The 45,765-nt window shown below is 64.5% G+C and carries 42 protein-coding genes (1 of these 42 running past the window's edge); 19 read left to right on the forward strand and 23 right to left on the reverse strand.

What is annotated here, in order from left to right:
- The 3 genes from rpoN to ptsN form a co-directional block, all read left to right on the forward strand.
- On the forward strand, positions 1 to 1,073 hold the 3' portion of the coding sequence (gene rpoN, locus AC4FWB_RS10110) for an RNA polymerase factor sigma-54 (protein WP_491025850.1). Its footprint begins 457 nt before the window's first position; the window shows 1,073 of its 1,530 coding nt (coding positions 458-1,530); the start codon falls outside the window, past its left edge; its stop codon occupies positions 1,071 to 1,073.
- A gap of 315 nt (positions 1,074 to 1,388) precedes the next feature.
- Positions 1,389 to 1,976, forward strand: a complete 588-nt coding sequence (gene hpf, locus AC4FWB_RS10115) for a ribosome hibernation-promoting factor, HPF/YfiA family (RefSeq protein WP_491025851.1) — start codon at positions 1,389 to 1,391, stop codon at positions 1,974 to 1,976.
- Positions 1,977 to 2,037: 61 nt separating this feature from the next.
- The gene (gene ptsN / locus AC4FWB_RS10120; RefSeq protein WP_027165361.1) at positions 2,038 to 2,502 is read left to right on the forward strand and encodes a PTS IIA-like nitrogen regulatory protein PtsN; all 465 of its coding nucleotides are present in this window, start codon (positions 2,038 to 2,040) and stop codon (positions 2,500 to 2,502) included.
- 87 nt (positions 2,503 to 2,589) lie between these two features.
- Here the strand turns inward: ptsN and AC4FWB_RS10125 are convergent, their stop codons facing one another.
- Positions 2,590 to 2,847 carry a BQ00720 family protein gene (locus tag AC4FWB_RS10125; RefSeq protein WP_126097888.1) on the reverse strand — a complete coding sequence of 86 codons (258 nt, stop codon included), beginning with the start codon at positions 2,845 to 2,847 and terminating at the stop codon, positions 2,590 to 2,592.
- Between the two features lie 64 nt (positions 2,848 to 2,911).
- Entirely contained in the window at positions 2,912 to 3,337 is a 426-nt protein-coding gene (locus tag AC4FWB_RS10130; protein ID WP_059186542.1) for an Hsp20 family protein, read from the reverse strand.
- Positions 3,338 to 3,478: 141 nt separating this feature from the next.
- Between AC4FWB_RS10130 and AC4FWB_RS10135 the strand changes: the two genes are divergently transcribed.
- Positions 3,479 to 4,420, forward strand: a complete 942-nt coding sequence (locus AC4FWB_RS10135) for a nucleoside hydrolase (protein WP_491025852.1) — start codon at positions 3,479 to 3,481, stop codon at positions 4,418 to 4,420.
- Between the two features lie 170 nt (positions 4,421 to 4,590).
- On the opposite strand, the gene AC4FWB_RS10140 is transcribed toward AC4FWB_RS10135, so the two are convergent.
- From AC4FWB_RS10140 to AC4FWB_RS10165, 6 genes are all read right to left on the reverse strand, one after another.
- Positions 4,591 to 6,645 carry a M3 family metallopeptidase gene (locus AC4FWB_RS10140; RefSeq protein ID WP_491025853.1) on the reverse strand — a complete coding sequence of 685 codons (2,055 nt, stop codon included), beginning with the start codon at positions 6,643 to 6,645 and terminating at the stop codon, positions 4,591 to 4,593.
- Positions 6,646 to 6,822: 177 nt separating this feature from the next.
- Positions 6,823 to 7,239 carry a nuclear transport factor 2 family protein gene (locus AC4FWB_RS10145; RefSeq protein WP_491025854.1) on the reverse strand — a complete coding sequence of 139 codons (417 nt, stop codon included), beginning with the start codon at positions 7,237 to 7,239 and terminating at the stop codon, positions 6,823 to 6,825.
- Positions 7,240 to 7,249: 10 nt separating this feature from the next.
- Positions 7,250 to 7,891 carry a carbonic anhydrase gene (locus AC4FWB_RS10150; RefSeq protein WP_491025855.1) on the reverse strand — a complete coding sequence of 214 codons (642 nt, stop codon included), beginning with the start codon at positions 7,889 to 7,891 and terminating at the stop codon, positions 7,250 to 7,252.
- A gap of 142 nt (positions 7,892 to 8,033) precedes the next feature.
- The gene (locus AC4FWB_RS10155; RefSeq protein WP_491025856.1) at positions 8,034 to 8,798 is read right to left on the reverse strand and encodes a DUF429 domain-containing protein; all 765 of its coding nucleotides are present in this window, start codon (positions 8,796 to 8,798) and stop codon (positions 8,034 to 8,036) included.
- Positions 8,795 to 9,679 carry a pyridoxal kinase PdxY gene (pdxY, locus tag AC4FWB_RS10160; RefSeq protein WP_491025857.1) on the reverse strand — a complete coding sequence of 295 codons (885 nt, stop codon included), beginning with the start codon at positions 9,677 to 9,679 and terminating at the stop codon, positions 8,795 to 8,797. Before pdxY ends, AC4FWB_RS10155 begins: the two co-directional genes overlap by 4 nt.
- Before the next feature lie 12 nt (positions 9,680 to 9,691).
- A complete protein-coding gene (locus AC4FWB_RS10165; protein ID WP_320222453.1) occupies positions 9,692 to 9,943 on the reverse strand; it encodes a hypothetical protein in 252 nt (83 codons plus the stop codon).
- A 154-nt stretch (positions 9,944 to 10,097) separates the two neighbouring features.
- Between AC4FWB_RS10165 and AC4FWB_RS10170 the strand changes: the two genes are divergently transcribed.
- The 5 genes from AC4FWB_RS10170 (at position 10,098) to ppa (ending at position 13,827) form a co-directional block, all read left to right on the forward strand.
- Positions 10,098 to 10,742: a LemA family protein gene (locus AC4FWB_RS10170; protein ID WP_491025858.1), complete on the forward strand. Its 645-nt coding sequence runs from the start codon at positions 10,098 to 10,100 to the stop codon at positions 10,740 to 10,742.
- A gap of 154 nt (positions 10,743 to 10,896) precedes the next feature.
- Positions 10,897 to 11,760, forward strand: a complete 864-nt coding sequence (locus AC4FWB_RS10175) for a TPM domain-containing protein (RefSeq protein WP_491025900.1) — start codon at positions 10,897 to 10,899, stop codon at positions 11,758 to 11,760.
- 6 nt (positions 11,761 to 11,766) lie between these two features.
- The gene (locus tag AC4FWB_RS10180) at positions 11,767 to 12,405 is read left to right on the forward strand and encodes a TPM domain-containing protein (RefSeq protein WP_491025859.1); all 639 of its coding nucleotides are present in this window, start codon (positions 11,767 to 11,769) and stop codon (positions 12,403 to 12,405) included.
- A 244-nt stretch (positions 12,406 to 12,649) separates the two neighbouring features.
- Positions 12,650 to 13,156, forward strand: coding sequence for a GNAT family N-acetyltransferase (locus AC4FWB_RS10185; protein ID WP_491025860.1), 507 nt, complete (start codon positions 12,650 to 12,652; stop codon positions 13,154 to 13,156).
- 137 nt (positions 13,157 to 13,293) lie between these two features.
- Positions 13,294 to 13,827: an inorganic diphosphatase gene (gene ppa, locus AC4FWB_RS10190; protein WP_491025861.1), complete on the forward strand. Its 534-nt coding sequence runs from the start codon at positions 13,294 to 13,296 to the stop codon at positions 13,825 to 13,827.
- Here ppa and AC4FWB_RS10195 read toward each other — a convergent pair whose 3' ends face one another.
- A complete protein-coding gene (locus AC4FWB_RS10195; protein ID WP_491025862.1) occupies positions 13,828 to 14,418 on the reverse strand; it encodes a hypothetical protein in 591 nt (196 codons plus the stop codon).
- A 238-nt stretch (positions 14,419 to 14,656) separates the two neighbouring features.
- Positions 14,657 to 15,265: a TetR/AcrR family transcriptional regulator gene (locus AC4FWB_RS10200; RefSeq protein WP_491025863.1), complete on the reverse strand. Its 609-nt coding sequence runs from the start codon at positions 15,263 to 15,265 to the stop codon at positions 14,657 to 14,659.
- A gap of 78 nt (positions 15,266 to 15,343) precedes the next feature.
- Here AC4FWB_RS10200 and AC4FWB_RS10205 point away from each other — a divergent pair, with 78 nt between their 5' ends.
- Positions 15,344 to 16,627 (forward strand): MFS transporter, encoded by a 1,284-nt coding sequence (locus AC4FWB_RS10205; RefSeq protein WP_491025864.1) that lies wholly within the window; start codon positions 15,344 to 15,346, stop codon positions 16,625 to 16,627.
- A 406-nt stretch (positions 16,628 to 17,033) separates the two neighbouring features.
- Entirely contained in the window at positions 17,034 to 18,608 is a 1,575-nt protein-coding gene (locus AC4FWB_RS10210) for an alkaline phosphatase D family protein (RefSeq protein ID WP_491025865.1), read from the forward strand.
- A 234-nt stretch (positions 18,609 to 18,842) separates the two neighbouring features.
- Here AC4FWB_RS10210 and AC4FWB_RS10215 read toward each other — a convergent pair whose 3' ends face one another.
- On the reverse strand, positions 18,843 to 19,130 hold the full coding sequence (locus AC4FWB_RS10215; RefSeq protein WP_245460172.1) for a hypothetical protein: 288 nt from the start codon (positions 19,128 to 19,130) through the stop codon (positions 18,843 to 18,845).
- 194 nt (positions 19,131 to 19,324) lie between these two features.
- Between AC4FWB_RS10215 and typA the strand changes: the two genes are divergently transcribed.
- Complete coding sequence (gene typA, locus AC4FWB_RS10220) at positions 19,325 to 21,154, forward strand: translational GTPase TypA (protein ID WP_491025866.1); 1,830 nt, start codon at positions 19,325 to 19,327, stop codon at positions 21,152 to 21,154.
- 51 nt (positions 21,155 to 21,205) lie between these two features.
- Here typA and AC4FWB_RS10225 read toward each other — a convergent pair whose 3' ends face one another.
- The 4 genes from AC4FWB_RS10225 to AC4FWB_RS10240 all read right to left on the reverse strand — a co-directional run bounded on the left by AC4FWB_RS10225 (position 21,206) and on the right by AC4FWB_RS10240 (position 23,793).
- Positions 21,206 to 21,835: a DUF1062 domain-containing protein gene (locus tag AC4FWB_RS10225; RefSeq protein ID WP_491025867.1), complete on the reverse strand. Its 630-nt coding sequence runs from the start codon at positions 21,833 to 21,835 to the stop codon at positions 21,206 to 21,208.
- Between the two features lie 419 nt (positions 21,836 to 22,254).
- Positions 22,255 to 22,578, reverse strand: coding sequence for a YciI family protein (locus AC4FWB_RS10230; RefSeq protein ID WP_491025868.1), 324 nt, complete (start codon positions 22,576 to 22,578; stop codon positions 22,255 to 22,257).
- A gap of 207 nt (positions 22,579 to 22,785) precedes the next feature.
- Positions 22,786 to 23,226 (reverse strand): hypothetical protein, encoded by a 441-nt coding sequence (locus tag AC4FWB_RS10235; protein WP_491025869.1) that lies wholly within the window; start codon positions 23,224 to 23,226, stop codon positions 22,786 to 22,788.
- Positions 23,227 to 23,229: 3 nt separating this feature from the next.
- On the reverse strand, positions 23,230 to 23,793 hold the full coding sequence (locus AC4FWB_RS10240; RefSeq protein ID WP_491025870.1) for a peroxidase-related enzyme: 564 nt from the start codon (positions 23,791 to 23,793) through the stop codon (positions 23,230 to 23,232).
- A gap of 130 nt (positions 23,794 to 23,923) precedes the next feature.
- On the opposite strand from AC4FWB_RS10240, the gene AC4FWB_RS10245 reads away from it, so the two are divergent.
- Positions 23,924 to 28,696: an NAD-glutamate dehydrogenase gene (locus AC4FWB_RS10245; RefSeq protein ID WP_491025871.1), complete on the forward strand. Its 4,773-nt coding sequence runs from the start codon at positions 23,924 to 23,926 to the stop codon at positions 28,694 to 28,696.
- 154 nt (positions 28,697 to 28,850) lie between these two features.
- Entirely contained in the window at positions 28,851 to 30,227 is a 1,377-nt protein-coding gene (locus AC4FWB_RS10250; RefSeq protein ID WP_491025872.1) for an MFS transporter, read from the forward strand.
- Positions 30,228 to 30,424: 197 nt separating this feature from the next.
- Here the strand turns inward: AC4FWB_RS10250 and purH are convergent, their stop codons facing one another.
- The 4 genes from purH to htpX all read right to left on the reverse strand — a co-directional run bounded on the left by purH (position 30,425) and on the right by htpX (position 36,418).
- Complete coding sequence (gene purH / locus AC4FWB_RS10255) at positions 30,425 to 32,041, reverse strand: bifunctional phosphoribosylaminoimidazolecarboxamide formyltransferase/IMP cyclohydrolase (protein WP_491025873.1); 1,617 nt, start codon at positions 32,039 to 32,041, stop codon at positions 30,425 to 30,427.
- A 91-nt stretch (positions 32,042 to 32,132) separates the two neighbouring features.
- Entirely contained in the window at positions 32,133 to 33,863 is a 1,731-nt protein-coding gene (locus tag AC4FWB_RS10260) for a heparinase II/III family protein (RefSeq protein WP_491025874.1), read from the reverse strand.
- Between the two features lie 147 nt (positions 33,864 to 34,010).
- Positions 34,011 to 35,396 carry an RsmB/NOP family class I SAM-dependent RNA methyltransferase gene (locus AC4FWB_RS10265; protein ID WP_491025875.1) on the reverse strand — a complete coding sequence of 462 codons (1,386 nt, stop codon included), beginning with the start codon at positions 35,394 to 35,396 and terminating at the stop codon, positions 34,011 to 34,013.
- Positions 35,387 to 36,418 carry a zinc metalloprotease HtpX gene (htpX, locus tag AC4FWB_RS10270; protein WP_491025876.1) on the reverse strand — a complete coding sequence of 344 codons (1,032 nt, stop codon included), beginning with the start codon at positions 36,416 to 36,418 and terminating at the stop codon, positions 35,387 to 35,389. The genes AC4FWB_RS10265 and htpX overlap by 10 nt, the downstream gene beginning before the upstream one ends.
- 153 nt (positions 36,419 to 36,571) lie before the next feature.
- Here htpX and AC4FWB_RS10275 point away from each other — a divergent pair, with 153 nt between their 5' ends.
- Entirely contained in the window at positions 36,572 to 36,793 is a 222-nt protein-coding gene (locus AC4FWB_RS10275) for a DUF1674 domain-containing protein (protein WP_491025877.1), read from the forward strand.
- 288 nt (positions 36,794 to 37,081) lie between these two features.
- On the opposite strand, the gene AC4FWB_RS10280 is transcribed toward AC4FWB_RS10275, so the two are convergent.
- Complete coding sequence (locus tag AC4FWB_RS10280; protein WP_491025878.1) at positions 37,082 to 37,756, reverse strand: HAD-IA family hydrolase; 675 nt, start codon at positions 37,754 to 37,756, stop codon at positions 37,082 to 37,084.
- Positions 37,757 to 38,188: 432 nt separating this feature from the next.
- On the opposite strand from AC4FWB_RS10280, the gene AC4FWB_RS10285 reads away from it, so the two are divergent.
- On the forward strand, positions 38,189 to 39,607 hold the full coding sequence (locus AC4FWB_RS10285; RefSeq protein ID WP_491025879.1) for a TadE/TadG family type IV pilus assembly protein: 1,419 nt from the start codon (positions 38,189 to 38,191) through the stop codon (positions 39,605 to 39,607).
- 400 nt (positions 39,608 to 40,007) lie between these two features.
- On the opposite strand, the gene AC4FWB_RS10290 is transcribed toward AC4FWB_RS10285, so the two are convergent.
- A complete protein-coding gene (locus tag AC4FWB_RS10290) occupies positions 40,008 to 40,478 on the reverse strand; it encodes a MarR family winged helix-turn-helix transcriptional regulator (protein ID WP_491025880.1) in 471 nt (156 codons plus the stop codon).
- Positions 40,479 to 40,580: 102 nt separating this feature from the next.
- Here AC4FWB_RS10290 and AC4FWB_RS10295 point away from each other — a divergent pair, with 102 nt between their 5' ends.
- Positions 40,581 to 40,949: an antibiotic biosynthesis monooxygenase family protein gene (locus tag AC4FWB_RS10295; RefSeq protein WP_491025881.1), complete on the forward strand. Its 369-nt coding sequence runs from the start codon at positions 40,581 to 40,583 to the stop codon at positions 40,947 to 40,949.
- Between the two features lie 162 nt (positions 40,950 to 41,111).
- Positions 41,112 to 42,380 carry a class I SAM-dependent methyltransferase gene (locus AC4FWB_RS10300; protein WP_491025882.1) on the forward strand — a complete coding sequence of 423 codons (1,269 nt, stop codon included), beginning with the start codon at positions 41,112 to 41,114 and terminating at the stop codon, positions 42,378 to 42,380.
- Between the two features lie 9 nt (positions 42,381 to 42,389).
- Here AC4FWB_RS10300 and AC4FWB_RS10305 read toward each other — a convergent pair whose 3' ends face one another.
- Positions 42,390 to 43,139 carry an MOSC domain-containing protein gene (locus AC4FWB_RS10305; RefSeq protein WP_491025883.1) on the reverse strand — a complete coding sequence of 250 codons (750 nt, stop codon included), beginning with the start codon at positions 43,137 to 43,139 and terminating at the stop codon, positions 42,390 to 42,392.
- Positions 43,139 to 45,094 (reverse strand): acetate--CoA ligase, encoded by a 1,956-nt coding sequence (gene acs, locus AC4FWB_RS10310; RefSeq protein WP_491025884.1) that lies wholly within the window; start codon positions 45,092 to 45,094, stop codon positions 43,139 to 43,141. The genes AC4FWB_RS10305 and acs overlap by 1 nt, the downstream gene beginning before the upstream one ends.
- 304 nt (positions 45,095 to 45,398) lie before the next feature.
- Here acs and AC4FWB_RS10315 point away from each other — a divergent pair, with 304 nt between their 5' ends.
- The gene (locus AC4FWB_RS10315; protein WP_491025885.1) at positions 45,399 to 45,671 is read left to right on the forward strand and encodes an usg protein; all 273 of its coding nucleotides are present in this window, start codon (positions 45,399 to 45,401) and stop codon (positions 45,669 to 45,671) included.
- The last annotated feature ends 94 nt before the right edge of the window (positions 45,672 to 45,765 follow it).

The following is a 45,765-nucleotide window of genomic DNA, read 5'->3' on the forward strand; positions in this document are numbered from 1 at the left end:
GCGAGCAGATCGCGCTGGCCTTCCCGAACCCCGCCGAACGCCTGATTGCAGGCGAACTCGCCGATGGGCTCGACGAGGCCGGCTATCTGCGCGCCGACCTGGACGAGGTTGCCGCGCGGCTTGGTGCGGACAAGACGGCCGTGGCACGCGTGCTCACGGTCTGCCAGGCCTTCGAGCCGGCCGGCCTGTTTGCCCGCGATCTCGCCGAATGCCTGTCCTTGCAGCTTGCCGTGCGCGACCGGCTCGATCCGGCGATGAAGGGCCTGGTCGCCAACCTCGAGCTGCTGGCGCGGCGCGATTTCCAGACGCTGAAGCGCATCTGCGGCGTCGACGAGGAAGACCTTCTCGACATGCTGGCCGAGATTCGGGCCCTCGATCCGCGGCCCGGTATGGCATTTTCGGGCGGCGCGAGCGACGCGATCGTCGCCGATGTCGAGGTGCGGCCGGCCGCTGACGGCAGCTGGGCCGTTGAGCTCAACCCTGACACGCTGCCGCGCGTTTTGGTCGACAACGTCTATTTCGCCCGGGTTTCCAGCCACGCCAGGGACCAGGCGGAAAAGGACTTTCTCGCCGAATGCCTGCAGAACGCCAACTGGCTGACGCGCAGCCTCGACCAGCGGGCGAAAACCATCCTCAAGGTGGCCTCGGAAATCGTGCGCCAGCAGGACGCGTTCCTCGTCCATGGCGTGCGGCACCTGAAACCGCTCAACCTGCGCACGGTGGCCGACGCGATCGGCATGCATGAATCGACGGTCAGCCGCGTCACCGCCAACAAATACATGCTGACGCCGCGCGGCGTGTTCGAGCTGCGCTATTTCTTCACCGCTTCGATTGCCTCGGCGGAAGGCGGCGAGGCGCATTCCTCGGAAGCCGTGCGCGACCGCATCAAGCAGCTGATTGACGAGGAAAAGCCCGCCGACGTGCTTTCTGACGACGCCATCGTCGACATGCTGAGGGAACATGGCGTCGACATCGCCCGCCGCACCGTCGCCAAGTACCGGGAAGGCATGAACATCCCTTCATCGGTGCAGCGCCGCCGCGAGAAGCGGGCTTTGGCCAACGCCGGCCGCTAAGGTCGGTTGATGTTCAGCCGGCCTGCCCTCGTTGGTGTGGGCTTAAGGAGCGCGCGGATTTCCACAGTTTTCGAGCTTCATTGACAAGCTGCAATGAAGTGTCTAGAAGCCCGCCCGCATGAGCCGGGCCGTGATGCCCGCTCGCGAATGGGTCCGTCAAAGCGAAGGCCTCGGACGGCCAAGAAGGCGACTTGTGATCAACCGGAAAGTTCGGGTCTAAAATCGGCGCGCATGCCGCTGCAAAGCTTGTGCGCGCGCACCACGGGTATAAACTCGGGACAGTTTGAAGCCTGAGCAAGGAAGGTCAGTTTTCAGATGAATCTGCGCATTTCGGGAAAACATATGGACATCGGCGATGCGTTCCGTACGCGTATCAACGATCGTGTCAACGAAGCGATCGAAAAGTATTTCGATCGAGGTTTTTCAGGACATGTAACGGTCATCAAGGCGGGGTCACGCTTCTCGGCCGATTGCATGATCCGTCTCGATTCCGGCGCCTCGCTGCAGGCGACCGGCGACGCCCAGGATCCCACACTTGCCTTCGAGGCGGCCGCCGATCGCCTCGAAACGCGGCTGCGGCGCTACAAGCGCCGGCTGAAGTCGCGCAGTGCCGGCAACGGCAGCGGCGAAGAGCCTACCGACATCGCCTATACGGTGATGGCGCCGCTCGCCGACGATGAAGAAGACATTCCGGAGGACTTCGCTCCGGCCATCGTTGCCGAATCGACCATGACGCTTCGCACCATGTCGGTGGCATCGGCTGTCATCGAGCTCGATACCAAGGACAGCCCGGTCTTCGTTTTCCGCAACGCCGGAAACGACCATCTCAACATCGTCTACCGCCGGCCGGATGGGAACATCGGCTGGATCGATCCGTCGACGACCAAAGTCGCGCAGGGATAAGAAAGCCAGCCGTGCGAGGGGGACGACTGGCGCGGCAAGGCGAGCAAGGGATTTTTCAAGCATGGATCTCAGCGATCTCATCAGCGTCTCGGCTATCATGCCGGCGTTGAAGGCGAATTCCAAAAAGCAGCTTCTGCAATTGCTGTCGGAGAGGGCGGCGGCGATTTCAGGGATTCCGGAGCGGGAGGTGTTCGACACCATCCTGCAGCGCGAGCGGCTGGGCTCCACCGGCGTCGGCAACGGCATCGCCATTCCGCATGGCAAGCTCGCTGGCGTGAAGCGGATCGCGGGCGTGTTCGCCCGGCTGGAGACGCCGGTCGATTTCGAGGCGCTCGACGACCAGCCAGTCGACCTGGTGTTTCTGCTGCTTGCGCCCGAAGGCGCCGGCGCCGACCATCTCAAGGCCCTGTCGCGCATCGCGCGCGTGCTGCGCGATGCCGACACGGTGGCCAAGATCAGGGGGACGCGCGACGCGGTGGCGATCCATGCGCTCTTGTCGGATACGCAGGCCTCGCACGCGGCCTGAAGCTTCTCGCGCGAAACCTAGTTTTTTGGGATAAAACCTTTAGGGGCCGCAGGAAGCGGCCCTTTCCAATTCAGACGACGACCAGGGTCAGTGGATGGCGACCGTGGTCAGATCGTTCTCCAGCGCACCCGCCAGCGCCCGGTCACGGGCATCGGAAAGCAGGATCGGCTGGCCGTTGGCGGCAAACAGCGCCCACAGCTCCAGGCCGGGCGCGATCTCGTCGAGGCCGGGGAAGCGGCCGCGCAGATCGTCGCTCGATACTTTCCTCAGATAAGCGACCGAACCTTCGCCGAGATGGGCGAATTCGCCGCTGGTCATGGTCAGGGTTTCGTCAGTTCTGGTCATTTTCAAGCCTCCTTGGCGCGAGACGCCACTTCCGGCCGTCCCGCATTAGAGCCATCGGCAAAGATCAGTCTTTCACCGATATGTTTATTTTCCGTACCAGCCGTTCGGCCTCCGGACGGTCGAGATCGATCGACAAAAGGCCGTTCTTCAGCTCCGCGCCGACGACTCGCATGCCGTCGGCCAGCACGAAGCAGCGCTGGAACTGGCGCGCGGCGATGCCGCGGTGGAGGAACTCGCGCTCGGTGTCGTCGGTCTGACGGCCGCGCACGATCAGTTGGTTCTCCTCCGTGGTGACATCGAGGTCGCTTTCGGCGAAACCCGCCACGGCAAGCGTGATGCGCAGCCTCTCGGCGTTGCCGTCTGAGGCGCTCAGGCGCTCGATGTTGTAGGGAGGATAGCTGTCGCCCGACTTCGCCAGACGTTCGAGCGTCTTTTCCATGGCGTCGAAACCCAGCAGAAGCGGGCTGGAGAAGGGCGTCATTCGGCTCATGTTACACTGTCCTCTCAAGAGCGACATAAACTGGAAAAACCCGGATGGCATTTTTCCCGATGGTCTTGATATGGTCCGCCGCGCGATCAAGTTCAAGCCGTCAAAACCCCGCCCAAAAAGACTCCCCCAAAAGGAATTGAAATGCCCCAGTCACGAAAGATCATCATCGACACGGACCCCGGCCAGGACGATGCCGTCGCCATATTGCTGGCGCTCGGCAGCGCCGAACTGGAGGTCGTCGGCATCACCGCCGTTGCCGGCAACGTCCCGCTGAAACTCACCGAGAAGAATGCCCGCAAGATCTGCGAGCTTGCGGGCCGGCCCGACATCAAGGTCTATGCCGGCGCCATCCGCCCGCTGGCGCGCGAGCTCGTCACCGCCGAGGAAGTGCATGGCAAGACCGGCCTCAACGGGCCGCAACTGCCGGAACCGACGATGCCGTTGCAGGAAAAGTACGCGGTCGACTTCATCGTCGAGACTTTGATGAACGAGGAAAGCGGCACGATCACGCTCTGTCCGCTCGGGCCGCTGACCAACATCGCGCTGGCGCTGATCCGCGAGCCGCGGATTGCGCCGCGCATCAAAGAAATCGTGCTGATGGGCGGCGGCTTCTTCGAGGGCGGCAACGTCACGCCGGCAGCCGAGTTCAACATCTATGTCGACCCGCAGGCGGCCGACGTGGTGTTCAAATCCGGCATTCCGATCGTGATGATGCCGCTCGACGTCACCCACAAGGCGCTGACCACCGCCAGGCGCACCAAGGCCTTTCGCGAGCTCGGCACCAGGGTCGGCACCGCGACCGCCGAGATGCTGGAATTCTTCGAGCGCTTCGACGAGGAGAAATACGGCACCGACGGCGGGCCGCTGCACGATCCGTGCGTGATCGCCTATCTGATCAAGCCCGAGCTGTTCAAGGGCCGCCGCTGCAACGTCAGCGTCGAGACGACCTCCGAGCTCACCATGGGCATGACGGTGATCGACTGGTGGGGCGTCACCAAGCGCGAGAAGAACGCCATGGTGATGCGCGACATCGACCATGACGCCTTCTTCGCGCTGCTGGTCGAGAGGCTGGGGCGGCTGTAAGCGCTTCTTTTTGCCTTCTCCCCTTGTGGGAGAAGGTGGCCTCGCGAAGCGAGGTCGGATGAGGGGTGTTCCAGGGAACGCCAGCGTCTCACTCCGCTGGAACACCCCTCATCCGTCTCGGCGCTATCGCGCCGATCCACCTTCTCCCACAAGGGGAGAAGGAGAGGGCGCTACACCAGCCCGCGCTTCACCATCATTGCCTCAGGCGACGGCATCTTGCCGCGGAATTCCGTGTACAGCTCTTCCGGGTCTTTCGAGCCGCCGGCGGCGTAGATGTTTTTGCGCAGCCGCTCGGCCAGCGCCGGATTGAAGGGGTCGCCGGTTTCCTCAAAGGCGGAGAAGGCATCGGCGTCCAGCACTTCCGACCACATGTAGGAATAATAGCCGGCTGAATAACCGTCGCCGGCAAAGACGTGGCCGAAATGCGGGGTGCGGTGGCGCATCGCGATGGTGTCGGGCATATGCAGCTTTTCGAGCGTTTCAGCCTCGAACCGGAGCGGCTCGCCCGGTGCATCCGGCCTTGCATGGTAAGCCATGTCGATCAGCGCTGAGGCGGTGAACTCGACGGTGGCGAAGCCGGCGCCGAAGGTGCGGGCGGCGAGCATCTTGTCGAGCAGGTCCTTCGACATCGGCTTGCCGGTCTTGACGTGCAGCGCATGCTTTTCCAGCACCGCCGGCACTGTCAGCCAGTGCTCGTAGAGCTGCGAGGGCAGCTCGACGAAATCGCGGCTGACCGAGGTGCCGGAAACCGACGGCCAGGTGACGTCGGTCAGTATGCCGTGCAGCGCGTGGCCGAATTCGTGGAACAGCGTCTTTGCCTCATCGACCGACAGAAGCGCTGCCTCGCCGGCCGGCGGCTTGGCGAAGTTCATGATGTTGTAGATGACCGGCTTGGCGCCCGGCCCGAGCTTGTAGCCGGACTTCAGCGCGCTCATCCAGGCGCCGGAACGTTTTGACGGCCGCGCGAAATAGTCGGCCAGGAACAGGCCGCGCTCGCTGCCGTCGGCATTCTTGACCACGAACGCGCGGGCATCTGGATGCCAAACCGTGATGCCCTTCTTTTCCTCGAAGGTGATGCCGAACAGTTTTGTGGCGACGTCGAAGCAGGCCTCGATGACGCGCTCGAGCTGCAGGTAAGGCTTCAGCTCGGCCTCGTCGAAGGCAAACTTCTCGGCGCGCAGCTTCTCCTGGTAGAAGCGCCAGTCCCAGGCGGCGAATGTCTCGTTGCTGCCGGCCTCGGTCGCCAGCCGCTCCAGTTCCTTCCGGTCGCTAGCTGCCTTTTCCAGCGCCTTTTCCCAGACCGGATCGAGCAGGTCGTGCACCGCCTTCGGCGTCTTCGCCATGGTGTCGTCGAGCTTCAGCGCCGCGAAGGACTCATACCCAAGCAGCTTGGCCTTCTCGGCGCGCAGCTTCAGCATGTCGCGCACGACATCCGTGTTGTCGCTGGCGCCGCCGTTCTGGCCGCGCATGGTGAAGGCGCGGAAGGCGATCTCGCGCAGGTCGCGGCGCTCGGAGAAGGTCGAGAACGGCTCGTAGATCGAACGCGACAGCGTCACCGCGTAGCGGCCCTTCTGGCCGCGCATCTCGGCCGCCTCGGCCATGGCGCTCTTCAAAAAATCCGGCAGGCCGGCGAGGTCGGCCTCGTCGAGGAACAGCGCCCAGTCGCGCTCGTCGGCCAGAACGTTCTGGCCGAATTTGGTGCCGAGCGAGGAGAGCTCTTCATTGATGGCGGCGAGCCGCTTCTTGCCCTCGGCATCGAGCTTGGCGCCGGACCGCACAAACCCTTTCCAGGTCTTTTCCAGCACCCGCAGCGTTTCCGGGTCGAGGTTCAGGGCCTCGCGGCGCTGGTAGAGGTCGTCGATGCGGGCAAACAGTTTCTCGTTCATCGAGATCGCCGAGAAATGCCTGGACATTTTCGGCGAAATCTCGCGCTCCATCGCCTGGATATCCTCGTTGGTGTGGGCGCCGGCGCGGCACCAGAAGATCGCCGAGACATGATCGAGCGGCTCGCCGGCGAGTTCCAGCGCGGCCAGCGTGTTTTCGACGGTGGGCACTTCGCCGTTGCCGGCGATGGCGTCGATCTCGGCCTGGTGCGCCTGCAGCGCGGCATCGAAGACGGGGCCGAAATCATTGTCGCCGATGCGGGAGAAATCCGGCAGGCCGAGCGGGCCTTGCCAAAGGGTCAGCGGATGAGCGGCGAGATCGACGGTCTTCGAGGATGACATGAGCGGTTCCGGAGGGCTGATCTGGAGGCGGGCTGCGTCCGATGTAGGGCGGTGCCCGGCGCTACGCAACAGGGGGATAAAGCGGGATGACCTTTCTTCGAATCGTCATCCCGCTTTATCGATTTGTTTGAGCATGATCTTTTCCGAAAACCGCAACACACTTTTCGGGATCATGCTCTAGTAAGCGCTGCAGTCCTGCGCGATCGCGGTCTGGGTGCTGGCGATGATGCGGCCGCCGACGACGGTGAAGGTTTCGCGCATCAGCGTGTCGTTTTCGGGGAAGTCGTAGCAGGCGATCACCGTGGTCTCGCCGTTCTCGCTCTTCTCGATGCGGTGGCGGATCGTGGCGCCGGCGACCGCGCCCTGCCATTCGTCGATCGAATCGATGAATTCCTGCTTGTCCTGCACGATGCCGATGTCGTCGAGCTTCATGCGCACGTCGTCGGCCAGCAGGTCCGATAGCTGGGTGCGGTCGGCGACCAGGAGGGCCGAATACCAGCGGTCGATGATGGCGCTGTCATCGGCGCTGGCGCGGACGATCGCGGACAGCAGCAGCGCCGCCGCAAGGAAGAACCTCCACCGGATCCGGTTCATCAGTCCTCCATCAAAGCTCCGGCCGCTCGAAATCGCCCGTCTCCTTGTTCATCACCCAGAGCTCGCCGGTCGAGATGTCGAACCAGGCGCCATGCAGGGAGAGCCTGCCCTTGCCCTCGAGGATGGAGACACAAGGGAAGGTCCTCAGATTGGCGATCGAATAGCGGATCGAGATGCGTTCCAGCGCGGTCTGGCGCTCCGTCGCCGTCATCATCGTGCTGGCGGCGACCGTCTCGGCAGCAGGAGCGATCAGGCTCATCCATTTGCCGATGAAGTCGCCGGGGGAGAGCGGGGCCGAATTGGCGTCGAGCGCGGCGCGGATGCCGCCGCAGCGGCCGTGGCCCATCACCACGATGTTCTTGACCTTCAGGCTCTGCACGGCGAATTCGAGCGCTGCTGACGTCGAGTGGTATTCGCCGTCGGGCTCATAGGGCGGCACCAGATTGCCGACATTGCGCAGCACGAAGAGCTCGCCGGGGCCGGCATCGAAGATCGCTTCCGGGGCCGATCGGGAATCGCAGCAGGCGACGATCATCGTCTCGGGCGCCTGGCCCTCGCGCGCCAGCGAGCGATAGCGGCCGCTTTCGGCGGGATAGCGGCCGGTCATGAAGTTGCGGTAGCCGGCGAGGAGGTGCTCGGGGAGATGAGGCATGGGCGGCGTCTTGACCCTTTCCGGGTTGGATGCGGCTGCACGTTTTGTTGCGAAAAAGCCTCTAACGACAAAAGCCGGTCGCGGGCAATGCCGAATTGCGGATGGCTCCGTCGCATTCGCGATGCGACGGGCACCCGTTCGACTACGCCCAGATGGCAACCTGAATGCCGAAACGGTCGGTCAGCGGCGGATCGGGGGACGGCCTCGCTTCGCCGCTGGCGATCCTCCCGGCAATCAGCATCATGGCGGCCGCGTCGAGAAAGTCGTCGCTGGCTGCACCCTTCGGCGGCGCCTGGTCGAGAAAGCTCTTCTCGTAGCCACGCCGGCAAAGCAGCGCCTTGCGCTCTTCCATGCCGGCCGGATTGACGGCGCCCTTGATCTTCTTCGGCAGCGTCATCGAAATGCCGCCGTTCAACCGGCAGAAGGCGACTTCCGGATGCGATTCGAAGACGCGGCAGCGCAATTCGGGCCGCGCGATCAGAAGTGCGTCGATCTCGCGGATCTTGGCAAAGATGCCGAAAGCCTGGATGGAAACACCGCGCGGCGGATCGGAGGTCGTCATCGCCACCTCGCTTGCCCGCCGGTGCGCGGCATACCAGGCCCCGACCGTGGTGAAGTCGCTGGTGTCGGCGTAGAGCGCGCCGCGCGAGGGGATGGCAAAGACGCTCGATTGCCTGGCGCCGAGCAGCGGCCGCACAAGCGCTTCCGGCCCGCGGCCGCCGCGGCTGGAAAAATCCGGCAGGCCGATCGGCATGTCGACGGCGATCGTGGCATCGGGCAGGGCGTCGAGCAGCGCCTGGAAGCTCGGGAAGACCGAGACCGATGGTACGGCGCCGGCTTCGCGATGCACGGCGATCCAGCCGGCCCTGCAGCCGTCGACGCCTACCAGCGCGCCGCCTGGCGTCACGCCCGCTTGTCCCGCCCGGGATGGAGGAGATGGCGAAGCTGCACCATGGCCATCGGATGCGACAGGCTCTGCGCGTCGGTCTCGAGCTGCAGCTCGTCGCCGCCGCGTTTGGCGGTGCGCGCCAGGATCTCGTAGACGGCGGCTGTGGTCGACTGCAGCGCCTTTGCCGGCGGCTGGCCGGACAGGATGCGGGCGAGATAGACGGCCGCGGTCAGGTCGCCAAGCCCGTTCGGCGGCCTCTCGATCACCCGGTGCTCGGCAAGCAGCGCCTGGCTGCCGTCGAGCAGGAAATTGCCGGTGCCGCCCGCCAGCATCGACGGCGCCGAGGTCACCAGCATGGTGGAAGGACCGGCATGAAGGGCCGCTGCCGTCACCGCCTTGATGTCGGGCAGCGGCGCGCCGGCCATCCATTCCAGCTCGTAGCGGTTGGGTGTGGCGATGTCGGCGATCGGCATCAGCCTGTCACGCAGCGCCGCGGCCGTCGGCTCCGGCACGTAGAGGCCGCCGGAATCGCCCATCACCGGGTCGCAGACATAAAGGGCGTCCGGCGTCCTTGCCTTGACGGCGGCGACCAACGAGGCGACGGCCTCGGCCTGGCCGGCCTCGCCGAGATAGCCCGAGAGCACGGCCCGGACCTCGCCAAGCCACGGCGCGCGCTCGAGATCGGCCAACAGCGCCCTGAACTGGTCGAGCGGCGGCACGATGCGGGTGGCGCGGCTGTGGCCCGGGTGCCAGGGCAGGATGACGGTTGGCACCGCCCACACTGGAAAGCCCAAAGTCTCCAGCGCAAACACCGCGGCGCGGTTGCCGACCGAGCCGCGGGCGACATGGCTGGAGATGACGATGACCGCGCGCGGCGCGTCGGTTTTTTCAGCATTCATGGAGTTTGATTCCTAGCCACCCCGCGTGGCGACATACACCAGCCAGGCCAACAGCCCAATGGCGACGATGAGGCCGAGCGTTCGGCCAATGCGGGTGCCCCAATATTCGATCGGATCGGAGCGGTCGGCGTCAGCGGCGGTCACGCGGTCGCGTGTGTCCTTCGCGACGCGGGCGATAAAGGACGTGCCGCCCGGCGCCGTCTCGCGCGCCACGCGCTCGAGGATGCGGCGCGATTCGCTCTCGTCGTCCCGGCGCTCGGCCATGGCAAATGTCCTTTCCGAGCTTGAGCTTAGCCTGTTCGCCCGCGCATTCACAGTGGCTCGCGGCCGGATCGGGGCGCCGTCACGACCCGGTCATTTTCTTGCGGGCAGATTGTGCTATTGCTTCATATGCAACTTTGACCCGAGGGGACCAATCATGTTTGCCGAGCGCCTTTCCTTACCCTCCGCCTTCCGCAATTTGCCGGCCTTGCTGATGATGGCTTTCGTGCTGCCGCTGCTTGCCGGCTGCGGCTACAACACCATTCCGACGGCCGAGGAGAACGCCAGGGCGGCGTGGAGCGAGGTGCTCAATCAGTACCAGCGGCGCTCCGACCTGATCCCGAACCTGGTCGAGACGGTCAAGGGCTATGCCTCGCATGAGAAGGACACGCTGGACGCGGTCGTCGAAGCACGCGCCAAGGCGACGCAGATCACGGTCACGCCCGAAACGTTGAAGGATCCGGAAGCTTTGAAGAAATTCCAGGACAGCCAGGCGGGGCTGACCAGCGCGCTGTCGCGGCTGATCGCGGTGTCGGAGAACTATCCCGACCTCAAGGCCAACCAGAATTTTCTGGCGCTGCAGGCGCAGCTCGAAGGCACCGAGAACCGGATCGCCGTGGCGCGCCGCGACTACATCCAGGCTGTCAGGGATTACAATCTGACGCTCAGGACCTTCCCGTCGGTGTTGTGGGCGACGTTCTGGTTCCGCGGCAACGAGCCGTTCGCCAACTTCACCGTCGAGGAAGACAAGATGCAGGTGCCGAAGGTGGATTTCGGCACGAGCACGAAGCAGGGCGGGTGAGCGCCTTCGGGTGAATTTGATCGAGCTTTCAACGTTGCGTTCCTTCGCGCCCCCCTCTGTCCTGCCGGACATCTCCCCCACAAGGGGGGAGATTGGCAGCTTGACCGCCGGATCTCCCCTTCCGACGTTGGAGATTGGCGAAGGTGGATGCGACATCCAATCTCCCCCCAAGTGGGGGAGATGTCCGGCAGGACAGAGGGGGGCGCGAAGGAACGCCCACCTAACCTTCCTTGGCCTTCTTCTCTGCCTCCTTCTCCCCCTTGCCGCATTCGCCGCCGATCTCCCCGCCCTCACCGGCCGCGTGGTCGACAATGCCGGCATCATCGACGCCGGCACGCGCGTGGCACTGACGCAGAAGCTCGCCGATTTCGAGACGAAAGGTTCCGACCAGATCGTCGTTGCCACCATTCCCAGCCTCGGCGGCGAGGAGATCGAGCCTTACGCCAACCGCCTGTTCCGCTTCTGGAAGCTCGGCCAGGCCAAGGAGAACAACGGCGTGCTGCTCTTGGTCGCGCCGAACGACCGCAAGATGCGCATCGAGGTCGGCTATGGGCTGGAAGGCACGCTGACCGACCTGCACACCAAGCTGATCATCGAGAACGACATGGTGCCGGCCTTCCGCGCCGGAGATTTCTCCGGCGGCATCACGAAGGCCGTCGACGACATGATCATGGTGCTGGAGGGCAATCCGGAGGAGCTGGAAGCGCGCGGCAAGCGCAACGAGCAGGCGCCTTTCAACTCCGACAATCTGTTCTTCGCCGTCTTTATCTCCATCTGGGTGCTGATCTTCTTCGGCAGCATCGCGCTCACCGTGCTGCCGCCGATCTTCGGCCAGAAGATCGGCCCCGGCCGCTACCGCTGGCTCGGCATGACCTTCGAGCCTGGACGGCGGTCGTCCTCCGGCGGCGGCGGCTGGTCGTCGGGCGGCGGGGGCTGGTCCTCCGGCGGCGGCGGTGGCGGCGGATTTTCCGGCGGCGGCGGCTCGTCGGGCGGCGGCGGCTCCTCGGGAAGCTGGTGAGGGACCATGGCAACGCGACCGATCAGCCTTGAGGACCATGACCGCATCGCCGAGGCGATCCGCACTGCGGAAGCAAAGACCGACGGCGAGATCTATTGCGTCGTCGCCCATGCCAGCGACGGCTATTTCTTTCCGGCCGCATTCGCGGCGGCTCTCGCAACACTCGTCGTCAGCCTGGCGGTCGCCTACGGGCTCGAAGCCTGGTGGCTGACCATCCGGCTGCCGCATTTCGTGCTCGCCCAATTGCTGGCGCTGGGCTGCATGCTGGTACTTCTGTGGGCGCTGCCCGGCTGGCGAATCCACCTCGTGCCGCGAAGGCTGCGCTACCAGGCGGCGCACGCCAATGCGATGAAGCAGTTCCTGGCCCGCAACGTCCATCGCACGAGCGCGCGCACCGGCGTGCTGATCTTCGTCTCCATCGCCGAGCGCTACGCCGAAATTGTCGCCGACAGCGGCATCGACGCCAAGGTCGGCCAGCATGTCTGGGACGGCGTGGTGCGCGACCTTACCCGACACGCCGGCGACGACCGGCTCGCCGACGGTTTCGTCCGTGCGATCGAATCAGTCGGCGCGGTGCTCGCCGAGCACTTCCCGGTCACCGAAGGCGATCCCAACGAGCTGGACGATCATCTCGTCGAAATCTGAGAGCCGGCCTGCAAGCGCTACTCTGCCGGACGCCTGACGCGATTTTCTGCGCTTCCGATGCTCACAGACCCGAAAGTCCGTTGCGTTTCGGGCCTCGAAAATCACGTCATCCGCCTCGGAAGAGCGCATTTCCAGGGCCGGCTCCACCTAGTCTCACCAGCGTGTCGTCTCCTTGTGCGAAAGCGTGGGCGCGACAGTGCGGACTCTTTGCAATCGGGCGAAGCGGGTCTATGGTTAACAAATCATGAACACGCTGACGATCGATATCCGCAAAGCCGACCCTCGCGACGCAATCGCCATCGCCGAAGTGCATCAGGAAGCATGGCGCGGCGCCTATTCCGGCATCATCCCGCATCGCACTCTGACGGCCATGATCAATCGTCGCGGCCCCGACTGGTGGGCGAACGCGATTCGCCGCGCGGCCACCGTGCTGGTGGTCGAGATCGGCGGCACGATCGCCGGCTATGCCACGATCGGCAAGAACCGCGCCCGCGAGCTCAGGCAGCAGGGCGAGATCTACGAGCTTTACCTGCGCCCGGAATATCAGGGCATCGGGCTCGGCAGCCGGCTGTTCAAAGCCGCGAAGACACGCCTCGCCGACCACGGCCTCAGGGGCCTGGTGGTGTGGGCGCTGGAAGACAATTACAACGCTTTAGCCTTCTATGCCGGCAATGGCGGCCGCGACGTCGCCGAGGGCGTCGAGGTCTTCGAGCAGAAGGCGTTAAAAAAGGTCGCGTTCGTCTGGGAATGACGCGCGCCGCTTTACCCGCATTGGGTTACAACTCATCACAAACTGTGCGCTCCCATTAGCGTTCAGCACCATTCGCCGCATTGCACCATGACGCGTGTCCCGCTATCGGTCTCACAAGATTGAGAGGGATTTGAGCCATGCGTATCGAAGCCGTGCCCACCGGAAAGAACCCGCCAGAGGACGTCAACGTCATCATCGAGGTGCCGATCGGCGGCGAGCCGATCAAATACGAGATGGACAAGGAGGCCGGTACGCTGTTCGTCGACCGCTTCCTGCACACCTCGATGCGCTACCCCGGCAATTACGGCTTCGTGCCGCACACGCTGTCTGGCGACGGCGACCCGATCGACGTCCTGGTCTGCAACACGCGCGCGCTGGTGCCCGGCTGCGTCATCAATGTGCGGCCGATCGGCGTCTTGATCATGGAAGACAATGCCGGCCAGGACGAGAAGGTGATCGCGGTGCCGTCGCCGAAGCTCACGCTGCGCTACGAGAACGTCACCGAATACACGCATCTGCCGGAGATCACGCGCCAGCAGGTGCAGCACTTCTTCGAGCACTACAAGGACCTCGAGCCCGGCAAATGGGTCAAGATCGAGGGCTGGCACGATTCCAAATATGCCAAGAAGATGATCGTCGAGGCGATCGAGCGGGCGAAGGCCGGCAAGTAATCAGTTATCGACGCGGCCGAAGTCCGGCACTTTGCCGATCACTTCGCGCTTGTCCTTGCCGCAAGCGAAAGCCTTGGCCTTTTCGTCGGCGAGCTTGCGCGCCTGGTCGTTGGCCTGGGGGTTGCCGGTGGCGAGCACCAGGCCGACGGTGCAGCCCTCATGCTTCTCCGGCTGCGCCACCTTGGCGACGACCAGAACCTCGGTCGGCTTGTTCTCGTCTTCGGGGTTGCTGATCTCACGACGGTGAATGACCGCGAAGGGCACGGCCTTGTCGCCGTTGGTCTCGATCCGCCACTCGACCTTCGGACCCGCGGTGTTGAGCCCGGAGAAACTCTCCCAGACGGCGGTCATGTCGTCGGAGGGAAAGCCGTAATAGACGGACTCGCGGGCGTCGTCGTAGCCGATCAGCACCGGATAGCCGCGATAGCCGGCGCAGGCGAGGCTCGCCCAATCGCCGTCGCCTTCCTCTGACTGCGCATAGGTCACGCAGTCCTTCTTCCAGTCGAGATCGGTGTAGGCGCTGGATATATCGCCGGCATGGGCTGCCTGGCAGAGACCGGCGAGGGCGAGCGGGATCAAAAGAGCACGCATGGCGGATGTCCAGTGGAGGTCGCTTGAACGTATCGCCAAATTACCAACCAGCCTAGATGCGTTACCGCCAAATGCGGGCTCTCCCTTCTCCCCTTGCGGGAGAAGGTGGCCTCGCGAAGCGAGGTCGGATGAGGGGTGCTCCAGCTTGGCAATGACGGCGATCCGGCCAACACCCCTCAACCGTCTCGGCGCTAACGCGCCGATCCACCTTCTCCCACAAGGGGAGAAGGAAGAAGGTCTATTTCTTCAAGCTGGCTTCGATCAGCAGATCGGCGTTGCGGGCGACCGATGCCGCCGGACCGCCAAGGCCGAACAACTGGCCGCTGATATAGGCGCCCTCGATGAGGAGCAGCAGGCCGTCGCCGAGCGTGTCGGCATCGCTCGCGCCCATCGCCGCCGCCATGGCGCGCAGGCGCCGGCGCAGTTCCTGCTTGTTGTTCTCGCTGACGATGCGGGCCGGATGACCGTGCTCGGGATATTCGACCGCCGCGTTGGTCATGCCGCAGCCGCGATAGTCCGGCTTCTGCGTGCGTTTGCCGACGCGGGTGAGGAAAGCGATGATCTGGGCGCGCGGGTTGCCCGGATGCGCATCGACGGCTTCGTCGAAACGCTCCCAGAACTCGAGGTCATACTTGCGCAGATAGGATGCGGCGAGCTCGTCTTTGGATGGGAAGGTACGGTAGAGGCTGGGCTTGGTGACGCCGGCGCGCTTGACGATCTCGTCGACGCCGATCGCGCGGATGCCTTCGCGATAGAACAGGTCGCGCGCCACGTCGAGGATCTTGTCGGCAGCCTTCGGCGCCGGCGCCTCGCTGGCCGACGCTTCAATTTTATTGTCCGATGGCATTCACCAAACTCGCTTGACAATGTTACTGACCGGTACGTATGTATGGCGCCATCCCATTGCAACGTACCGGTCAGTAACATGATAGCTCAGTCCCGTCCGTTTGGCCAGCGCTACGCCTTCGTCGTCGTTGCCGTCATCTTCCTCTGCCTGCTGATCGCCGCCGGGCTCCGTTCCGCGCCATCCGTCATGATGCTGCCGCTGGAGGAGAGCTTCGGCTGGCGCCGCGACGTCATCTCGATGGCCGCCGGCGTCGGCATCCTGCTCTACGGCCTTACCGGTCCGTTCGCGGCTGCTCTGATGGAGCGGATCGGACTGCGTCGCACGCTGCTCGCCGCGCTGTTGATCATGTCGGGCTCGACGGCGCTCAGCCTGTTGATGACCGAGCCCTGGCATCTTTTCATCACCTGGGGCGTGTTTTCCGGCATCGGCTCGGGCGCGGTGGCGAGCGTGCTTGGCGCGACCATCGTCAATCGCTGGTTCAAGACCAATCGCGGCCTGGTGATGGGCCTGATGTCGGCCTCCAGCGCCACCGGCATGCTGGTGTTCCTGCCGTTGATCGCCTCGCTCGCGCAGGCCGGCGGCTGGAAGCCGGTGGCAATCGCCGTGGCGCTGGCAACCGCCGCGCTGATCCCGCTCGTCCTCCTGCTGGTGCCGGAACGCCCATCCTCGATCGGCCAGGTCCGCTACGGCGCCGACGCCGATGACGTGCCGCCGGTGTCGCCGGCCTCGCAGGGCAATTTCCTGGCGCATACGCTGAACACGTTGCGCCGTGCCGCCAGCACCAGGGTGTTCTGGTATCTGTTCGCCACCTTCTTCGTCTGCGGCTTCACCACCAACGGCCTCGTCGGCACGCATCTCATCGCCTTCTGCGGTGACATGGGCATCGGCGAGGTGCAGGCGGCCGGGCTGCTGTCGATGATGGGCATCTTCGACCTGATCGGCACGACGCTGTCCGGCTGGCTCACCGATCGTTTCGATCCGCGCAAGCTGCTCGGCGTCTATTATGCCGTGCGTGGCCTGTCGCTGATCTATCTGCCTTATTCGGGCTTCTCGGCGGTCAGCTTGATCATCTTCGCCGTGCTCTACGGTCTGGACTGGATCGCTACGGTGCCGCCGACGCTGAGGCTCGCCAACGAAGCCTTCGGCGACCGCAGCGGGCCGATCGTGTTCGGCTGGATTGTCGCCGGCCACCAGGTGGGCGCGGCCGCGGCCGCTGCCTTCGGCGGCACCATGCGGGAACTGCAGGGGAATTACGAGCTGGCCTTCCTGATCGCCGGCATGACGGGCATCGCGGCGGCCTGTATCTCGCTGCTGATCAACACGAGCAAGCCGGCGTTCGATCCGGAGCCGCAGGCGGCTTGAGGCGTGTTGAGATTCGGGTGAGGCCGGCCTGCAAACGGCAGTCTCCTGCGCTTCCGGTGCTCACGTACTTGAAGTACGCTCCGCTCCGGTTCTCGGAGACCGCCATTTTCGGCTCGTCCTGACCCGAATCTCAACACGCCTTCTGGCGTCGGTTTCTCCTTCTCCCCTTGTGGGAGAAGGTGGCCGAGCGAAGCTCGGTCGGATGAGGGGTGTTCCAGCTTGGCAATGACGGCGATCCGTCACCCACCCCTCAACCGTCTCGGCGCTGCGCGCCGATCCACCTTCTCCCACAAGGGGAGAAGGGAAGGCCCTGTTCACTGTTATCAAAACTTCATGGTTCCGATATGCGCCTGAAACATTGAGGCGAGAGCTTGGCGGTCCCGTTCAACGCCATCCGGAGACAGCCATGAACAAGCTCTCATTGACCCGCCGCGCTTTCGTCACCTCGGCCAGCGCCTTTGGCCTTGTCGGCGCCTCCGGTCTCGCAATGCCCTATTACTCCCGCGCCAATCAGCGCCCGGCTTTCACCCATGGCGTGCAGTCCGGCGATGTCGACGCCACCTCGGGCATGGTCTGGACCCGCACCGACCGTCCGGCGCGCGTGATGTACGAAGTGTCGACGACGGAAAGCTTCACCGACGCGACGAGGCTGGCTGCGCTCGATACCTCGCCCGCCAGCGATTACACGGTGAAGCGGCTGCTCACCGACCTCGCCTCCGACCAGGATATTTTTTATCGCATGGTCGCGGCTGATCTTTCCGACATCAACGCCGTCTCCGAACCGATCGTCGGCCGCTTCCGCACCGCGCCGGCCTCGAAGCGCGACGTGCGCTTCGCCTGGTCGGGCGACACCGCCGGTCAGGGCTGGGGCATCGACGAGACCGGCATGAAGACCTATTCCACCATCGCCAAGCACACGCCGGACTTCTTCCTGCATTCCGGCGACACGATCTATGCCGACGGCGCCATGAAGGACGAGGTCGACCTTCCCGGCGGCGGCAAATGGAAGAACGTCGTCATGGTCGACGGCAAGCGCAAGGTCGCCGAGACGCTGGATGAGTACCGCGACCAGTGGAAGTACAACATGATGGACAAGCACGTGCTGGGCCTCTCCGCCATCTGCCCGACCTTCTACCAGTGGGATGACCACGAGGTGCTGAACAACTGGTCGGATTCGAAGAACCTGACCGCGGATGACCGTTACAAGGAAAAGTCGATCCATGTGCTGGCGGCCCGCGCGGCGCGCGCCTTCCACGAAATGACGACGATCCGCTACGAGCCGTCGGAACCGGGCCGCGTCTACCGCAAGATCGCCCACGGGCCGCTGCTCGATGTCTTCTTCCTCGACATGCGCTCCTATCGCGGCCCGAACGGCCCGGACATGGAGGAGACGCTGACGCCGAAGTCGCGCATGCTCGGCGAACAGCAGACCAAGTGGTTGAAGCGGGAGCTGGCGAACTCCAAGGCGACCTGGAAGATCATCGCCGCCGACATGCCGCTCGGCCTGGTCGTCTGGGACGATGCCGCCAAGAAGGCCGGCGCCGAGGCGGTCAGCAATGGCGACAATGGCGCGCCCAAGGGCCGCGAGCTCGAATTCGCCGATCTGCTGCGCTACATCAAGAATGCCGGCATCACCAACACCGTGTGGCTCACCGCCGACGTCCACTACACGGCGGCGCACTACTACAACCCGGACAAGGCGCAGTTCCAGGATTTCAATCCGTTCTGGGAGTTCGTCTCGGGCCCGATCCATGCCGGCACGTTCGGCCCCAACGGTTTCGATATGACCTTCGGCCCCGAGCTGAAGTTCATCAAGGCGCCGACCGCCGAGCAGGGCCAGAACCTGCCGCCATCGGCCGGGCTGCAGTTCTTCGGGCTGGTCGATATTTCCGGCGCCACCGAGCAGCTCACCGTGCGGCTGATGGATCGCGACGACAACGAGCTCTACAAGGTGACGCTCGATCCGGTGCGGTCGGCGTAAGGGGCGCTCGAGGAAATCAGGAATGCCGGCGGGACAGCGCCCCCTCTGGCCTGCCGGCCATCTCCCCCACTTGGGGGGAGATCAGCAGTTTCGGCGCTGCGCTCCTTCTGCAACGTCGGCGATTGGCGAAAGCGAGCGTGACAGCCAAATCTCTCCCCAAGTGAGGGAGATGCCCGGCAGGGCAGAGGGGGGCGCGAAGGATCGCAACGCTTGCCGCGTTCCTGTTACGGCAGGTCAATCCGGATAGCAGGTCGCGGGAACATTTGGCCAGACGGCGCTGTCGCAGTTAGCGGCCTTCTGGCGCTGCTTGAAGGCAGCGCTGACCGGGCCGGTGACGATCGGGTCGACCCCGTCTGGGGCGTCGGCGAACATCTGCTGCGCGGTCTTGGCGTCAGGCGGCGAGATCGGGTCAGCTTCTCTCAGGGCAGCTGCCGATTGCGCGGCACCCGCCGCGACCAGCACGCCAAGCGCCGCCCACGCGAAAACCGGACGCAATCTGGACATCTGATCGGTCATGAACATCGAACTGCCCGGCCCCTCAAAGGTTCCGCCTTGGTTAACAGAATCATTTCACACCAAGACGTTTAAGAATCAGTGACCACGTATTTGGGACGGGGCCTCCCCTTTCGCAATTGCGAAAAACCTTGTATGAGCCGCGCAACCGAAAAAGGCGGCGCTTTTGGGCCTGCTGCCTGCAACGCTCCCGAGACCAGACAATGAACCTCCGCAATATCGCGATCATCGCGCACGTCGACCATGGCAAAACCACCCTCGTCGACCAGCTTTTGAAACAGTCCGGCGCCTTCCGCGACAACCAGCGCGTCGCCGAGCGCGCCATGGATTCCAACGACCTCGAGAAGGAACGCGGCATCACCATCCTCGCCAAGGCGACCTCGGTCGACTGGAAGGGCACCCGCATCAACATCGTCGACACGCCCGGACACGCCGACTTCGGCGGCGAGGTCGAGCGCATCCTGTCGATGGTGGACTCGGCGATCGTGCTCGTCGACGCCGCCGAAGGGCCGATGCCGCAGACCAAGTTCGTCGTCGGCAAGGCGCTCAAGGTGGGTCTCAGGCCAATCGTCGTCATCAACAAGATCGACCGTCCGGATGCTCGCCATATCGAGGTGGTGAACGAGGTGTTCGACCTGTTCGCAGCGCTCGACGCGACCGACGAGCAGCTCGATTTCCCGATCCTCTACGGGTCCGGCCGCGATGGCTGGGTGTCCGAGAATCCCGAAGGCCCGAAGGACCAGGGCCTCGCCCCGCTGTTCGATCTCGTCGTCAAGCACGTGCCGGCGCCGACGGTCCATCCCGGTCCGTTCCGCATGATCGGCACCATCCTCGAAGCCAATCCGTTCCTCGGCCGTATCATCACCGGCCGCATCGAGTCCGGCACGCTGAAGCCCAACCAGGCGGTCAAGGTGCTGCACCATGACGGCACCCAGATCGAGACCGGACGTATCTCGAAGATCCTTGCCTTCCGCGGCCTCGAGCGCCAGCCGATCGAGGAAGCGCAGGCGGGCGACATCGTGGCGATCGCCGGCCTGTCGAAAGGCACCGTCGCCGACACGTTCTGCGATCCGGCGGTGACCGAACCGCTGCACGCGCAGCCGATCGACCCGCCGACCGTCACCATGTCCTTCCTCGTCAACGACAGCCCGCTTGCCGGTACCGAGGGCGACAAGGTGACCAGCCGCGTCATCCGCGACCGCCTTCTGCGCGAGGCGGAAGGCAATGTGGCGCTCAAGATCGAGGAATCGGCGGAGAAGGATTCCTTCTTCGTCTCCGGCCGCGGCGAATTGCAGCTTGCCGTGCTGATCGAGACGATGCGCCGCGAAGGTTTTGAGATCGCGGTGTCGCGCCCGCGCGTCGTCATGCAGAAGGGTGAAGACGGCCAACTGCTCGAGCCGGTCGAGGAAGTCGTCATCGACGTCGACGAGGAGCATGCCGGCGTGGTCGTGCAAAAAATGTCGGAGCGCAAGGCCGAGATGGTGGAGCTCCGCCCCTCCGGCGGCAACCGCCAGCGCCTGGTCTTCCACGCGCCGACCCGCGGCCTGATCGGCTACCAGTCGGAGCTGTTGACCGATACGCGCGGCACGGCCGTGATGAACCGGCTGTTTTATGCCTACGAGCCTTACAAGGGCGAATTGCCCGGCCGCACCAATGGCGTGCTGATCTCCAACGAGCAAGGCGAGTCCGTCGCCTATGCGATGTGGAACCTGGAAGACCGCGGCCCGATGATCATCGATCCGGGCGTCAAGGTCTATCAGGGCATGATTATCGGCATCCACTCCCGCGACAACGACCTCGAGGTCAATGTGCTGAAGGGCAAGAAGCTCACCAACATCCGCGCCGCCGGCAAGGACGAGGCGGTGAAGCTGACGCCGCCGGTGCGCATGACGCTCGAGCGGGCGCTGGCCTGGATCCAGGACGACGAGCTGGTCGAGGTGACGCCAAAGACGATCCGGCTCAGGAAGCTCTATCTCGACCCGAACGAGCGCAAGCGCTTCGAAAAGTCGGCCCGGGTGATGGGCGCGGCGTAAGCTTTTTTCGCAAGCAGTCATAGGGGGAGGGAGTTGTTGCTCCCTCCCTTTTCATTGTGCGCCTGCGGCCGAGAGGATGGTGTCGCGGTCGGCCTCGCCGGACAGGTCGATGTGGACCGCCGTGCCATCGCGCGCCGGCTTGCGCAAAGCCTTGGCGTTGCCCGGTTCGACGATGAGCCGCGTTTGCTCTTCCCAGCCCTGCAGCCTTGACCGGGAGATGCCCAGTTCGCCTGCAAGCAAGCGGTCGAGCCGCAAGGGTGTTGCGGCGTCGAGCCGAAGCTCAAGCCAAAGCGCGGTCGCGCATCCTGGACTGCCATCCAGCAGCTCCTTGCGGACCGTGACATCGGGAAATTCCTCGGTCCGTCCGATCCGGTTTCTGAGCGCAGCGGCATCGAGGGCGTGGAGGCGCGCGAGTGCCGGATCATTGCTTTCGAGCGCTGCGAGCAGCGTCGGTTCGATGTCGCGGCGGTTGCAGCGCTCCAGAATGGCGCGGTTCCAGGAATTGTCGCAGCCGATGCAGCGGTAGATCAGCCAGGCGTCGATCCGCTTGCCGTTGGCGTTGACGCGGAATTTGCCGCTGCATCGATAGGGTCTTACGCCGCCGCAGCGGTTGCAGTTGATGAGAGGTCGCGGTGCGATTTCGGGCGCGATCGCCCAGCGGATACGCAACAGTCCAGACATGCCGGTAGGCCCTTCCCGTCGGGAAGTCCTTCAGGCCGGCGATGTCCGAGATGCCTTTTTGTTGAGCATGATCTTTTCCGAAAACCGGGTACCACTTTTCGGGATCATGCTCGTGCGGGCACGGTGTGGCGAAGGCTGCGTTGATGGAAATCAGGCGCCGGCGGGTTGCGCGCGACGGCGGCTCAGCAATGCCAAACCGGTCTCGAAATCGCCGCCTGAAGAACACATGAAATTGATGCAGGGCGCAGCCAAGCCGCGCCTGCGGTGCTTTCGGGGAGTAGACGAGACCGGCGGTTACTGAGGCAAAGTCAGGCTCGAAATCGGTGAAGGTCGGCTCTTCTAGCCGCACGGCGGCGGGCAGGCAAGGCCGGCGCGCTGCCCGCCGTTCCTGCCACAGCCGCGCTGCGCGTTCCTGAGTGCTACATCACTTCGATGATCGGCGCGATCTCGACGCTGAAGGCCGGGTTCGTCAGGATCGGGCAATCCTTGGCCTTGGCGACGGCATCGTCGATGTCCTTCGCTTCGACGATCGTGTAGCCGGCGGTCGGGTTGCTGCCGCCATTGTTCTCGACCGAGCCGCCGGACAGCACCGTCTTCGACATGCCGACTGGATTGCCGCCATCGACGACGGCGGTGCCCAGCTTGTCGTACCAGCCGGTCCAGGCGTCCATCGCCGCTTTCCGTTCTGCCTCGTCGGTCGGCATCTTGCCGGAGCCGTGATAGACATAGAGATATTTTGCCATGTTCTCCTCCCTTGTTGGCGGCGTCGAACCGGCATGCGGCCACGCCGCTTGCGATATGCGGCTTTGCCGCAATCCGATATGCGGCCATGCCGCAATCGTTGATCATCGGACTAATCGGCGGGGCGGGCAAACGAAAATTCGCACTACCTAATATACAGCGGACCGTAACCGCGATCCCATTGCACCGCGTCCATCACTGTTTGATGTTTAGACTTTGTCCAGCAGGCCCATGCTGTCGGACGTGCCGACCTTCCAGCCGGCGAAGCATCCTAAGACGCCACAACCCGAGCATCGAACCCCGATATAAAGCCAGCGAACGCCGTCACGCTGCGGGTAAATGGAAAACCCGACTCCAACATTCGTGACTTCAGAAGCGCATTCGATACAAACCCAGCGTTCCGGCTCGGATCCGCCCCGGAACTCCTCGCTGTCACAGATAAGATGCTCGGAACCGCACACCGTGCATGTCCGTCGCGCCACGCCTTCATCATCGTCGGTATCGAGAAGAAACGAAGCGGAACCGCATTTGCATCGCGCGAGCCTGAAGTCGTGGACTTCATAGCCTTCGCTTGCGTAGCCCCTCAGGTATTCTGCGATATCGTTCGGCTCGCTGCCAACCCACCATTCGCCGGAAGTGTCTATTGTCATGGGTCACCTTGCCATGGTGTGGTATTCGTCGTTAGGCCGCATGTCGACGGCAGCCGCCACCCGGTTCGACATGTTGAAGAAGGCCGCGGTCGAGGCGATGTCCCAGATGTCGCGCTCGGAGAAGCCGGCCTGCCGCAGGGGGGCGCGATCGGCCTCGACGATCTTCGCCGGCTCCTCCGTCAGCTTGACAGCGAATTCCAGCATCGCGCGCTGGCGAGGGGGCAACTCGGCGGCGCGAAAGTTCATCACCATCATCTCGCCCAGCGCAGGCTCGCCCGACAGCTGACGCACCGCCGCGCCATGCGCGGTTAGACAGTAATAGCAATGGTTGATCGAGGAGACGGCCACCGCGATCATCTCGCGCTCCAGCTTCGACAGGCCGGAATCGCCCAGCATCAGGTCGTTGTACATGTCGGTGAAGGCGCGCAGCTTCTTCTCGTCGAAAGCGTAAGCCAGAAGCACGTTGGGCACGAGGCCGAGCTTCTCCTCGCATTTGGCGAAATAGGCTTTCGTCGCCTCGCTGAGCTCGGCCTGGACCAGGTCGAGCGCGGTAATTCTGTCGGTCATGGTCGTTCTCCTCGCGGGGGGCGATGGCATCGGTTCGATTTTTTTAAAGCGTCGTCAAACCTTTGTCGCCAAACAGCGGTCATCTGGCTACCATAGTCGCAAAAGCATGCCACGGGAGGGAATTGGCGTCATGGCCAGCGTGAAATCCAAGCCGAAGAAGAAAGCTGCAGCGGCCGCGAGAGCGGAGGAGAAGCCAGCGGGGCTTGCCGACTATCTGCTTGCGCGCGCGCCGGCGGAGGATATCGCGGCCTATGACGTGGCCGACCTGGAACGAGCGGCCGATCTCGCCGGCCGGGCGGTCGCCGGTCACAAAAAGGGCGACAGCGTCGTGGCGGTCGAAGCCGATTCAGGCGTTTCCTGCGGCGGCAGGCCGGTCACGATCATCACCGTCGTCAACGACAACATGCCGTTCCTGTTCGATTCCATCCTCGGCGAGATCGCCGAGACAGGGGGCGAGCCGACCCTGGTCACCCATCCGATCGTCACAGTCAGGCATGACAAGAACGGCGTCGCCGAGGTTCTCGGCGACGGCGGCAAGGACGACGACGACCGGCTCAGCGTCGTTCATGTCCATGTCCCGCGGCTGACCGCGGAACAGGCGACCGCGCTCACCGAGCGGCTGCGCAAGATACTCGGCCAGGTCCGCGCCGCCGTCACCGACTGGAAGCGGATGCTCGCTCGCCTCGACCAGGCGATTTCCGAATTCCGCTATTCGGCCGTGCCGCTCGACAAGAAGAGCGTCGCCGAGGCGATCGCCTTCCTCGAATGGCTGCGCGACGACAATTTCACCTTCCTCGGCATGCGCGAGTTCAAATATATCGGCGAGCAGGAGAGCGGCTCGCTGGAGCGCTCCGACAAGCCCGGCCTCGGCATCCTGTCTGATCCGGACGTGCTGGTGCTGCGGCGCGGCACCGAGGCGGTGACGACGACGCCGGAAATCCGCGCCTTCCTGCACGGACCGGAGCCGCTGATCGTCACCAAGGCGAACGGCAAATCCCTGGTGCACCGCCGCATCTATCTCGATTACATCGGCATCAAGACCTATACGGCCAAGGGCGCGCTTGCCGGCGAGCTGCGCATCGTCGGCCTGTTCACCTCGACCGCCTACACGCGCTCGGTGATGAAGATCCCCTATCTGCGCTCGAAGGCCGAGACCGTGATTTCGAAATCCGGTTTCGACCAGCACGATCATTCGGGCAAGGCGCTGATCAACACCCTGGAAAGCTATCCGCGCGACGAGCTTTTCCAGGTTCCGGTGCCTGTCCTCAGAAAACATGCCAACGCCATTCTCGGGCTGATCGAGCGGCCGCGGATCAGGGCGCTGGTGCGCGTCGACCAGTTCGACCGTTTCGTCTCCATCATCGTCTTCGTGCCGCGCGACCGTTACGACAGCGTCGTGCGCGAGAAGATCGGCACCTATCTCAAGACGGTGTTCGAGGGCCGGCTCTCGGCCTACTATCCGGCCTTTCCGGAAGGCGGGCTGGCGCGCGTTCACTTCATCATCGGCCGTTCCGGCGGCAAGACGCCGAAGGTCGAGCAGTCGGCGATAGAGGCGGCGATCCGCGACATCGTCCGCACCTGGGAGGATGCGCTCTCCGACGCCGCGGAAGCGGCCGGCAGCGACCCGACGCTGAAGTCGATCGCGGCGCGCTTCCCGGAAAGCTACCGCGATACCTTCAGTGCCGCCGTGGCGCTCGCCGATGCCGGGCGCATCGTCAGGATCGGTCCCGACAATGCGATCGCCATCGACTATTACCGCCATGCCGACCAGAAGCCGCACCAGGCGGCGCTGAAGATTTATCATTATGGCAGCCCGGTGGCGCTGTCGCGCCGTGTGCCGGTGCTGGAAAACATCGGCTTCCGCGTCATCAGCGAGCGCACTTTCGAGGTCGGCGACGAGGGCCCCGGCACGGTCTTCATCCACGACATGGAGCTGGAGAACAGCTTCGGCAAGGCGATCGACCTAACCGACGGCGGCGCGCTGTTCGAGGACGCCTTCCTGTCGGTCTGGCGCGGCGACGTCGACAATGACGGCTATAACGGCCTCGCCCAGACTGCCGGCCTATGGTCGGGTGAGATCACCATCCTACGCGCCTATGGCCGCTACCTGCAGCAGGCCGGCATTCCGCAGAGCCAGGATTTCATCGCCGCCGCGCTCAACCGCTATCCCGAGATCGCGCGCGGCCTGCATCAACTGTTCGTCGCCCGTCTCGGGCCGAAGGCCGAAACGGACGGCGTGGTCGCCGCCAAGCACCTCAAGGCCAAGATCAAGGACGCGCTGGAAGAGGTGCCCAACATCGATGACGACACCATCATTCGCCGCTACCTCAACTTGATCGAAGCCTCGCTGCGCACCAACCATTTCGTAGCCGATACGAAAGAGAAGGGGCAGTCGCTGGCGATCAAGCTCGACTCGCAGGCGGTCGACGGCCTGCCGGCGCCGCGGCCATGGCGCGAGATCTTCGTCTACGGTTCGGAGGTTGAGGGCGTGCATCTGCGCTTCGGCCCGGTCGCGCGCGGCGGCCTGCGCTGGTCGGACCGCGCCCAGGACTACCGCACCGAAGTGCTGGGTCTCGTCAAGGCGCAGCAGGTCAAGAACGCGGTCATCGTGCCGGTCGGCGCCAAGGGCGGCTTCTATCCGAAGAAGCTGCCGATGAGCGCCGGCCGCGACGCGATCTTCGAGGCCGGCACCTCGGCCTATAAGAACTTCGTTTCCAGCCTGCTTTCGATCACCGACAATATCGGCGTCGACGGCGTCATCCCGCCGGCCGGCGTGGTGCGGCGCGACCAGGACGATCCCTATTTCGTCGTCGCCGCAGACAAGGGCACGGCGACATTCTCCGACACCGCCAACGCGATTTCCGAGAAGCACGGCTTCTGGCTGGACGATGCCTTCGCCAGCGGCGGCTCGGCCGGCTACGACCATAAGAAGATGGGCATCACCGCCAAGGGCGCCTGGGAAGCAGTGAAGCGGCATTTCCGCGAGATGAACCGCGACATCCAGACTTCATCCTTCAGTGTCGTCGGCGTCGGCGACATGTCGGGCGACGTGTTCGGCAACGGCATGCTCCTGTCGCCGGCGACCAGGCTGATCGCCGCCTTCGACCACCGTGACATCTTCATCGATCCCGACCCCGACATGGCGGCCTCGATGGCGGAGCGTCAGCGCATGTTCGCGCTGCCGCGTTCGTCCTGGCAGGATTACGACAAGTCGAAGCTGTCGGAAGGCGGCGTCATCGTCTCGCGCAGCCAGAAGTCGATCACGCTGCCGCCGGCGGCCGCCACCGCGATCGGGCTGGGGAAGACCACCGCGACGCCGGTCGAAATCATGAACGCCATCCTCAAGGCGCCGGTCGACCTTCTGTGGTTCGGCGGCATCGGAACCTATGTCCGGGGTTCCGGCGAGAGCAACGCCGATGTCGGCGACCGCGCCAACGACGCCATCCGCGTCACCGCACTCGACGTGCGCGCCAAGGTCATCGGCGAAGGCGCCAATCTCGGCGTCACGCAGCGGGCGCGCATCGAATTCGGCATGAATGGCGGCCGCTGCAATTCCGATGCCATCGACAATTCGGGCGGCGTCAACTGCTCCGACGTCGAGGTCAACATCAAGATCGCGCTGGCGTCCGCCATGCGCAAAGGCTCGCTGGCGCGGCCGGCGCGCAACAAGCTGCTCGCCGAGATGACCGACGAGGTCGGCGCGCTGGTGCTCTCCAACAATTACCAGCAGACGCTGGCGCTTTCGCTGGCGCGCAAGCGCGGGCTGGCCGACATCGCGCATCAGGCCCGCTTCATGACGGCGTTAGAAGCGCGCGGGCTGCTCGACCGCGCGGTCGAAACGCTGCCGTCGCCGGCCGCCCTTGCCGAGCGCGAGGCGCGCGGCGAGCCGCTGACCCGGGCCGAACTCGGCGTGCTGCTCGCCTATGCCAAGATCGTGCTGTTCTCCGACATCGTCGCCAGCGACGTGCCCGACGATGCGCATTTCGACCGCGACCTGATGGGCTATTTCCCGGAGCGCATGGCAAAGAAATTCGCCGGCGAAATCCGCGACCACCGGCTGCGGCGCGAGATCATCGCGCGCGTCGTCGCCAACGACCTCGTCAACCGGGGCGGGCCGTCCTTCGTCAACCGGCTGCAGGAAGCGACGGGACGCACCGCGGCCGCTGTCGTGCGCACCTTCGCAGTGGTGCGCGACGGTTTCGCGCTGCCGGCGCTCTATCGCGAAATCGACGCGCTCGACAACCAGATCGACGGCCAGACCCAGCTCGATCTCTACCAGGCGGTCAGCCGGCTCATCTTCGTGACCGGCGGCTGGTACCTAAAGAACGATGCGGGTTCGGCGCCGCTCAGCCAGCGCATCGCCGAACTGCAGGAGGCGCGCAAGGCGCTGGAGCCGAAGCTCACTTCGCTGCTGCCCGCCTTCTCGCGCGAGCGGATCGAGGAGCGGCGTCATGGCCTGTTCAAGGGCGGCGCGCCGGAGAAGCTGGCCGAGAAGCTGGCGCTCGCCGAGGTGGGCGAACTGATCCCGGACATCGCGCTCACCGCGCGCGCGGCCAACGCCGACATCGTCAGCGCGGCCAAGGCCTTCTTCGCCGTCAGCGATGCCTTCCGCATCCCGCGCGTCGAGGAAGCCGCCCGCTCGATCATGCCGCCGGACTATTACGACCAGCTGGCGCTGTCGCGCGCGACCGACACCATCGGCGCCGCAAGGCGCGGCATCGCGGTGGCGGCGCTCACCTCCCATGGCAAGGCAGCCGATCCTGTCGCGGCCTGGCTGGAGGCCGGCGGCGAGCGCGTCGGCCGCATCCGCGAGCGGCTGCAAGCGCTGACCGAAGGCGGCGACATCACCGTGTCGCGGCTGTCGGTGGCGTCTGGGCTGATGAGCGACCTGACGGGGATGTGAAGGCCATTCGTTCGCAAGGTGGCGGCAGCCGGATGAGGGGCGGCGCCGACCTTCAGGCCGAGACGGTGCGAAGGGTCGCACAAACGCTTGTGGTTTGCACGGCAGCGAGAAAACATGCAGACATGGCGCCGGCAACTGGACCGTTGGAGGGGACATGGCCGAAGTAGCAGTGCAGCGGGCGACGGGGCGCGGCATCTGGGGCTGGATGTTCTTCGACTGGGCGGCGCAGCCTTTCTTCACCGTCGTCACCACCTTCATCTTCGGGCCTTACTTCGCCTCGCGCATGGTCAGCGATCCGGTCGTGGGACAGGCTGCCTGGGCCTGGGGCATCGCCGCCGCCGGGCTGGTCATAGCCGTGCTTTCGCCTGTATTGGGCTCGATCGCCGATCAGACTGGGCCGCGCAAGCCGTGGATTGCCTTCTTTGCGGCAATCAAGATAACCAGCCTCACGCTGCTTTGGCTCGCCGCGCCCGGCTCGAACGTATTCCTGATCGTGCTGTTGTTCTCGCTGGCCTCGGTGGCTGCGGAGTTCTCGACCGTGTTCAACGATTCGATGATGCCGCGGCTGGTGCCGAAGAGCGAGATCGGGCGCATCTCCAACATCGCCTGGGGCCTCGGCTATCTCGGCGGCATGATCGCGCTGATTTTCGTCATTCTGTTCATGGCCGGCAATCTGGAAACCGGCAAAACCGTCATCGGCCTCGATCCGATCTTCGGCCTCGATCCGAAGCTCGGCGAAGATGCCCGCGCCACTGGGCCAATGTCGGCCGGCTGGTACTTTCTGTTTATCCTGCCGATGTTCTTCTTCACCCCGGACGCCGCCAAGGGTATTCCGATCGGGCCGGCAGTGCGCGAGGGTCTGTCGGAGCTGAAGTCGACGCTGGCCGAGGCGCGCAAGCGCAGTGGTATCTTCCGTTTCCTTGTCGCCCGCATGATCTATCAGGATGGCGTCAACGCGCTGCTTACGCAGGGCGGTGTGTTCGCGGCAGCGATGTTTCATTGGTCGATCACCGAAATCGGCATCTTTGGCATCATTCTCAACGTCGTCGCCATCTTCGGTTGCTGGATCGCTGCCCGCCTCGACACCGCACTCGGCTCCAAGGCGGTGGTGATGATCGCGCTGGTGATGCTGACAGTGGCCACAGCCGGCATCATCTCGACCGGACCGGGCTTCACGCTGCTCGGCCTGATACAGCTCCCGGTGGCTGATTCCGGCGGCCTGTTCGGCACTGCGGCCGAGAAGGCTTATATTCTTTACGGGTTACTGATCGGCCTTGCCTTTGGCCCGGTGCAGGCCTCGTCGCGCTCCTACATGGCGCGCAGCGTCACGGCCGCCGAATCGGGCCGCTATTTCGGCATCTACGCACTGTCCGGACGGGCGACCAGTTTCCTGGCGCCGTTCCTGCTCGCGACGATCAGCTATCTCAGCGACTCATCGCGGCTCGGCATGGCGGTGATCATCCTTTTTCTTGGCATCGGCATGGCGATCCTAGTCAGGACACCATATCCGGCGGACAAGCCGGTGGAGTAGCGGTTCTTCCTTCTCCCCTTGTGGGAGAGGGTGGATCGGCGCGCAGCGCCGAGACGGATGAGGGGTGTTCCAGCTTGGCGAACGCGCTCGTCCAAACGACGCATGGCGATCGGATCGCCAGCGCCTCACTCCGTCCAGCACCCCTCATCCGTCGCCTTCGGCGACACCTTCTCCCACAAGGGGAGAAGGAGAGGGCGCTAATGCCTAAAATGCCTTACGCCAGTGAACACCATGGCGATGCCGTGCTCGTCGGCGGCGGCGATGACGTCGTCGTCGCGCATCGAGCCGCCGGGCTGGATCACGGCGGTGGCGCCGGCCTCGATCGCCGACAGCAGGCCGTCGGCGAAGGGGAAGAAGGCGTCGGAGGCAACGACCGAGCCCTTGGTCAGCGGCTCGGCCAGGCCGGCGGCTTCCGCCGCGTCGAGCGCCTTGCGGGCGGCGATGCGCGAGGAATCGACGCGGCTCATCTGGCCGGCGCCGATGCCGACGGTGGCGCCGTCCTTGGCGTAGACGATGGCGTTCGACTTGACGTGCTTGGCGACGCGGAAGGCGAATTTGAGATCGGCCATCTCGGCCGGCGTCGGCGCGCGCTTGGTCACTACCTTCAGCTCGAGGTCGTCGACCACCGCATTGTCGCGGTCTTGCACCAGGAGTCCGCCGGCGACCGACTTCGCAACCATGCCGGCGGCGCGCGGATCGGGCAGGCCGCCGGTGGTGAGAAGGCGCAGGTTCTTCTTGGCCGCGACGATCGCGACGGCCTCGTCCGTGGCGTCGGGCGCGATGATGACCTCGGTGAAGGTCTTCACGATCTCCTTGGCCGCTTCCGCATCGAGGATGCGGTTCATGGCGACGATGCCGCCATAGGCCGAGACCGGATCGCAGGCCAGCGCCTTGGCGTAGGCCGCCTTCAGCGTCGCGCCTTCGGCGACGCCGCAGGGATTGGCGTGCTTGATGATGGCGATCGCCGCCGAGCGGGCGGGATCGAATTCGCCGACCAGCTCGAAGGCGGCGTCGGTGTCGTTGATGTTGTTGTAGGAAAGCTGCTTGCCCTGCAACTGCTTTGCCGTCGCCACGCCCGGCCGCTTGTCGCCGGAAAGATAGAAGCCGGCGCCCTGGTGCGGGTTCTCGCCATAGCGCATCACCTGGTCGAGGCGGCCGCCGAAGGCGCGCCAGGTCGGATGCTCGATCTCGAGCGTCTCGGCGAACCAGCCGGAGATCGCCGCGTCATAGGTCGCGGTGCGGGCAAAGGCCTTGGCGGCCAGCTTCTTGCGGAAATCGAGCGACAGCGAGCCGAGGTTCATCTCAAGCGCATTGAGCACCGAGGCGTAGTCGGCAGGGTCGGTGACGATGGCGACATAGGCGTGGTTCTTCGCTGAGGCGCGGATCATCGCCGGGCCGCCGATGTCGATGTTCTCGACGATCGAGGCGTAGCCGGCGCCGGAACGGCGCACCTCCTCGAACGGGTAGAGGTTGGAGACGACGAGATCGATCGGCTGGATGTGATGGTCGTGCATGGCTTTCGCGTGTTCGGGGTCGTCGCGGACACCGAGCAGCGCGCCATGCACCGATGGATGCAAGGTTTTCACGCGGCCGTCCATGATCTCGGGAAAGCCGGTCAGCTCGGAGACATCGCGGACAGCAAGGCTGGCCCCGGCGATCTCCTTCGCCGTGCCGCCGGTGGAGACCAGCTCGACGCCGGCCGCGGCCAGCGCCTTGGCGAAGTCGATCAGGCCTGTCTTGTCGAAGACGGAAAGCAGCGCGCGGCGGACCGGAACGAGGTCGGGCGCCGGAATGTTCTTGGCGGGGACGGCCATGGGCAGGCGGCCTTTCAAGGCTGGTTGGGAAACGTTCGCGGGCCGTAGCATATGAGGCCCGGAAATCAAGCGCGCAGCTGGGCCCGACCGGTCAGGCTACGTTGTTTTCGGGGTAGCCGGCGATGTGGGTGCGCGTCAGCTGCCAGTGCACCTCGGCGATCTCCGAGGCCTTGAAGCCAAGCACGATCTGCCGGCTGCGGCGCGGCCCGCCGAGCCCGGCGAAATAGATCGATTCCTCGACCTCCGGCGCCACTTCCGTGCAAGTGAACATCCAGGTGTCGCCCTGGGAGGCCGTCAGGGCCAGGCGATCCTGCTCGTCCTGCAGCAGGCTGATGTCGGGATGGACGTGGAAGCGCACGGTGACGAAGTCGCGGCCATTGTTGCGGATCGCGCCTCCCCCGGGGCGCAGGAAACGGTCGCGGCCGGTCAGCACATTGCCGTTGGTCGTCAGTTTCAATTCGCGCTCATGCAGGAAGCCGAAGCGTGCCGCGTAGCCGTCGTGGCGGGCGACAAAACCGTGCACGCCCTTCTGGTCGATGCGCTTGCAGGGCACGTGCTGCGGCCCGCCGATCAGCGGTGAGCCGAGGAGGTCGCTGACCCGCAGCGAATGGCTGAAGCGCGCCGACGACGTATCGTTGACGGTGGCGGTCGAATGCGCGGCGGTGGCACGCGCCAGCGGCCGGAATTCGGCGGCGCCATAGGTGTCGATGCCGGCATTGACGATGAAGTGCTGGCGCCCGGAAGAGAGCTCGAAGGCGAGGCACCCGGCATGCGCGGCGTTGGAGACATCGACAGGCGGCGGCGCGCCGGTATCGGCGATGACCGTCACGCCGCCCATCGACAGGCGCTCATAGCCGGAATGCGGCGCATGCAGCAGCGGCGCGCCGGCCGTGTCGTCGTGGCGCAGGATGGTGGCGATGCGGTCGTGGATCGTGGCGCCCATGCCGTTGAAGCGGGCAAGGCTGCCGTCCTGGTGGCGGAAGAAGCGCAGCGCCGGAAGCATGCGGTCGATGGCGCCTATCAGGGCGGCCGGCGGCGCCTCGGCCTGATTGGCATAGGTCTGGCGCAGCGGCAAAAGGTCGGCCAGCAATTCCAGCACCGTCATCGGGTTGCGCGAGATATGGCCGCCGTCAGGCAGGATCTGACGGTCGAGCTCATCGGCCAGGTTGCGGGTCGAGCTGCGCAGCGCCGAGGCCGGCGCCGGCAGCGACAGGGCGGCAAAGGCAAGCGCGATGCGGGCGCGCAGCCGGTCCTTGCCGTCCGGCATCTCGCGCGCCATCGACCGCAGATAGCGGATCTGCATGGCGAGCGATTTGAGGAAGGCGCGGTAGAAGGGAAACTCGGCGCCCTGCAGCACGACGGAGGAATGCTGCAGCCAGGCAATCACCCGCTTGGCCGCCGTGCCCGGCTCCCAGGCGACGCCGGAAATCTGGGTGCCATGCATGGCGATCCAGTCCGAAACCAGGGCGCGAGCGTTGGCGGCCGCCAGCTCCGTGCCGGCGGCGCGCATGTGGCGCAGCCAGCGGAAGCCGTGAAGCGATTTTTGCCAGCCGCGATTGGGCACGTTGATCTGGAAGGGCGATTTGCCGCCGGTCTCGACAAGATGGCCGGACAGCGGATAGCGGCCATAATAGATTTCGAGCGCGATCTGCGGATCGGCGAGCCTCAGATCGGGCGGCGCGATGAGGACGCGCTCGGGCGTGCGGCCGGAATAGCGCCAGCGATAGATGGGGCCGGCACGAAGGCGCCGGCGCGTCTTGCGCCAGAACTCCCTCGCGACAAGCGTCCAAAGACGTGTCGTGCTGCCGGCAACAAGTGCCAAATCCCCTCCTGATCGTCCGCTATCCCAAGCACAAGCTTATATGATTCAAGAACTTATGCGAAGGCGGATTTCGCCGAAGTGAAACCCTTCACGCGGCTCCGCCGGGGTCGTCCCTAAAAAAGTCGGCAAGTTTAATGCAATAACGATCTAAACCGCTCTTTGCATCCGTGCGGCAAAGAAGCCGTCCAGGCCGGAAATGCCGGGCGATTCGAGAACCATGTCGGCGGGCGTCGTGCGCAGGGTGCCATCCGGCGTCAGCAACGAATCCATGCCGGCGAATTCACCCGGTTGGATCGGATCGGCGGCCACGCCTGGGACCTCTGCGAGGAAAGCGCGATAAAGCTCCTCGCCCTCGATCGGGTCGAGCGAACAGTTGGAAAAGACGATCCTCCCGCCGGGTTTGACGAGGCCGACGGCATGGGCGAGCAGCCGACGCTGGAGCGCGGCGAGCTTCTCGACATCGGCCATGGTCTTCGTCCATGGCACGTCGGGGTGCCTACGCACGGTGCCGGTCGAAGAGCAGGGAGCGTCGAGCAGCACGGCGTCGAACAGTTTTTCCGGCTGGTAGTCGAGCAGGTCGGTCTGCACCAGCTCCGCCGACAGGCCGAGGCGGTCGAGATTCTGCGCCAGCCGCGCCAGCCGGTTCTTCGAGGTGTCGACGGCGGTGACGTCAGCGCCTGCGAGGATGAGCTGCGCAGTCTTGCCGCCGGGAGCGGCGCAAAGATCGGCGACGCGTAGCCCCTTGATGTCGCCGAACAGGCGTGCCGGTAAAGCTGCCGCCGCATCCTGCACCCACCAGGCGCCCTCGGCGAAGCCGGGCAGGTCGGTCACGCCGGCCTGCAGCTTCTCGACGCGCACCGTGCCGGTCGGCAGCACGATGCCGCCCAGCTTCTCTGCCCAGAGCACCGGGTCGGATTTGGCTGTGAAGTCAACCGGGGCTTCATGGCGATGGGCGGCAAGGATGGCCCGCGCTCTGTCGGCGCCATAGACGGCGATCAGCCGGTCCGCGAACCATTGCGGGGCTTCGTTCGTGGCGGCAAGCGCCGGCGCAAGCTCGGCCTCCTTGGCGCGCGCCAGCGAGCGCAGCACACCGTTGACGAGACCTGAGAAACGCAATGTGCGCGGGTCGGACTTGGCGTGGGTCACCGCGAGGTCGACGGCGGCGCTGTCGGGGATATCGAGGAACAGGATTTGTGCCGCGGCCACGTGCAGGATGTGGGACAGCGCCGTGGCATTGGCCGGCAGCGGCCTCTCCAGCCGCCTGGCCAGCAGGCCGGCAATGGTCATGCGGTGACGCAGCGCGGTGACCAGGATGGCGCGGACCAATGCGCGGTCTCGGGCATCGAGCGCCCTGTATTGCGGGTGGCCGTGCTCGTTGTCGGTCAGGCCGTCGAGCGGGGTGCGGGCATCGATGACGGCGGCGAGCAGCCGCGCGGCCGCCTTGCGCGCGGCAAGGCCGGCGATCTGCTCGCCCGCATTGCCGTCACGTCTGCCTGGGTTTTGCGGTCGGCGCTTTGCTCCGCTCACGACCACGGACCTTTGGGTCCTGCGCCGCGGGGTCCGGTCGGGTTGCGGCCCCACGGATTTGGCTTCGGCCGCTCCGGCTCGGGCGGCGGAGCGGGCTCAGCAGACTTGCCCCAAGGTCCTGCCTGCGGCTCATCCGGCTGGCTTGGCGCCGGCGCCTCGCGCCGTGCCGTCTGCGCGGCGCCGTCCATCCCGCGCGCCATCTGCTGCAACGCGGCGATGCGGTTCTCGGTGCTCGGATGGGTCGAGAACAGATTGTCCATGCGCTCGCCGTGAAGCGGATTGATGATGAAGAGATGGGCCATCGCCGGATTGCGCTCGGCGTCCGGGTTGGGAATGCGTTCGGCGCCGCGCGCGATCTTGTCGAGCGCGGAGGCCAACCACAGCGGCTGGCCGCAGATCTCGGCGCCGCGCCGGTCGGCCTCGTATTCGCGGGTGCGGCTCACCGCCATCTGCACGATCATGGCGGCAAAGGGCGCGACCAGCATGGCGACAAGCACGCCGACGAAGCCGAACGGGTTGTTGTTGTCGCGGTTGCCGCCGAAGAAGAAGGCGAAATTGCCAAGCATCGAGATCGCGCCGGCAAGCGTCGCGACGATTGTCATGGTCAATGTGTCGCGATGCTGCACATGGGCAAGCTCATGCGCCATCACCGCCGCGACCTCCTCGTGGCTGAGCCGCTCCAAGAGCCCGGTCGAGGCGGCCACGGCCGCGTTCTCCGGATTGCGGCCGGTGGCGAATGCGTTGGGCTGCGGGCTGTCGATCAGATAGGTCTTCGGCATCGGCAGGCCGGCCTGCTTGGCCAGCGCCTGGACGATCGCGTAATATTCAGGCGCATTCTTCTCGTTGACCTCGACGGCGCGGTTCATCGACAGCACCATCTTGTCGGCATTCCAGTAGCTGAACAGGTTCATGCCGGCGGCGATCAAAAGCGCGATCATCATGCCGCCGGAGCCGCCGATCAGGAAGCCGACGCCCATGAATAGCGCGGTCATCGCGGCAAGAAGCATGGCGGTGCGAAGCGTGTTCATCGTCTCATCCGTTGCGGTTGTGGCGAATAGGGGTCGATCCGTCTTGCATCATGGCTATATGATGGGAAAGGCCGGTCGTCGTTTCAATCAGCCCCTGTTTTAATCGGCCCCCGTTTTAATCGGCCCCCTGTTTTAATCGGCAAGTGATATCGCATGACCGAACAACCCAGCAAAACCGAAACCGCAGCCGAAGACGGGAAGCCGCGAAAGACGCTGACTCCGGCGGCGGAACGCGCGCTGGCGGAAGCCGAAGCCAGGCGAAAGGCATATCGCGAGGCGGAAGCCCGCCTGCCGAAGGAGATCGGCGGCCGCGGCGGCAAGGAACCCGGGCGCTACGGCGACTGGGAGGTGAAGGGGCTGACCAGCGATTTTTAGCCCGATGTGCCGATATTCAGGTGAGGCCGGCCTGCTGCGTCGCGACAGTGCGGAACATTTGAGATGCTGGCGGGACAGCGCCCCCCTCTGGCCTGCCGGCCATCTCCCCACTTTGGGGGAGATCGGATGTCACGCCGGCTTTCGCTAATCACCAACGTTGCTGAAAGAGCGCCATCGGCGAAGCTGCCAATCTCCCCACTTGTGGGGGAGATGGCCGGCAGGCCAGAGGAGGGCGCGAAGGAACACTACGCATCGCATTAATCCTGTGCATCGAGAAACCAGCCAGAGCTAGCAGGCTGCCGCCGCGATCTGTTTCGTCTCAATGACAATCCAGCCATTGTCGTCTGTGGCAATGCCGAGCGCATCATAGGAAGCAATGCTTGTGTGCTGCGTCACAACCGGATGGACATGCGTGGCGCTGATCACCATCACCGAGGCGCCGGAAGCTTCGCCCGCCGCGATACCGGCCGGCGCATCCTCGAAGACCAGGCAATCGCGCGCCTCGACGCCGAGACGCTTAGCCGCCAAAAGGAAGCAGTCGGGCGCCGGCTTGCCGCGGGTGACATCCTCGGCCGAGACCATCATGGCAGGCACCGGAATGCCGGCCGCAGCAATGCGCAGCAGCGCCAGCTCGCGCGGCGCCGAGGTGACGATCGCCCAGCGCTCCGGCGGCAGCGATTGCAAAAACGCCACGGCGCCCGGGATCGGCACGATGCCGTCGAGGTCTGCCGCCTCTGCCTTGAGCAGCGCATCGGCTTCGACCAGCGGATCGACGCCGGGAAGCTTCAGCGCGGCGATCGTCTCTCTCGCGCGCCTGCCATGGATCGTCGGCAGGAAGCTCGCCACGTCGAGACCGTGGCGAGTTGCCCATTGCGTCCACACACGTTCCGCTGCGGCGATCGAATTGAGGACAGTGCCATCCATATCGAAAAGGAAGGCGGCGAACTTTCTGCCTGCGAACATTTGATTTCCTGGAGAATCGTTTTCGGGGAGGGCGAAACGCAATCACAGTCTAAACCGCCTAACGCCGCGTGAGAAGGCGCGGGCGCTTCAACCTGCCGCATCATGGCGTCGATCGCATGGCAGGCGCGCAGATGCTGGCATGGGCCGGCCGGCTATTTCACTGCGGCTCTTGCATCGCTGCTGAGCCGCTTCGGCACAGCCCCTGCTGTGCCGAAGCGGGAAGGGCCGCGGTCGGTTCGGGGAACATGGTAAGCGCTTCATGAACGGCATTTCATCACAGCTTTTTTCGTTTACCCGCCGTTCACCTTCCTGGCTGCCGAAGGCAAACAAAAACAATTAGTTAACCGACCATTAAGCATTTTTCCGCCGGCCGCCGGCCGCGTCTGGCTGAAATCCTGCAACGCTTCCGCCGCAGACAGTGGAGGCGGAAGGATGCGGCAGTTCAAAGCTCTCGTTCGTGGGGTGGACGGCTTTGCCCGAGATTGCGGAGGCAATTTCGCGGTTCTGTTCGGGGCTGCCGCATCGGTGCTGGCGCTGGGGGTGGGATTCGCGGTCAATATCTCGCAGCTCTACAATGCGAGATCGAGTTTGCAGAGCGTCGTCGACGCCGCTGTGACCTCGACGGCACGCGATCTCACCCTCGGCGTCATCAAGGAAGCCGATGCCAACGCATCGGTGCAGGCATTCCTCGACGCCAACAGCACGGCGGGGATCCTGCAAGCCAATCAGATCGTGCTCGACAAGCTCACGATCAACAGGACGGCGAAGACGGTGCAGGCGGATGTGCATGCCGATATCGGCCTTTATTTTCCGTTGTTCAGCATGGGCAACATGCAGCGCGTGACCACGTCGACCACCGCGCTCTATTCCGACAAGAAGATCGAGGTGGCGATGATGCTCGACATCACCGGCTCGATGGCGGCCAACAGGCGCGCGAAGACCAACAAGATCGGCGACCTGCAGGCGGCCGCGTCGCAAACGGTCAAGGATCTCTTGGGACAGAACCGGGATCCCAGCGACCCACGGGTCCGGGTGGCGATCGTCCCCTATGCCGAGGCGGTCAACACGGGTGGCCTCGCCAACACCGTCTTCGTCGAGACGGCGGACGGGCCGAAGGTGCCGCCGCCGATCGATGCGCCGCTTTCCGTTTCCGTGACGACGGCATCCGACAAATGCGCCACCGAGCGCAAGGACAAGGACGGCTATGCCGATTTTTCGTCTGACGGCCCCTATGCGCTGCGCCGGGACAACAAGGGCAAGACATATCAGGCCAAGGTCAATCGCGACTATCGCATGAGGGTATGTCCCTCGGCGGCGCTCATTCCGCTAACGGCAGATGAAGACAAGCTGCTCGACACGATCGGCCATTTCAGCGCCGCGGGCGTAACCGCCGGCGGCATCGCCGCGCAATGGGGCTATTACATGCTCTCACCGTCGTGGCGCTCGGCTATCGCCGACGCCAGGCTGGGCACCGGCCCTGCCAACTTCGATCAGAAAAAGGTGGCCAAGATCGCCATCCTGATGACGGACGGCCAGTTCAACACCGCCTTCGCCCGCGGGCGCGGCGCGGCCGCGTGGCAGGACCAGGGCGAGACGTCGCGCGCCAATGCTGAAGCCATCTGCGAGAACATGAAGCGCGACGGCATCGAGATCTTCACCATCGGCTTCGATCTCAATGACCCGTCGATGACAACCATCGAACGGGATCAGGCGAAGTCCGTGCTCAAGGATTGCTCGACCGACGACACGTCCTCGCTGAAGCATTATTACGAGGCCGCCACCGGGGCGGAACTGTCCGATGCTTTCGGCGAGATCACCCGCAACATCGAGAAGCTCACCATCAACCGCTGACCGCACAACTCCAGACCGCTAACGGAAAAGGCCGCCGCTTCTTGACGAAGCCGGCGGCCTTCCGTGTTTCCGTCCATGACGCGGCTCATGGCGGCGACCCCACCGGGTTACCTGCCGCGCGTCTCGCGCCTTAACGGGAAGACTGCTTCCCGGAAGTGCAATCCGCTGAGCTCACGTTCTGGAAAACGAAATCACTCGACATCGGATCACCTCCTTTCGGTTTGTTGAACACGCCCAGATGATGGGGTGCGTCGCGGCAAAAGACAAGATGACGCTGCGGAATGGCCATGCCTCGGGCGGGAAATCCTCCTCCGGCGATGTTTTTGCGCAACAGGTCGGGATTGCGGTCGAGGGAGCAATGCCTCCCCCGATGTCACCTTCGGAGCCTAGCCGCGCTACGTCACGTCTGCTCTTCTGCTTCTCCTTCCAGTTTCCGGCGAAGCGCCTTCACGACAGAGTGTGTGGTCTCCAGTTCGCCGACCTCGATCCCCTCCGAGAGCCAGTTCACCCAGGGCGCCTGCAGGCGCATGGCGGCGTCGAACGCCTCTTTCCCCGCGTCCGTCAGCACCACGAGCTGCGCCCGCCGGTGATGCGGGTTGGGCTTGAACGCGACAAGTCCCTCTTCTGCCAGATCGTTGGCGATGCGCTGGACGTTCTGACGGTTGGCTCCCATGTCGCGCGCCAGCCACGCGACCGGCTGCGGCCGGTCCGCCGCGACGATGGTGCCGAGCACCTGCCAGCGGGCGCTCGTCAGGCCCAGCTCCGCGACGAGCCTGTCGCCCGAGGTGATGACGAGGTTATTGAGCCTGAACAGATCGAGAAAGAGACCGGTCAACGCGGTGGCGGCCTTGGTTCGCTTGGGTCCATGCATATTTGTCACCATACAATGATATTGACATCATGGTGTCAAATAGATATATTGGCTCTATCGCACCAAATTGACATCATGAAACCATATCGAGCGGAGTTTGTCATGTCGCATATGCGCCCATTGGACCCTGCCTTCCCGATCGAACGCCAGATCGCCGTCGACGCTTCCCCCGTCGTGCTCGTCAACGTCTTCACGCTCGACAAGGCCGACGAGCAGACCTTCCTGGATGCCTGGGAGGCTGACGCGCATTTCATGAAGCGGCAGCCGGGTTTCATCTCGACCCAGCTTCACCGGGCCCTAGGCGACAGCCCGACCTACCTCAACTACGCCGTCTGGGAATCGACGGCTGATTTCAGGGCCGCGTTCATGCATCCGGAGTTCAGGGCGAAGCTCTCGGCCTATCCGTCCTCAGCCGCAGCTTCCCCGCACCTGTTTCAGAAGGTTGCGGTGTCCGGCATCTGCGTTGCGTAGCTTTGCCGGAAGCGAGCGGGGATGCCTTGCGCCAAGGAACTTCCGCCGGGCGCCGATCCGGCGGTCAACTCTCTCGTCTCCTCGGCCTTTGAATTTTGTTGAGCTCCCGACATAATCCGGATGTCGGCGCCGTGACAGGTTGCGCCGCATTGGGAGGTGGGAATGGACGCCGCCGACAGAGCCGCGCGGATCGTGCGAACAGTTGTCGAAACGCTGAAGCCGGGTTTTGCGGTCAGGCTGTGGACCGGCGAGCGGATCGGCCCCGCCGGCGGCCCGGTGCTTGCCATCAACGATCAGGACATCGTCTGGCAGCTGGTTCGCCGGCCGGCCTTCTCGACGCTGGTCGAGATGTGGATTTCCAAGACCGTCGATATCGAAGAGGGCACGCTGTTCGATTTCTACGCCTTGCCGTCGCAAGGCAAGCTCAAGACGAAGCTCAGATCATTGCCGAAGCTGGCGATCCTGCGCGATCTGCCGGCGGTGCTTTTCTCTCGGAAACAGATGACGGCGCGGGGCGATCTCTCCGGGCGCAACCCCTATGTCAGCGGGTCCAACAAGGAAGCGATCCAGCATCACTACGACATTTCGAACGCGTTCTACCGGCTCTTCCTCGACGAGCGCATGGTCTATAGCTGCGGCTACTTCAGGGATTTCGCCAACGGCATCGACCAGGCGCAGATCGACAAGCTCGACCACATCTGCCGCAAGCTCAGGCTTCGGCCGGGCGACAGCCTGCTCGACATCGGCTGCGGCTGGGGCGCGATGCTCATCCATGCGGCGAAGCATTACGGCATCGTCGGGCACGGCGTCTCGCTGTCGGAAGCCCAGACGGAACTTGCCCGCGAGCGCATCCGCGCCGAAGGGTTGGAGGATCGCATCACCATCGAGATAAAGTCCTATGCCGATCTCTCCGGCACCTTCGACAAGATCTCGTCGATCGGCATGTTCGAGCATCTCGGGCTTGCCAACCACGCTGCCTACTTCTCGGCAGTGCAGCGCCTGCTGAAGCCAGGCGGCATCTATCTCCACCACGCCATCACCAGGCGCAGCAAGGGCGACATCAGGAAGACGCTGCGCAAGGGGCCGGAATACAAGGCGCTGATCAAATATATCTTCCCCGGCGGCGAGCTCGACACGATCGGCATGACGCTTGGCAACCTCGAGGCGCATGGCTTCCTCGTCCATGACGTCGAGAACCTTCGCGAGCACTACGCGCGTACCTGCCGCCTGTGGGCGGAGCGTCTCCATGCGCATTTCGACGAGGCGATCGCCGAGGTCGGCGAGGCGAAGGCGCGGCTCTGGCTGCTCTATCTCAGCGGCTGCTCGATCGCCTTCGAGCGCGCCTCGGCGCAGATCTTCCAGACCGTCGCCACCAAGCGCGCGCGTGGCCCGAGCGGACTGCCGCCGACGCGTGCGGATCTCTATCGGTAGGACGAGGTGTCAGGCAAAGCGCATCGGCGCGCCGATCTCGACGCGCGCCGGCCTGTCCACGGTGCAGTAGACGCCGATATTGTGGGCGTTGTGGCGGACCAGGTTGCGCAGGATGCCGGGATCGTTGTCGAAGCCGTCCTGGGCAATGATGGTGAAGCCGCAGCGGCGGCAAGGCTCCGAGACCGTGAGCAGAAGATCGCCGACCGCGAGCTTGCGGCCGATCCATTCCGTCTCTGGGAAGGAGCCTTCGACCGGCTCCATATCGACGACGATGTTGGGGCGGAAGCGGCGCGGGTCGGCCGCCCCTTCCGGATGCAGCGCCTTGAGCCGCGCCAACGAGGCGGTGGTGAGCAGGTGGATCGGCGCCTTGCGGTAACGCGCCTGGGTCAACGGACCGGCATAGGCCGGCGGGGCGCTCTCTTGGCCGAACGGCCGGATCGAGGCAGTGAAGCCGAGATAGGCAGACACGGCACGATCGCATTCGACGCCGGGCGCGCTCAGCCAATCGCCGCCGGGGACGGCCACCTCCAGTTCGCGATCATTGGTCAGCCGTGTGCGGATGCGCGGCACCTTGTGCCATTTGGCGTCGCGGTCGGGCCGGGCAATCTCGTTGTCCGAGGCGTCGACGAGGCCGAACATACGGTCGCCGTCGATGGTTTCGCGGCCGACCGAGATCGCGTCCTGGCGCTCGCCGGCGAGCGAGCTCGCCGGATAGCGCCACAGCTGGCTGACTGTGCCGAGTGCCGCCCGGTCTGTCATCAGCCCTTCCTGTTCTGCCGGTTGGCGACGAGATCGTCGACGACGGCCGGGTCGGCGAGCGTCGAGGTGTCGCCGAGCGCGCCGTAATCGTCCTCGGCGATCTTGCGCAGGATGCGGCGCATGATCTTGCCCGAACGGGTCTTGGGCAGGCCCGGCGCGAACTGGATCTTGTCTGGTGTGGCGATGGCGCCGATCTCCTTGCGGACATGGGCGACGAGCTCCTTGCGCAGATCCTCGCTCGATGTCTCGCCGGCCATCAGCGTGACGTAGCAGTAGATGCCCTGGCCCTTGATGTCGTGCGGGTAGCCGACGACGGCGGCTTCCGAGACCTTGTCGTGGCTGACCAGCGCCGATTCCACCTCCGCCGTGCCCATGCGGTGGCCGGAGACGTTGATGACGTCGTCGACGCGGCCGGTGATCCAGTAATAGCCGTCTTCGTCGCGGCGGCAGCCGTCGCCGGTGAAGTACTTGCCCTTGTAGGTCGAGAAATAGGTCTGCACGAAACGGTCGTGGTCGCCATAGACGGTGCGCATCATGCCGGGCCAGGAATCGGTGATGCAGAGATTGCCGTCGGCCGCGCCTTCCAGAGCCGTCCCGTCGCCGTTGACCAGTTGCGGCCTGACGCCGAAGAAGGGCCGTGTCGCCGAACCGGCCTTGAGGTCGGTGGCGCCGGGCAGCGGCGTGATCAGGATGCCGCCGGTCTCGGTCTGCCACCAGGTGTCGACGATCGGCACCTTGGCGTTGCCGACGACGTTGAAATACCACTCCCAGGCTTCCGGATTGATCGGCTCGCCGACGGTGCCCAGCACGCGCAGCGACTTGCGCGATGTCTTCTTCACATGGCCGTCGCCGGCGCCCATCAGCGCGCGCAGCGCCGTCGGCGCGGTGTAGAAGATGTTGACCTTGTGCTTGTCGATGACGTCCCAGAAGCGCGACTGCGACGGATAGTTCGGCACGCCCTCGAACATCAGCGTGGTGGCGCCGTTGGCCAAAGGTCCGTAGACGATGTAGCTGTGGCCCGTCACCCAGCCGACATCGGCCGTGCACCAGTAGATGTCGCCGTCATGGTAGTCGAAGACATATTGGTGCGTCATCGAGACATAGACGAGATAGCCGGCGGTGGTGTGCAGCACGCCCTTCGGCTTGCCGGTCGAGCCCGAGGTGTAGAGGATGAACAGCGGGTCCTCCGCCTTCATCTTCTCCGGCTTGCAATCAGCCTTAACGGTCGCCGCCTCGTCGTGGTACCAGACGTCGCGACCCTGCACCCAGCCGGTCTTGCCCCCGGTGCGGCGCACGACCACCACCTTCTCGACCTTGGTGCCGGCCTTGGCGGCGATGTCGACCGCCTTGTCGGTGTTGTCCTTCAGCGGGATCGGCTTGCCGCCGCGCAGGCCTTCGTCGGCGGTGACGACGATGGTCGACTTGCAGTCGTCGATGCGCCCGGCGAGAGCATCGGGCGAGAAGCCGCCGAAGACGACCGAATGGATGGCGCCCAGCCGGGTGCAGGCCAGCATCGCGTAGGCCGTTTCCGGGATCATCGGCATGTAGATGGTGACGCGGTCGCCCTTCTTGACGCCATGCTTCTTCAGCACATTGGCGAAACGGCAGACATGCGCATAAAGCTCGTTATAGGTGATCTTCCTGTCATCGTAAGGGTTGTCGCCCTCCCAGATGATGGCGGTCTGGTCGCCGCGCTTCTTCAGATGCCGGTCGATGCAATTCCAGGAAACATTGGTCTGGCCGTCCTCGAACCACCTGATCGAGACCTTGCCGTTAAAGGAGGTGTTCTTGACCTTGGTGAAGGGCTTGAACCAGTCGATGCGCTTGCCGTGCTTGCCCCAGAACTTGTCCGGATTTTTCACGCTGTCGGCATACCATTTCAGATAGGTGTCGTTGTCGATCAACGCGTTCTTCTTCCACGCCGGCTGGACGCGGTGGACATGGACATCGGACATTTTTCAGCTTTCCTCCGAGACGGTCCGCTGGCTTGAAGCACCAGCGGCATCGCGGCAAAGCAGCCGCGAATTCGCGGGCATTATTAACAGTTCCGCGCCGACGGCAACATTAGACGTTGGATTCGCGTGGCGGGATGACGCAGCGTCGCTGCGAAACGCTGTCAGCACTCACCGCCTGTCGCTGCTAACTACCTGTTTTAGCGATGGAAAACTCGCCTTGGAGCTGCTAAGATCGATAGACAGTTAAGCAACTGAGCGCAGAATCGCGCGTTGGGAGGAAAGGAGATCGACCTAGGGGGCTGCGATGCGTGACCATTCCGAAATGGACCTGATGCTCAAGGGCTATGGGCTGACGACGGCCAAGATTCTCTATCACTTCCCCGATCACCCGCATCTGCTGCAGAGCTATATCTGGCAGGACTACGACATCGCGCCGAAGTTTCCGGTGCTGATCCGCTTCATCGAGTTCTGGAAGACCAGGCTCGACGGCCCACTGCATTCGGTCACCTACACGCACCAGAAGCTGATCGCGCCGAACGAGTGGCGGAAGGTTGATGGGGAGTTCTTGTTGCACTGAAGCGTCGCGCCCAATCTCCCCCCTCGAGGGGGAGATGTCGCCGAAGGCGACAGAGGGGGTCGCGGGGGGGGGGGGGGCCGCCGCGGGGGGCGGT

The sequence above is a fragment of the Mesorhizobium sp. LEGMi-168a genome (assembly GCF_058312955.1).

What these genes read in the sequence shown, in the direction of transcription:
- AC4FWB_RS10195 (WP_491025862.1), bottom strand. Translation starts at nt 14,418, where the DNA reads ATGCGTGCTCTTTTGATCCCGCTCGCCCTCGCCGGTCTCTGCCAGGCA.
- htpX (WP_491025876.1), bottom strand. Translation starts at nt 36,418, where the DNA reads ATGAACACGCTTCGCACCGCCATGCTTCTTGCCGCGATGACCGCGCTA.
- AC4FWB_RS10225 (WP_491025867.1), bottom strand. Translation starts at nt 21,835, where the DNA reads ATGTCTGGACTGTTGCGTATCCGCTGGGCGATCGCGCCCGAAATCGCA.
- AC4FWB_RS10235 (WP_491025869.1), bottom strand. Translation starts at nt 23,226, where the DNA reads ATGACAATAGACACTTCCGGCGAATGGTGGGTTGGCAGCGAGCCGAAC.
- purH (WP_491025873.1), bottom strand. Translation starts at nt 32,041, where the DNA reads ATGGCCGTCCCCGCCAAGAACATTCCGGCGCCCGACCTCGTTCCGGTC.
- AC4FWB_RS10145 (WP_491025854.1), bottom strand. Translation starts at nt 7,239, where the DNA reads ATGAACCGGATCCGGTGGAGGTTCTTCCTTGCGGCGGCGCTGCTGCTG.
- AC4FWB_RS10200 (WP_491025863.1), bottom strand. Translation starts at nt 15,265, where the DNA reads ATGCCATCGGACAATAAAATTGAAGCGTCGGCCAGCGAGGCGCCGGCG.
- AC4FWB_RS10230 (WP_491025868.1), bottom strand. Translation starts at nt 22,578, where the DNA reads ATGGCAAAATATCTCTATGTCTATCACGGCTCCGGCAAGATGCCGACC.
- acs (WP_491025884.1), bottom strand. Translation starts at nt 45,094, where the DNA reads ATGTCCGATGTCCATGTCCACCGCGTCCAGCCGGCGTGGAAGAAGAAC.
- hpf (WP_491025851.1), top strand. Translation starts at nt 1,389, where the DNA reads ATGAATCTGCGCATTTCGGGAAAACATATGGACATCGGCGATGCGTTC.
- AC4FWB_RS10185 (WP_491025860.1), top strand. Translation starts at nt 12,650, where the DNA reads ATGAACACGCTGACGATCGATATCCGCAAAGCCGACCCTCGCGACGCA.
- AC4FWB_RS10315 (WP_491025885.1), top strand. Translation starts at nt 45,399, where the DNA reads ATGCGTGACCATTCCGAAATGGACCTGATGCTCAAGGGCTATGGGCTG.
- AC4FWB_RS10250 (WP_491025872.1), top strand. Translation starts at nt 28,851, where the DNA reads ATGGCCGAAGTAGCAGTGCAGCGGGCGACGGGGCGCGGCATCTGGGGC.
- AC4FWB_RS10210 (WP_491025865.1), top strand. Translation starts at nt 17,034, where the DNA reads ATGAACAAGCTCTCATTGACCCGCCGCGCTTTCGTCACCTCGGCCAGC.
- ptsN (WP_027165361.1), top strand. Translation starts at nt 2,038, where the DNA reads ATGGATCTCAGCGATCTCATCAGCGTCTCGGCTATCATGCCGGCGTTG.
- typA (WP_491025866.1), top strand. Translation starts at nt 19,325, where the DNA reads ATGAACCTCCGCAATATCGCGATCATCGCGCACGTCGACCATGGCAAA.
- AC4FWB_RS10280 (WP_491025878.1), bottom strand. Translation starts at nt 37,756, where the DNA reads ATGTTCGCAGGCAGAAAGTTCGCCGCCTTCCTTTTCGATATGGATGGC.
- AC4FWB_RS10140 (WP_491025853.1), bottom strand. Translation starts at nt 6,645, where the DNA reads ATGTCATCCTCGAAGACCGTCGATCTCGCCGCTCATCCGCTGACCCTT.
- AC4FWB_RS10300 (WP_491025882.1), top strand. Translation starts at nt 41,112, where the DNA reads ATGGACGCCGCCGACAGAGCCGCGCGGATCGTGCGAACAGTTGTCGAA.
- AC4FWB_RS10215 (WP_245460172.1), bottom strand. Translation starts at nt 19,130, where the DNA reads ATGTTCATGACCGATCAGATGTCCAGATTGCGTCCGGTTTTCGCGTGG.
- AC4FWB_RS10150 (WP_491025855.1), bottom strand. Translation starts at nt 7,891, where the DNA reads ATGCCTCATCTCCCCGAGCACCTCCTCGCCGGCTACCGCAACTTCATG.
- AC4FWB_RS10245 (WP_491025871.1), top strand. Translation starts at nt 23,924, where the DNA reads ATGGCCAGCGTGAAATCCAAGCCGAAGAAGAAAGCTGCAGCGGCCGCG.
- AC4FWB_RS10180 (WP_491025859.1), top strand. Translation starts at nt 11,767, where the DNA reads ATGGCAACGCGACCGATCAGCCTTGAGGACCATGACCGCATCGCCGAG.
- AC4FWB_RS10290 (WP_491025880.1), bottom strand. Translation starts at nt 40,478, where the DNA reads ATGCATGGACCCAAGCGAACCAAGGCCGCCACCGCGTTGACCGGTCTC.
- pdxY (WP_491025857.1), bottom strand. Translation starts at nt 9,679, where the DNA reads ATGAATGCTGAAAAAACCGACGCGCCGCGCGCGGTCATCGTCATCTCC.
- AC4FWB_RS10125 (WP_126097888.1), bottom strand. Translation starts at nt 2,847, where the DNA reads ATGACCAGAACTGACGAAACCCTGACCATGACCAGCGGCGAATTCGCC.
- AC4FWB_RS10305 (WP_491025883.1), bottom strand. Translation starts at nt 43,139, where the DNA reads ATGACAGACCGGGCGGCACTCGGCACAGTCAGCCAGCTGTGGCGCTAT.
- ppa (WP_491025861.1), top strand. Translation starts at nt 13,294, where the DNA reads ATGCGTATCGAAGCCGTGCCCACCGGAAAGAACCCGCCAGAGGACGTC.
- AC4FWB_RS10170 (WP_491025858.1), top strand. Translation starts at nt 10,098, where the DNA reads ATGTTTGCCGAGCGCCTTTCCTTACCCTCCGCCTTCCGCAATTTGCCG.
- AC4FWB_RS10135 (WP_491025852.1), top strand. Translation starts at nt 3,479, where the DNA reads ATGCCCCAGTCACGAAAGATCATCATCGACACGGACCCCGGCCAGGAC.
- AC4FWB_RS10285 (WP_491025879.1), top strand. Translation starts at nt 38,189, where the DNA reads ATGCGGCAGTTCAAAGCTCTCGTTCGTGGGGTGGACGGCTTTGCCCGA.
- AC4FWB_RS10275 (WP_491025877.1), top strand. Translation starts at nt 36,572, where the DNA reads ATGACCGAACAACCCAGCAAAACCGAAACCGCAGCCGAAGACGGGAAG.
- AC4FWB_RS10240 (WP_491025870.1), bottom strand. Translation starts at nt 23,793, where the DNA reads ATGACCGACAGAATTACCGCGCTCGACCTGGTCCAGGCCGAGCTCAGC.
- AC4FWB_RS10205 (WP_491025864.1), top strand. Translation starts at nt 15,344, where the DNA reads ATGATAGCTCAGTCCCGTCCGTTTGGCCAGCGCTACGCCTTCGTCGTC.
- AC4FWB_RS10165 (WP_320222453.1), bottom strand. Translation starts at nt 9,943, where the DNA reads ATGGCCGAGCGCCGGGACGACGAGAGCGAATCGCGCCGCATCCTCGAG.
- AC4FWB_RS10130 (WP_059186542.1), bottom strand. Translation starts at nt 3,337, where the DNA reads ATGAGCCGAATGACGCCCTTCTCCAGCCCGCTTCTGCTGGGTTTCGAC.
- AC4FWB_RS10295 (WP_491025881.1), top strand. Translation starts at nt 40,581, where the DNA reads ATGTCGCATATGCGCCCATTGGACCCTGCCTTCCCGATCGAACGCCAG.